The organism is Vibrio sp. 10N.261.51.C6 (genome assembly GCF_041471785.1).
GTDB lineage: Bacteria > Pseudomonadota > Gammaproteobacteria > Enterobacterales > Vibrionaceae > Vibrio > Vibrio crassostreae_C.
Window position 1 is genome coordinate 1 of sequence record NZ_JBFRPB010000020.1, and the last position, 57,671, is coordinate 57,671.

Genomic DNA, 57,671 nt, shown 5'->3' on the forward strand with positions numbered 1-57,671 from the left:
GTTCAATATCAAGCAAAAAAGATATATTTTTAGCGCCTGACAAAATAAATAACAATTTAATCGGGATAAACATCACGACCATATTTATATATTTACTTAAAAATATACAAAAAGATAACTTATTAACTTCAACTAAAGCATCATTTCTAAAAAATGGATATAATGAACGTAACACCGAGAAAAATGCAACGTTTCTTGCTAAAGCAGTTTTTATTTTATTAAAAAATTTCATAGCTTAATCAGACATTTTTTATAGTTTAAATGATCTATATGTTGTGAGTAATAGATGAAGTGTGAGGAAAATCAAAAATTTGGACTTTTCAACGTTAATCATTGAACACCTCATCAACAAAATTAAGTAACAAAACCCTTTTCAAGTAGCTTCTTGCTTATAATACGAAGTTAACCACTAAAGCTAGCATAACACCTAATTTTTAATGATTTTTTCTATAACTCGCGTTGTAGAGAAGCCATCTTCAAAAGGGTTAAATCTCTCGTTGAAAGAATTATGATTTACTATTACGTTGGATTTTAACGCATCTGATAAAGAATGACTATCATAAAAAATTTGACCAGGGAGATCTTGATCAATATCAATATAGAAACCTCTTACTTCTTTCTCATAGACCTCTCGATCATACATGAAAAAAAAGATGGGGCGATTTAGCACTGAATAATCGAAAAACACACTAGAATAATCTGTTATCAGAGCATCAGCGATAAGATATAGGTCATTAACATCATTATAATTAGAAACATCTATAAAACGACTTGATGTTTCAATTGAGTCTGAAAAATAATGGCCTCTAAATAAAAAAACATAACTCTCATCAAATTCACCTAAGAATGTTTCATTTTCAAGAGGATTGTTAAAATAAAAGCTAGCCGTCTCTTTCGAATATTGATTATCACGCCAGGTTGGTGCATAAAGTATCACTTTCTTACTAGGCTCTATACCTAGCGTCAACTTTATATATTTCAGTTTGGCAAGGTTATTAACATCATTAATCAAAGCATCATTTCGTGGGTAACCCTGTTCAATAATTTTATCCGAGTCAATTCCAAAACTAGAACAGAAACGTTCAGAAGCATAAGAACTTGGAGAAATAAAATGGTCGTAACGTCTAGAATCTGCTAAGTAGCTAAAATACATACCTTTTAAACTTGATGTCGCATAAGCGCTAGCCTTTACATCCAAACCCAACCGCTTCAAAGGAGTCCCATGCCAGCACTGAATATATTTTTGGCCTTTCCTTTTTACAAATCTAAAAGGAAGGCGGCAGTTTGTTATCCAAAATGCTGATGTAGCATATTCACGATCGTATTCTTTTGTACCACGTATAACTACCTTCGTATTAGAATTATTGCTCAGTACTTTAAAAAACTCGTGCTTTTCAGAATCAAGGACCCAAACAAATAACGTATTATCGTTGGTTTTCAATAAACATTCGTAAATACTAAATGGAGAGTCACATACACTTTTACCTTGAAAACATTCAAAAATGTACTTATTGAATATAACCTTTTGATTAAAATGAGCAGTAAAAAACTTTAGCATTGATAGTTTTACTAATAAATATTTAACTATCAGATCTAAATAACCAAACTTAGACAACCACAATTTAATTTTTAAAATCACTAAGTCAATATCCAAAAAAATTCATTACTGATAATAAATACACTATAATGGTACCATAATTCATTGAGGAGAACATGATGAAACTTTCAATAATCGTACCATTATATAATACAGAAGAATTTATACAAGAGTGCTTGACTAGCATCTTACAACAAAGTTTTACTAACTATGAGTTAATTATCGTAGATGATGGCTCAACAGATAACTCTATCTCCATTGTCGAGAGTTACATGGAAAACGATAATCGAATAAAGCTTTTCAAACAAAAAAATTCTGGGGCAAGTGTTGCTCGTAATTATGGTATCAAGCAATCTTGTGGTGAGTATGTAACTTTTATTGATTCAGATGACTTTATCCATGAAGATGCATTACTTAACCTTGTAACTACAGCTGAACAGACAAACAGTGATATAGTTTTAGGTAAAAGACAATTTAATGTTGACAATAAACCAACCGACGATTCTAGACTAAGGAAGTTATTTAAAGAAAAAATCATAACTACAAATGTCGCCGAGTCTCCAGAAGTTAGAAAGGTAATTGCAATCCATGGAAAAATATTCAAACGTTCTTTTTTAATTGAAAACAAACTCACATTCCCTGAAGGTATGTCTAGTGAGGATTTTATTTTCACATATTTGAGTTACGCCCATTCTGATAATATCTCTGTCATTCCAAACCTAGTATACAGCTATAGAGTGAGAGCAAATGACAACAAATCTATCACACAAGATCGCTTATCTGAATATAATATCAAATGTCGGTTTAAGCAGATGACTATGACTGAAGATATTTGTAGAAAATTTGATAGCTTAAATATTTCATACGAACAAGAGTTAAAGTTAAATTATAATAGTAGGCTACCTAGACACATAGCAGCAATAAATCATGTTACACAAGAGTCTATATTGGCATTTGATCTAATAAAAAACAACATAAAAGATAACTATGAAAAAATTTACTCTTGTGTAAATGAAAACAATAAGATTAGATACCATTTAATCAAAAACAATAAAATTAAAGAGCTCACGATATTCAATAGAGCTGTATCAAGAAAAAAAGTATCTGTTATCAATATATTGAAGTTATGCATCGCTCTGAAGAGTTACACTATAGCTAAAAAGCTTCTTAAAAAGAAAGTGATTTTATAAAAAATAAAGCTGTAAACCAAAAAGGGTTTACAGCTTTATGTTAACTAACTTTATATCAGCTAATCATGGTGTTTAGAATTTTGTTAGAAGCGTTCCCTCTCTCAATAGTACAAAACTCGTTATAGAAATCTTCATTGTAAGTCAGCTTCCCACTCAGTCCTTTTTCAATTTCATCTTCTAACTCAGGATGTTCAATTACAATTGGGCCTGGGCTTAAATTCATAATATCAAAATAAAACCCGCGTAATACATCTTTATATTTATCTAAGTCGTAAGTGTACAAAATCACTGGTTTTTTAAGATTAGTATAATCAAACATCGTAGAGGAATAGTCTGTAATCATGATATCGGATACTATATATAGCTCCTGAATATCAGGATAGTTAGATACGTCATATGCAAAATCTTCTACACCAGTAAGATCTAAGTTGTCCGCTATTAAATAATGCATTCTTAGCAAGATAATAGCACTATCACCAAACTTCTCCTTCAACCTACAAAGATCAAGTTTAAGGTTAAACCCGTACTGCTTATCTGTTCTTTTCTGGTCATCACGCCAAGTTGGGCAATACAGAATGACTTTTTTATCACCTTCAATGTTAAGGGATTTTTTTACTTTTAATACATCGCTTTCAGAATGATTTATGAGAATATCATTTCTTGGATAGCCACATTCAACAATTATATCTTTATCTACACCAAATGATGATTGAAAAACTTTTGTTGAAAATTTGTTAGCCGATACTAAGTAGTCCCAACGCTGCGCATTTTTATAAAAATTATGTTTGTAGTTAGCGGTCGCAAAGTAAGCAACGTCCATATCTAAACCAAGTTTTTTCAATGGTGTGCCATGCCATGTTTGCAAATACACTTGCTCTTCTCGCTTCGTAAACATAGCTGGAATTCTCGCGTTGAATATCCAATATTTTGATGTGGCCATATAGTATAAATGTTTAAAACTTTTGTTTCTAACCTTTATGGCTTTTCCAGGAATATCAATTCTATTATCATCTACCACCCAAATACACTCAATGTTTGGGTGGTTTTTTATACATTCCAAATATAAGTATTTGGGGTTATCACTATAATATTTACCGGAAAAGCTAGAAAAGACAGCTCTATTATTTTCCACTGGAAACTTTTGAAAATAATAATATGTTTTCTTGGCAATTAAACTCATAATTTTACGGCGAAAAATATAAAGGATAAAGAAAGTAGCCACTGAATTGATTAACAATAAAAATAAAGACATTTAGTTACAATAGCCTAAGATTTGATAAAAATATGAACAATTATATCTATCCTGTACAACCTTGTATACTCATATGTCATAGCCTAACTACAATCAATACTCCTGATAAGAGCTCATGCATCACAAAGAGAGAAGTTCCCTCCACTACTGCACTATTTAATAAACAAAATCATATAAATAAAAGTAGTACAAAAAGGAGGGAAACGAACAAAAAACATACAATTCGGGGCGGTACTGTACTGTTCAACAAAGAACCGACAATTACAACTAGCTAACCTCGTTCAAGAACATTAAAATGCTCACCAACTCCCTCTTCACTTCTACTTGTAAACTAAGATTAGAAAGACATCAAGGTATCTAATGATTAAGCCAATACGACTTATCCTCAACACAAAGCGGAAAAACAAACGCTTAATCAGTATTAGTTACGATGTTTTTGCAATAACCTTCTCGCTTTACTTAGCGATAGCTCTAAGATTGGGTACCTACACATTCGAGTTGGGCCTAGATGAATGGGTAACCTTACTACTCACTCTCACGATTACCATTTTTAGTTTTGCCAAACTTGGAATGTACCGAGCAGTTCTACGGTATATGATGTTTCCCGCTGTTGGTAATATATTCTTTGCCGTGTTTATTTCATCGCTAACCTTAGTAATGAGCGGTTTCTTCCTTCATACCTTTGTGCCTAGAAGTGTCCCTTTTATCTATGCTGGTCTAGCTATACTGACATTAGGTGGCCCAAGGATTATGATTCGTTCCGCCTATGATCAAATGATCAAGCGGAAAAAACCAAATGTTTTTATTTATGGAGCAGGAGCTACAGGTCGTGAACTTGTGTACGCTTTAATTCATGGCGATGAATACAACCCTGTAATCCTGTTAGATGATGATCCAAAGAAAAGAGGCAATATTTTATTTGGGTTAAAGGTCCATCACCCGAGTGAATTTGAACATCTTCAATCTCTTTATCAACCAGTCAAGCTGTTATTGGCTATCAACAATATCAATAAAGGTAAAAGGTTAAGGTTGGTTGAAAAACTATCTAACTGGCCTATCGCGATCCAGTCAGTTCCATCGGTAGAGGACATCGCTGCAGGTAAAGCAACCGCGACCGAAGTGAAAGACCTCGATGTTGCGGACTTGTTAGGACGCACACCGATAACCCCTGACAATAATTTATTAACTAAGAATATTATAGGCAAGAGTGTCATGGTCACTGGTGCTGGAGGCTCAATAGGCTCTGAACTGTGTCGCCAAATAATAACTCAGAAACCGAAAACGCTGATCTTATTCGAGTTAAATGAATATAACCTTTATAAGATCGAACAAGAGATAAATGCGACTAAGCATAATCTTAAAATCGAAACTCAAATTATTGCTGCGCTAGGCTCAGTTCAAAGACAAAATCGCCTTGAAAAGCTGATGACAAGCTATGACGTTGACACTTTATATCATGCCGCGGCCTACAAACACGTGCCTCTTGTCGAAGATAATGTCGTAGAGGGCATTCGAAATAATGTTTTTGGGACATTATCCTGTGCGCAAGCTGCTATAGAATGTGGCGTTAGAAATTTCACTCTCATTTCTACTGACAAAGCCGTAAGGCCAACAAATGTAATGGGAGCAAGTAAAAGAATGGCGGAGCTCGTTCTTCAAGCTCTAGCAGACAAAGACACACAGACTACTTTTACTATGGTGAGGTTCGGCAATGTTTTAGGATCATCTGGGTCTGTTGTTCCATTATTCAAAAAACAAATTAAGGCCGGTGGTCCAGTAACGGTGACTCACCCTGATATTATTCGCTACTTCATGTTGATTCCTGAAGCGGCGCAGCTCGTCATTCAAGCTGGCGCAATGGGTAATAATGGCCAAGTGTTCGTGTTGGACATGGGAGAGCCAATTAAGATCCTAGACCTAGCAAAACGCATGGTGCACCTTATGGGAATGAAAGAAAACATTGGTTCAAGCTCGGATGAAGGCGATATTGAAATCAGGTTTACAGGCCTAAGACCTGGCGAGAAGCTGTATGAAGAGCTTTTGATCGGAGATAATGTCGAAGGAACCAGCCACGAAAAAATCATGACAGCTCAAGAGAGCAAACTGAGCTGGCCTGAAATGCAAGTTCTGTTAAGCGAACTAGATGAATGTTGCCATGATTTTAATGTGGAATGTATAAAAAGAATACTATTAGATGCTCCAACAGGGTACAAATTAACAAAACAATAAGAGCTTTTTCTTAAATTCATAAATATAGAAACGATCAATAATCAACCAGTTCACATGTGATGTTTCTACCTTGTTTTAATTTAAAAACAAAGCCCTAGATGTAATTCTAGCCAAATTAATATTAAATTGCTTTTGTTATTTCTATAATTTCAGTTGTCGATATCGAAGGGGTTCGAGGGAAGTAAACAACTTCACAAATATCAGAAAACTCATCAAAACGACCTTTCCAGTCATCTCCCATAGCTAGTATATCTGCTCGGTAAAATTCAATATATTCGCGCTTTTTCTCTAATGAATGCTCAAAAAACACCTCATCGACAAACGAAAGTGATTGGACAATTTTCATTCTATCTTCTTGAGTGTAAATTGGGTTTCTCTGTTTTTTACTAAAATTAAGTTGATCAGTTGATATACCAACTATCAATGTGTCACCTAAAGATGCACAACGTTCTAATATATTGACATGCCCTACATGAAAAATATCATATGTACCAAATGTGATTACACGTTTACTCATTTTTTATTCCTATCTTTTAAAAAACCGTCGGGAAGGTTTTCCTTCTTATTATAGATGCTTAAAGTATATCAGGATTACAACCCAAACAGGAGAAGGCCTGTTAATCATTGTAGAGACCCACTTTGCAAGTGCTACTTTGGGCCCCTATCCTTCCTAAAATACAACTCCGAGCATTTTATAGTAACTGTTTTCCATGCTCAAACATTAGCGAATGCAAGCTTCAGCTAAGTAATACCGCAAGAACCCGATATTAATTACAATAAACACTTTCCTTAAAGGACAGCATGACTAAGCTTGCTGCTTAGGATGACAACATGACTACGCACTTCAAATCTGAAATTAAAAATGAAACTGTCTCATTGTCTATGTGCTCAACAAGCCTATTGCAATATGGATGTTGGCTACTGACAACTATGTACACCAAACCCCAAAACTCGCTATACTCCTGACCTAGAGTTTTTCGCCCAATAACGAATAAGAGTTCAAGATATGCAAGAGTTAGTTCCATTTGTTCAAGAGAATATGATTTTAGCCATCGTATGGATCGGCTTGGTTGTTGCCATCATTGCGAACGTTATCAAGACATCAAACGCAGCTTATAAAGAGATCACGGCAGCGCAAACCACACACATGATTAACCGTGAAAACGGTGTTGTGGTTGATATTCGTACTAAGGATGAGTTCAAGAAAGGCCATATTACTGACGCAGTTCACATTTTACCGTCAGATATCAAAGCAAATAACTTTGGTAGCCTTGAAAGTCACAAAGCAGACCCAATCATCGTAGTATGCAAGACGGGTCAAACCGCTCAAGAAAGCGCGAACTTGCTGGTTAAAGCAGGTTTCGAAAACGTAAGCGTGCTGAAAAGCGGCTTAGTGGCTTGGAGCGAAGCTAACCTACCTTTGGTTAAAGGTAAGAAGTAGTTCAAAGCAAGAAGTAAGCTGACCGATAAACTAACTTTCAGGCTTTGTTCGATAAATAGAATGAACAGAGTCTAATTTAAAATTTTTAAGGACAAGAAAATGGCTGAAGCAGCACAACAAGACGCACAACAGAACTTCGCAATCCAACGTATTTTCCTAAAAGACGTCTCTTTCGAAGCGCCAAACTCTCCAGATATGTTTCAAAAAGAGTGGAACCCAGATGTAAAACTGGACCTAGACACTCAAAGCCGTGAGCTTGGCGAAGGCGTTTACGAAGTTATCCTACGTCTAACTGTTACTGTTAAGAATGCAGAAGACACAGCGTTCCTTTGTGAAGTTCAACAAGGCGGTATTTTCTCTGCAAGCGAAATGGAAGCTGGCCAACTGGCACATTGCCTAGGTGCATTCTGCCCGAACATCCTGTTCCCATACGCGCGTGAAACGATTTCTAGCCTAGTGGTTAAAGGTACGTTCCCACAACTGAACCTAGCTCCAGTAAACTTTGATGCTTTGTTCATGAACTACCTACAAAACCAAGCTCAACAAGCTGAAGGCGAACAGGCTTAAGTCTCACAGTAGAACTTAACTCTAACGTTTCAAGCGCTAGTTCGCTTTTAAATGCACATCGTAACTTCTGCGATGTGCATTTTTTCTTTACACTGTACTAAGATTGAAAGCTCTTCTTATTTTAGTGGATAGCTTTTTCAAAACTCTTCGATTTCCCTCATTATTTTTAGGTGGAAGCATGACAGAAACAACTCGCCCGACTAATACGGCAGACGCTTACGGTAAAGACAGCGCTTACGGCAAAGAGATCGCCATGACTGTCATTGGTGCAGGTTCTTACGGAACCTCTTTAGCTATCTCTCTAGCGCGTAACGGTGCAAACGTTGTTCTTTGGGGGCATGACCCTGCTCATATGGCTCGCCTTAAATCTGAGCGCGCTAATAATGAGTTCCTGCCAAATATCGACTTTCCAGAAAGCCTAATCATCGAATCCGATCTTGAGAAAGCAGTAACAGCAAGTCGTGACCTTCTCGTTGTTGTACCTAGCCACGTGTTTGGCGTTGTGCTTAACAGCGTTAAACCTTACTTAGCTTCAGATTCTCGCATCTGTTGGGCGACCAAAGGCTTAGAGCCAGAGACCGGCCGCCTGCTTAAAGATGTCGCGCATGATGTGCTGGGTGATGGTTACTCGTTAGCGGTTCTATCAGGACCGACCTTCGCCAAAGAGTTAGCGATGGGCATGCCAACGGCTATCTCTGTCGCTTCACCTGATGAAGTTTTCCTAGAAGAGCTCCAAGAAAAAATCCACTGCGGCAAAACATTCCGCGTGTATGCAAACTCAGATTTCATTGGTATGCAACTTGGCGGCGCAGTGAAAAATGTTATCGCAATTGGCGCAGGCATGTCGGATGGTATTGGCTTTGGTGCTAACGCTCGTACAGCACTGATCACGCGTGGTTTAGCTGAGATGAGTCGGTTGGGCGCAGCACTTGGCGCACAACCAGAAACCTTTATGGGCATGGCTGGATTAGGCGATTTAGTACTGACATGTACCGATAACCAATCCCGTAACCGTCGCTTTGGTTTAGCGCTTGGCTCAGGTAAGGACGTCGATACGGCGCAAGAAGAAATCGGCCAAGTGGTCGAAGGGTATCGCAACACCAAAGAAGTTTGGTTACTATCAGAACGCATGGGCGTTGAGATGCCAATTGTTGAACAAATTTATCAAGTGTTGTATCAAGGGAAAGATGCCCACTTAGCTGCGCAAGATCTGCTTGCTCGAGACAAGAAGTCAGAGCGATAACATCGCTTATTAAGTCGTGGAATGAAATAGATAAAATGGATGGAAAAATGAAACACTGTGAACAGCAAAAGGTTTGGCAATGCATTGTGAAGGAAGCTCGACAGCAGTCAGAGCAAGAACCTATGCTTGCGAGTTTTTACCATGCCACCATTATCAACCACGAAAGCTTAGGCGCTGCATTAAGTTATATCCTAGCCAATAAGCTAAAGACGGCTTCAATGCCCGCAATGGCGGTGCGTGAGGTGGTTGAACAAGCATTCAAGCAAGATCAATCGATTATTGATGCGGCTGCTTGTGATATCTGTGCGACGGTAAATCGAGATCCTGCGGTCGAGATGTACTCGATGCCTCTGCTTTATCTGAAAGGCTACCACGCTTTGCAAGGTTACCGAGTGGCTAACTGGCTATGGAAGCAAGGGCGTATTGCACTTGCTACTTACCTACAGAACCAAATTTCGGTTGCTTGCCAAGTGGATATTCACCCAGCGGCTCGTATCGGTAAAGCGATCATGCTCGACCACGCGACAGGTATTGTGATTGGTGAAACCGCTGTCGTTGAAAATGATGTATCGATTCTTCAAGACGTTACTTTAGGTGGTACGGGTAAAGAAGGTGGCGATCGTCACCCTAAAATCCGCGAAGGCGTAATGATTGGTGCTGGCGCTAAAATCCTTGGCAATATTGAAGTGGGTGAAGGCGCGAAGATTGGTTCTTGCTCTGTGGTTCTACAAGCCGTACCACCTCATACAACAGTCGCTGGGGTTCCTGCAAAAATTGTAGGCAAACCAAAAACCGATAAACCATCTTTAGATATGGACCAAGGATTCAATGGTCGCTCTCAGAACTTCATCCATGGTGATGGGATTTAAGAGCAGGTTCGGGATTCAACGAATAACCGATAGCCGAGATGCGAAAAGATTTAAAAGCAGCTGTTGATCATGAATAAGAGCAAAATGACGATAATGATGAAACAAATTCGAGCCATTAACCGGACTCTTTTGATATCTGCCAGCCTTTGTGTTGCTCTTTTATCTACATCGTCATTTGCCGCCTCTCAGGGGGAACTGAAAGGCGTAACGAGTGAAATATCTCGCCAACAAAAAAACCTATCCTCACAGCAGAAAAAGCTCGATAGCCTGCAAGCAAGCCTCAAGAAACAAGAGCTATCCATCGCTTCGCTTGAAAAAGCGATACTCGATAGTAAAAAGCAGCTCAATACGGCCAATGCAAATCTTGCTAACTTAGACGCTAAGATTAAAGCGCTTACTGCTCAGAAAAAAGTCCATACCGATAAGTTAGAGCAACTGATTCAGACTTACTACATGACAAGTCGAGCTAAAGCGTCTTCTCACATCCTCAACACCGGTGTAGAAGAAGATCGCATCAGTCACTATTACCAGCACCTTGCCAAAGCTCGCTCCGCAACAATCAACACGATTGAACAGACGCAACTTGAACTAGAAGAAAGCCACAAACAGCGTCAACTCGAGCAAGAACAGATAGCAATACTGCTAAAACAACAAACCACCAAGCGCGATACGTTAGCCAAAACCCAAACACAACGTAAGAAAACCGTCGGTAGTATTAAGAAGAATATTTCTGGCGACAAAAATTACTTAGCAGAGCTTCAGCGCAATGAAACTCGCCTAAAAGCTGAAATAGCGAAAGCAGAAAAAGCGGCTCGAGAAAGACGTAATGCCGTCCCTATGGATGGGTTAGCCAAACGCAAAGGTAAACTGCCTTGGCCAATCAAAGACAAAGTTCTACATAACTACGGTTCACGCCAAACGGGTCAAATAAACTGGAAAGGCATGGTAATCAACGCCAAGTACGGCCAGCAGGTAAAGTCTGTTTATTCAGGCACAGTAGTATTTGCAGAGTACTTGCGTGGTTATGGCTTAGTGGTGCTACTTGACCACGGTAAAGGCGATATGACGCTCTATGGCTTTAACCAAGCGCTTTTAAAGAAAGAAGGTGACAAAGTTAAAGCGGGTGAAGCGATTGCACTTGCTGGTGACACTGGCGGCCAAACGCGCCCATCACTGTATTTTGAAATTCGAAGAAACAGCCAAGCTCAGAATCCAAAGAGTTGGTTAGTTCGATAAAGAGCAGATACGGGATGCGAGTATCTTTCTTCGAATCCCGTATACCGCTTACTCGTCTCTTTCTATTTAGAGTTCAACGCCCTTACACCATCTTCTAATAATGTCAGCTGTTCAAAACCTTGCGCGGTCGCAATTGGTTTAACGGTCGCTATCATCTGCAGCATTCCTTGATGAACGACTTGCTCGGTAATTTGGGCTTTTGGAGACATCGCAGACTGATACGCCAACCAACCCGATGCGATCAAGTGAAGAGAAGTGACCATCGATTTCATTTCCGTATCCGTTGCTTTGAGCAGGTTCAACTCAACGAAGGCTCGCATGATATCGACAAGATTCGTTTGCAGCTTTTCTTGTACGGCCATGTAATCAAGGTGGAGTTTTTCATCACGTGACAATATTTCAGGCAGATTCGCATAGAAGAATCGGTACTTCCACATCAGTGTGAAGATAGAATCTAAGTAAGTCTTTAGTAACGTCAGGCTTTCTTGTTGGCCTTGAATCGGTGTGAACCTTTCAAGTAACTCTGTCGAATAGAGAGTAAAGATGTCACGGACAATTTCTTGCTTGTTGCGGAAATGGTAGTAGAGGTTACCAGGGCTAATCTCGATATGCTCAGCAATATGATTGGTCGTAATACTACGCTCACCGTGCTCATTAAAAAGCTCTAGAGCAGCGTAAACAATCTTGTCACGTGTTTTCATTAGTTATTAGTATCCCTATCCGTTTAGGGGTTCAGTATATCGCCACTAAACGGATAGATCGAGCTGTTAACATCTGGTCTAATTAGCATTAGCTAAAATAGAGCCGAATCAATCACTGCCAAACAGATCTCGTGTGTACACCTTATCTGCAACGTCTGCGATCTCTTCTACCATTCGATTAGAAACAATCACATCGGACACCGCTTTGAACTCAGCAAGATCAGAATAGACTTTCGAGTTAAAGAAGTGCTCTTCTTTCAATACCGGTTCAAACACGACGACTTCGATGCCTTTGGCTTTTAAACGCTTCATGATCCCTTGGATGGAAGAAGCACGGAAATTGTCAGAGCCCGCCTTCATGATCAAACGATAAATACCGACAATTTTAGGCGAGCGCTTAATAATTGAATCCGCAATGAAGTCTTTTCGGGTACGGTTTGCATCAACAATCGCACCCACAATGTTGTTTGGTACATCTTGATAGTTTGCTAATAGTTGCTTGGTGTCTTTTGGTAAGCAGTAACCACCGTAACCAAATGAAGGGTTGTTGTAATGATTGCCGATACGAGGGTCTAAGCCAACACCTTCTATGATCTGACGAGAATCCAAGCCATGCGCTTCCGCGTAAGAATCAAGCTCATTGAAATAAGAAACTCGCATCGCTAGATAAGTATTTGAGAATAACTTTACTGCTTCTGCTTCCGTTGAGTGAGTAAACAGTACGTCGATGTTTTCTTTTTCCGCACCTTCCACAAGAAGATTCGCAAACACTTTAGCGCGTTCAGAACATTCACCAACGATAATACGTGATGGGTGTAGATTATCGTACAGGGCCTTGCCTTCACGCAAAAACTCCGGTGAGAACATGACGTTTTCGCAGTTCAGCTCTTGCTTAATACGCTCGGTATAGCCAACCGGCACCGTTGATTTAATAACCATCACCGCATCAGGATTGATCTCCATGACGTCTTTGATGACAGATTCTACAGAGCTGGTATCAAAATAATTGTTTTTAGGGTCATAATCGGTAGGTGTAGCAATGATGACAAATTCAGCATTTTTGTAAGCGGCTTTATCCGTTGTTGCCATGAAGTTCAGCGTCTTATTTGATAGAAAGTGCTCAATCTCATTGTCTACAATCGGTGACTGCTTATTGTTTAGCATTGCCACTTTTTCATCGATGATATCTACCGCAATGACTTCATGATGTTGTGCCAAAAGCATAGCGTTTGATAGACCCACATACCCTGTACCGGCTACTGCAATCTTCATGATAATACCTATAGTTTTGAGTAATTAACTCAACATAATTTATAACTTAGCTTGCCGTATCATACTCTGGTTGGGGAATTATTCCACTAGCCCGCTTTATCCATTCCTTGCTATACTCGTGACAGTTTTGTATTCAAAAGAGTTAGAAAATTATGATTATCGTAACGGGTGGTGCTGGCATGATTGGCAGCAATATTGTTAAGGCGCTTAATGAAGCGGGCCACAACGATATTCTAGTCGTCGACAACTTAAAAGATGGTAAGAAATTTAAGAACCTTGTAGACCTAGACATCACGGATTACATGGATCGTGATGACTTCCTAACTCAAGTCATGGCCGGTGATGATTTTGGTCATATTGAAGCTGTTTTCCATGAAGGAGCATGCTCTGCTACCACTGAGTGGGATGGCAAATACATGATGCTCAACAACTATGAATACTCAAAAGAGCTACTTCATTACTGTGTTGAGCGTGAAATTCCTTTCTTGTATGCCTCTTCAGCTGCAACTTACGGTGAGACCGACACTTTCATCGAAGAGCGAGAGTACGAAGGTGCATTGAATGTCTACGGCTATTCAAAACAACAATTTGATAACTACGTTCGTCGCTTAACCGCGGATGCAGCAGCACACAACGAAAAGCTTTCGCAAATCGTAGGGTTTCGTTACTTCAATGTTTATGGTCCACGCGAGCAACACAAAGGCAGCATGGCCTCTGTCGCTTTCCACCTAAACAACCAAATGAATTCCGGTGAAAACCCGAAATTGTTCGCAGGTAGCGAAACCTTTAAGCGTGATTTTGTGTATGTAGGTGATGTTGCGGCTGTAAACTTGTGGTTCTTAGAAAATGGGGTATCTGGCCTCTTTAATCTAGGTACTGGCAATGCTGAGTCGTTTGAAGAAGTCGCCAAGGCAGTTATCAAGCACCATGGTAAAGGCGAAATCGAAACGATTCCTTTCCCTGAGCATTTAAAAGGTGCTTACCAAGAATTCACTCAAGCAGACCTAACGAAGCTTCGCGGTACAGGTTGCGATATCGAGTTTAAAGCAGTAGCCGATGGCGTTGCTGAGTACATGAAGATCGTAAACGCTTAACGGTATATTTCAGATTAGGACCAATAATACACCCTACTTTTAGCGTGTATTATTGGGAATGTCTAACGAATATAATCATTCCCAGAGTGACCGATATTAAGTTAACTCTCTGATTTAAATAATGTAGTGAATGAATGACCACACAACGCAATGATTTTGATCCAAAAGCTTACAATCCTGAGTTTGAATGGGGTTTTCTAGCACCTAAATACTGGGGAACTTGGATTGCTGTTTTGTTATCGTCTTTAGTCTGCTTCTTACCTAATAGCATTCGTTTAGCATTAGCTAAGTTTATGGCTAAGCAAGCTGTAAAAATTAAGAATAAGGCTAACCGCCGGGCTCGAGTGAATCTTGAGATGTGTTTCCCTGAGCAATCTATCGAAGAGCGCGAAGAAACTCTCTATCAGTCATACGTTACTTCCATCTCATTTTTGATGGGATTTGCTTCACTGACACTCAAGAGTAAAACTTGGCTAGAGAATAATACTTCGATAAACGGCCTGAGCAATCTAACCGATATTACAGACAGTGGCGAGAATGTGATCTTGCTGGTGCCACACACATGGGCTATCGATATCCCAGCGGTATTATTAGCTTCACGCAATTTACCTGTATCTGCGATGGCGAAAGCACAAAAAAACAAACTCAGTGACTGGCTAATGCACCGACAACGCGTGCAATACGGCGGTCGTGTTTATGATCGCAGTGGTGGTATCAAACCTTTCATCAAGTCGGTACGTGATGGGTACCTGGGTTACTACCTCCCTGATGAAGATCTTGGCCGTGAGCACAGTGTCTTCGTTGACTTTTTCGCGACTCAAAAAGCAACTATTTCAGGCCTTGGTCGCCTATCAAAACTAAGTAAAGCTAAAATTGTGCCCTTGTTTGCTCAATACGATAGCAGTACAGGCCAATACGCCTTGGACTTCTACCCTGCTCTACCCTTCCCAACAGGAAGCGAAGAAGAGGACGCACGTATGATGAACCAATGTATTGAAGACTACGTAAGCAAAAAGCCTGAGCAATATATGTGGATCTTAAGACTGCTTAAGACTCGTCCTGATAGCAATATAAATCCTTATAGTGGTTAGCATTACATTAAACAGTATGAATATTATTAACAGAAAGCAGATTTATACAGCACTCTTACTATTACCTTACTTTTTTGCTGTTACAGGCATGTTAGTTTTAGATAGTGGTGATAAGAAAATGATCCCACTATTTTTGATTAGTATCATCGTCAGTATATTAGTATTTAAAAAAGAAACTATATTAAATAACATACAGAGCCCGTTTGTGTGGTTAATTGGCATTTCATGTATATATATCGTATTTAGTTATTATTATCATGGAGCAAGCTCTAGAGAACTGAGGTCACTGATTGGCGTTACTCTTTTTCTTATAGCTTTCCCATATCAAATGCTTACTCAAAAAGTAATTCAATGGGTAGTTTTGATCGGTAGTTTTGTTGTATGTATCAATAGCATCTATTTTAATTTTTACATGGGAGTATCTCGCGATGCTGGCTATATAAATCCCATACCATACGCAACAGCATGTGCTCTTCTATCCGTAGTGGCATTTTCTTTGTTAATCGAAGCCTCAAAAACAAAAGAAAAAGCGATGCTTTCAATAGCATTCTTACTATCTTTACCTCCTATAATTTCCAGCGAAACTAGAGGAGTTTGGTTAGCCTTAACAATAAGTCTTTTTATTATTTGTCTCATCAGATGTGTACAAAAGGCTCCAACAAAAAAACAATTAATCTCTATACTTTTCATCACTACATTGTCATTTTCTTTTGGTTCTTACTTATTTAAAGAAATAATCACAGAAAGATATGAACGAACTGTCTATGAGATACAAAAAATTCAATCGGGCAATTATAAAACTTCTATTGGTCAAAGATTGCAACTATGGCAACTAGCTCCTCAATTAATTGAAAAAAGACCAATACTCGGTTATGGGAGTGAGACGCCACTGTTATTAAAAGAAAGGCGGGAAAAAAAAGAAATATCTAAGACTACTTATCGACTTGCTTCACATCATTACCATAATCAATTCATTAATAAGATGGTTAAATCTGGTATTATCGGTCTAATACTCACACTGGGGTTTCTAATCTACCCATTAATGACATTGAAGCATCTAAACTCAACTGATAAGTATCTAAAAATTGGTTTGGTTAGCTTATTTTTCGTGGCTGGATTAACCGATGTTCCTTTTAATCACCCTCAACCACTAATGCTATATCTATTATTTCTAGTCCCTATCTGCTCAAGATGTAAGAGAGTTTCCAATGACTAAAATCTTTGTGATCAACTTAGAATCTTCCACAGAAAGAAAAGAAAATATTAGCCGTCAACTAGGCGAACTATCTCTTCCTTTTGAGCTGTTTTCTGCCGTGGACGGCAGAACATCACCTCCTCATCCATTACTGAAACGTTATAATGATGAATTAAGCCAAACATATAGAGCAAAAACGCTTAACGCTGGTCAATTAGGCTGTTACGCAAGTCACTTTTTACTCTGGGAAAAATGTATAGAGCTAAATCAACCAATAATTATTATTGAAGACGATGCTTTGTTATTTAAAAAGACATTTTTAAATTTTTTAAAAGATATTCCTGAACTACCTGAATCTATCGAATGTATTCGGTTATTTAATAATAAACGTCGAGAGTTCAGTTCTTATTCTATACTAAAATGTTCTTCGACCAACATCCACAAATTCACAAAAGGGCATATGAGTACAACTGCTTATTATCTTACACCTCAAGGAGCGAATAAACTGTTACTACACTCTAAAGAGTGGTACATGGCTGTCGACATATATATGGATCGATTTTGGGCGAATGAAGTTGAATGCTATGGAACTAAAGAACCTTGTGTCACTAATGACCCTAAGTTTGACTCTGAAATAGGCTACGCAAAAAAAACAGCTAATAGAAGCCTATTAAAAAAATGTAAACGTGAGTGGTTTAATCTTAATGAAACCATTCAACGCCATCTACATAATATAAAATTCAAACTGAGTAGAAATAAATTATGAACTCAACACATAAAGATATTTATATCTGCTCTACGGTAAGGCACTTACTACTTAGTTTGTATAAAGCACAAGATGAGATGAATCCGTCGACCATAATTTATTTCTATGATTACCAAAACATAAACCCTAAAGACATAGACACAACACAACTCCCTCCCAAAATAGAATTGGTGCTGATGAATAGGGAATCGTTAGTTAGTGATATAAAAAAAATAGGATACATTGGGAAGTATATTTTATTTTGTTCTCTTCGAGGTTGGCCAATACCTGATAAATTTAAAAAAATCTTGGTAGCATCAATATATGAAAGCAATAACAACGTAGACCTAAAGGGTGGGATAAGTAAATTATTTTTATTCAATGATAACAATAAGATGTCTAGGTTATTTCGCCTTCTAGTTAAGTCTTACTCAATGATAGAAGATGGAATGGGTAATTACGTTAAGCACCAGATTGATGACAAGCCCAAGCAATTACTTCGTTTGCTATCAAATCAACCGCCTAAGCATTACGTATTTGGTGAAAGAAAGCAATGTGACCACATTTATGTAATACACCCAGAAAAGTTACCAAAATCAGTACAACACAAAGGAAGAAGACTTGTTTTATCAAAAGATAAAGCAAAAATATCAAAGATCCAACAATGCTTTAAGTTTGATAATACTAGTAATTTCGACAATAATACATTAATCATCGCCACACAACCCATATTTAACAAATTAAAAGGTAAGCTTAAAGACAATAATTTCTTTTATGACATCTATAGTGAATTAATATTAGAGAGTAAACGTAAAGGTTTCACCCCAATTTTGAAGTTGCACCCAAAGGAAAGTAATTCAGATTATTTATCTTTCAAAGAAAAAGGAGTGGGATTTTTATCTAATAAGCTACCTTTGGAGATTTATCTACTGTCTAGCAAAGATAAGGTTAACATAATATCAATTAACTCTTCAGCCGGAATGGGGATCGAGGAATATTGTGAAATATATAAATTAATCCCAGATAGCAAAGTTCATGACTTAGAAAATATATTAATTGAATTAGAAAAAAAACAAGATAGCCTCCAAGATTTAATATCTCTACAGCTATCTAATGTCAAATAACTGACTATATAAATAAATTCAAGGATAAAGGAGTTCCTGAATTTATCTTAGTTAGAGCTTTTTTCCCTAGAACCTCTTCATAGTATTTTGGTGGCAAGCCAAAACCAGGCCTAATACTCCGAATGTTTTCGGGGGTCAGCAATTCACCTTCCGCTATGTCTTTTACCACATATAAAGAGCGACGAAACTTAACATTTCCCTTTTCCGCATCTGTTCGCTCGTAATTGACTTTCCCCATAGCTTGCCAAGCTGTTTTCGCATCTTTACATAATGCCGCTAACTCATGAGGCTCAAGAGAAAAACTATCATCGGCACCGCCCCCGTTACGATCCATTGTGACATGTTTTTCAATCAAACATGCACCTAGAGTAACCGAAGCAACTGCGGTAGCATTGTCGATAGTGTGATCAGAAAGGCCTGACAATACTTCGAATCGTTGTGCTATATCGGCAATAGTTTTTAAATTGTATTGTTCAGCTGGTGCTGGATACCCACTTACACAGTGCAGTACAACTAATTCAGTACACCCATTGTCTCTTGCTGTTTTTACTGCGTCTGCAATTTCTTCCTCATTAGCCATCCCCGTCGAAATGATCATCGGCTTACCCGTTTGAGCAACACGCTTAATCAAGGGTAAATCAACCACTTCGAAAGACGCAATTTTGTAAGCAGGGGCATCAAGTTCTTCTAATAGGTCTACAGCTGTAAAGTCAAAAGGTGAGCTAAAGATTGTAATACCTAACTCTTTTGCTTTTTCAAACAAAGGCTTGTGCCATTCCCAAGGCATATGCGCTTCTTTATACAACTCATACAGAGTTTGGCCATCCCATAAGCCGCCATGAATTTGAAACTCTTCCGAGTCACTATCCATAGTGATTGTTTCATGGGTATAGGTTTGAAGTTTAATCGCATCAGCACCTGCTTTTTTTGCTTCTTCCATAATCTGAAAGGCACGGTTTATATCACCATTATGGTTAGCAGAAAGTTCAGCAATAATATATGGAGGACAATTAGGACCAATTTCTCGATTATCGATGTATATGTTTTTATTCATTCTCTTCGTATACTCTCAATTTATCTTTCATAAGGTTTCTAATACCTTTCCACTCATGTGAAAAGATACCCAAATGTACTACATCGTGATATTCAGTCCCATTGAAGAAAGCATCTCGATGAGTACCTTCAACTTTAAAGCCAAATTTGGAATGTAACTTCACCACCGGTTGATTAAAACCTAAAACCTCACAGCGTAATTTGTGCAAATCTAATTCAGTAAATGCATGCTCTAGCGCTCGATATTCCATCAAAGATCCTGTACCCCTTACCGCATTAGGCGAGGCATAGAATGCCCACGAAGCAATTCCAGGAATTCTATTTATATCAGTAAATCCAACAACACCTGCTGGCTCTCCATTTAACTCTGCTAGAAAATATTCTTTTGAACTATCCTTACACATGCTAGAAAACCATGACTTGTGCTCGTCCATAGTGATTTCATGAGAGGTGTACATATTTTTTCTAACATCTGGAGAGTTTCTCCAAGCGAGAATTTCTTCTAAATCACTTTCTTCAAGTTGCCTAAATTTAATCACTCTTTGTTTCACGACAAAAGCTCTCCATTGTTTGAACGACCTTATTCGCACCGAAGCCATCAACTTCAAAATCACTAAAAGGTTTGATGTCATCCCACCTTTCACATAAACGCGCTAGCTCAAGTGCATAAGTATCGGTACTCGTCGTTATACCTTCACCTAAGTATTCAACAAACCCTAAATCTGACAAGTAATTTGAAAGTATTACTTGATTCTCCGCTACAGAAACTATCGAGGCTGGAACCCTGAGACAAAAACGCTCCCAGTTACTGACTCCTGAGGCGCCAATTGCATATTTGCTATTACTTAAAGATAAATCAAAACTCTCTAAATTTTTGTATATAGAAACATTGCTCTTTTGATTAAGCTTTATCAAAGCATCAAAACGAGGGTTGATTCTCCCCGTGATCAAAATAGTATTAAACGGGAGCCTCTTAAACTCATTTGCTGCAAGAATAAATTTCTCGCACTCATTTGTAGGATCTGTTCCACCAAAAAAGACTAAGAGTTGATTGGATATTGAATCTCGAGGCGAATCCCGCAATGTTGAAAAGCTCTCTCTTAAAAGAGCATATTCAGGGCCAAGGAGCTTGGTAGCAGAACAATCCGAATATCTTTTTGAAATGTTCGGCCATAGGTTTTGGTCGAGAATAATATCACTACAGTGTTCACGGTTAAGGTCATCAATCGATAAAATAGCGCATGACAGCTTACCTATAATGATACTTTCCCATTCATGGTCCAGCGCATAGTGATCCACAATCACCCACTCGGAAGAATCAACTTTAGATAGAAAGTCATTTGCATCTTCTTCAACGCTACGTTGAAGCCAAGCTTTATAATCAGCACTATGGGAGGGAGTCATTTGTAGACAAGAGGGAGTCAGCTCTAATACGTCAAAGCCTCTATCACGGATATATGTAATCATGTCCCCTGGCTGAGGCAGACAAGCAAAGCATACAGAAAAACCTTTGTTTTTTAATATATCAGCAAGCACCAAACAGCGCATGACGTGGCCACTACCGATAAATAGTGACGCATCCACTCGGAAGGTAACCTTCATTATTTATCCTAACCTCAATGCTGAAAAAAGAGATTCAGCCAGTTCCCAGTCTTCTTGGGTATCAATATCTTGAACGCGTTTTCTCGGCAAGATCACGGCCTTAGAGTGGCTGGAAAACACCGATAGTTTATTCAGGAAAGCATCTTTACGACCCCAATAAAACTGGCCAGCATCGTGATACGCTTCTTCCAAGTCTTGTGATCTTACCTGTTCGTTTTCAGGCGAAAACATCGAAACAGAGCCTTGCTCATCAAGCTTAATCGCACGCTGAATCGGAAAAGGAAACGATGTGGCACTAAATGTAAATTGCACACTATTTCCTCTAAGTCGCTCGTAGCCTTTCTGAAGATCTTCAGGTAAAACAAACGGAGCAGTGGCGTACAAACAACAAACATCACCAATATCCCAGCCATTATTAGCGCACCAAGTTATTGCATGGTGTATCACATCCATAGTGGTAGCATAGTCATCGGAGATATTTGAAGGCCGTAAAAATGGTACTTCAGCACCATACTTTATCGCTACCTCGGCTATCTCAGCATCATCAGTAGAGACAATAACCTTATCAAAACAATCCGAAGCAAGTGCAGCCTCGATTGAGTAAGCGATCATAGGTTTGCCATGAAAGTGCTTTATATTTTTACGAGGAATACGCTTGCTGCCACCACGTGCAGGAATAATAGCAACGTTCATTATTTACCTGTCAAAATGTCAGTTACTACACGAACAACGGTATTTTGCTGTTCTTCCGTCATACCGTGGAACATTGGCAGTGAGATGGCTTCTTGATAGTAACGTTCTGACTCAGGGAATTCCCCTTCAGTAAAGTCCATAGCTTGGTAATATGGCTGAGTATGCACAGGAATGTAATGCAAATTAACACCGATACCATTTTCACGCAGGGCGTCAAACACTTGTTTATGAGTTAATGATATCTCATCCAACTTCAAACGAATTACGAATAAATGCAAACCTGAGTACGTGTTTTCAAGTTGATAAGGAAGTACCAAGGGTAATTCAGATAACATTTGATTATAACGCTTAGACAACACATGGCGCGCCGCAACAAATTCATCAAGACGTTGCATTTGCGTGACACCCAACGCCGCTTGAAGTTCTGTCATGCGGTAGTTGAAACCTAAATCAACCTGTTGGTAGTACCAACCACCATGAGAAGCTTCCGTCATCATTTCAGAGTCACGAGTGATGCCATGACTACGTAATAGAGCCATTTTATCCGCCAGTTCTTTCTGATTGGTTAACGCCGCCCCACCTTCCGCTGTTGTCACAATTTTCACTGGGTGAAAACTGAAAACAGTAATATCAGAATGTTCACAGTTACCAACTGGTTTGTCGTGATATTTACCACCAATAGCATGAGATGCATCTTCAATGACTTTAAAGCCGTACTCTTTCGCTAGCTTAGCAATGGATTCCATATCACAAGGTTGACCACACAAATGAACAGGAACGACAACTTTTGGTAGTTTTCCATTAGCTTTAGCTGCGATGAGCTTTTGCTCTAGCTTTTTAGGGCACATGTTATAAGTTGCTGAATCAATATCAACAAAGTCCACTTTGGCACCGCAATAAAGACCACAGTTTGCAGATGCGACAAAAGTAACAGGCGTTGTCCACAACCAGTCACCTTCCCCTAAACCTAAAGCCAAGCAAGCGATATGCAGAGCGGAGGTTGCACTATTCACTGCTAACGCATACTGAGCACCAGTATGTTCTGTTAACGCTTCTTCAAACGCAGGAACTTGTGGTCCCTGAGTTAGAAAATCAGATTTAAGGACATCAACTACACTATCAATGTCTTGCTGACTGATATCTTGCTTGCCATATGGAATCACTGTTCTACTCACACTGTAAATTTAGGATCAACATGCTCTTTGATTAGGCCACGTAGACCTTCAATCGTTTCCCACTCAGTATTGGTGCCTGAGTTGTATTTAAAACCAAAAGGCACTTTCTCAGCCTTATGGTGATTCATGTACTCATCTTCTGTATATGTAAAAGAGACAGAAGGAAGGATCGCGTAATAACGACCTAAATCAATTGTATTAAGAGAATCAGTATCAGTAATCATTTCTTCATGAAGTTTTTCACCTGGTCGAATGCCAACAACTTTAGTTGGAACACCAGGGGCAACAGCTTCAGCGATGTCTAGAATTTTGTATGAAGGGATCTTAGGAATAAAGATCTCACCACCCAAATGGTTTTCAAGTGCATACATGACCATATTCACGCCATCTTGAAGAGAAATATTAAAACGCGTCATCTCTTCATGTGTAATTGGCAGTACACCTTCTTGTTTTTTCTGCATAAAGAATGGAATAACCGAACCACGAGAGCCCATCACATTGCCGTAACGTACGACACTAAAACGAATGTCTTTTGAACCTTTAATATTATTTGCAGCAGCAAATAGCTTATCTGAAGCAAGCTTTGTCGCACCATATAAGTTAATTGGTGCACATGCCTTATCGGTCGAGAGGGCAACGACATCTTTCACACCACACGCAAGAGCCGCACTAATCACATTCTCTGCGCCATCAATATTGGTGCGAATACATTCAGTTGGGTTGTACTCAGCAGTGTCAACTTGTTTGATCGCAGCGGCGTGGATAATAACATCAACATCTTCACACGCTTGAATCATACGGTTACGATCACGAACATCACCAATAAAGAAGCGTAATTGTGGAAAATCCTTGTGAGGATATTGCTGCTTGATTTCAAACTGCTTCAGTTCATCACGAGAAAAGATAATGATCTTCTTTACGTCTTGGTATCGTTCCAGAATTGTTTTGATAAATTGCTTACCAAACGACCCTGTGCCACCTGTAATTAATACTGTCTTGTTATTTAGCATACTCAACTACTCTAATATATTTCTATTTCTCTAAGTTTTAAACTTAGGTACTTGAATTCCAAATTGATATCTAGCTACTTTAGCTGGCTAGCAACTTCTCAAAAAACTCCAGGTGCTTCTTCACTGTTGCTCGTGAACTAAAGCTTTCATCTAAGCGCTCTTTGGCTGCTTCACTCATAGCTGTGCACTTATCTTTATCGCGCGCGAGTTTGTCCATTGCCTCACCCAAAGCTTTTGCGTCACCCGTAGGGACGATATAACCCGTTTCGCCATCTACAACGAGTTCAGGAGCTCCACCTGTGGTAGTAACAACAGAAGTTGTGCCATTTGCCATTGCTTCAACAATGGTACGCGGTAGCCCTTCTCCGCTGATCGATGGCTGAACTTGAAAATCTGCCATACACATAATTGAAGGGATGTCAGTACGATGGCCGATGTAGTGAATTCGCTCACTCATAGGGCTCGCTTTCATCTCATCAAAGTGAGGCTCATAGCCACTACCCGCTAAGATTAAGTGGAAGTTCGGTGCTGTAATGTATTTGGTCGCCTCAAGTAAAACAGAAATACCCTTACTTGGCCTTACATGCGCTGCAGTAATCGCGACTACATCATCTTCATTCAATCCAAACTCAGAGCGCTCAGTTGGTGGTACTTTATACCAATCCAATTCATGCCCTTTGTATATGGTAACAACGTTATCTTTGTTCTTCCAAACGCGCTTCACCACATCTTGTCGAACCGCTTCTGAAACACAAACTATGCCATCTACACGAGGGTGAAGTTGCGTTAAATAAGCACTAGGGTCATGTCGATAAAGTCCGCCAGTAGTACCTCGATAAACGACTAATTTAACGTTGAAGCCAATACACGCAAACGCCGCATTAGGTATCGTCTTTGAGTTAAAAGCATAGCAGATGTCGTAATCATGAGTTTTCAGCTCGTGGCGAATCTTTTTAATGGTGTCAAAACAAATTTTACGTTTCGGATAGCCATCTACTACTCGGATACCATGCTCTTCTAGCTTCGATACGTGCTCAGATTCCCCCTGAGTCATTATCGTCACTTGATGCCCTTGACGAGCTAGTTCGATAAAAATCGCAGCTTCTGGACGCAAACTATTCCATGCATGTAAGTAAGATGCACAAACTAAAATCTTCATCTATCGGTCCCTATTTAGCTTGGTCTGTTGAACGGTCTTCTGAGCGATTTTCAAGAATCCACAAGCCGACATATTTATTGAAATTCACCTGAGCGTAAGTCATAGCCATAATGAAACCGACACTACCATCCATAAAGCCACGACGGATAATGTACACAAGGAAAAACGTCCACATCGCTCGAAGTAGAGCAAGGAATAAGCCGTGTGATTTCTTGCCTTTACGATGGTACTTTTGCGAGCCGAGCCAGGCGTACTGCGCTGCTTTATCTAGGCCGTGGCCATAGTCACGATGGGTGTAATGAAGAAGAAATCCCTTCAATATCCCTGTAGAGCCTTGCTCCGGAACGACGGTCTCGTGAACCTCGTCTAACGTATATCGAGAGCCTTCTCTCTTAAACAGTCTTAATACTGCGCGAGCACTGCGGCCATGTTTTAGAGTCGTGCCATAAAGAGTCACCCCCCAAGGAAGTTTATAAGCAGTGTGTTTGATTTGATCTTGTTTTAATAGTTCAACAAGAGCGTCGCTCATCTCTTTATCGAGAGCTTCGTCAGCATCAATTGATAGCACCCAATCACATGTCGCTTTATCTAGCGCTCGCTGTTTTTGCTTACCAAAGCCAGGCCAATCTGTGATTGTCACGTTATCTGTATATTTTTGGCATATCTCAACGGTTGCGTCCGTTGATCCGCTGTCTAACACAATTAGCTCATCGGCAATATCAACCACAGATTTTAGGCAAGTTTCAATTCGGTCTTCTTCATTCTTGGTAATAACAATGACAGACAGGGTATGTTTTCTCATTATTCAGCCCTAGAATTTCCAATAGTTTAATGATTTACGGATTTTAAAGTTACGAATCCAATTTTTTGGTTTTTTATCCTGCCAACCGCTTTCTAGCACATCCGTAATAGCACTCAGAACTCTCGCTGAGGATTGACCGTCCAAATATGGCGTTATTGACGGACCATAATTAGCAATGGCTTTATCTCTTGTTTCATCAGGTAGCATTGCTTGCTTAATTGCTGACTCTAATTGCTCGGCTTGAGTAATGTTAATAAAGCTTGCTTGAGGGTCTCGATTATTTACCGTGACAACAGGCTTATTGAGCAACAAGAATTCCTGAAATATCGATGAGTTGTCACACACCATAACATCAGCACGATGTTGCATTTCAATCACTCGGTCATTATCGAAAAAGAGAAGGTTATCCCCTTCCAGTGCTTGATATTTCGCTCTCGTCTCTTGATTCATTTTCGGATGAAGAGTCACTAACCATTGCCACTGACTCAGTTGACTGAGGCGCTTAAGCTCTTCATAAACCAACTCTGCACACGATAAGCTTGGCGAAAAAGTGGAAGCGAACAGAATTTGAGGTCTCTCATGACGATTCTCACTAGCTTGATAATTAAACAAGCTATCGAGCTTCAGCCACCCGGTCTCTTTAACTTGAAAATAGCCGCGCTGCTTAGCTAGCGGCTCAAGCGAGCTTGTTCTTTCATGGCCTTCGGTGCAATACAAATCAAATAGACCACGTTCAGGGTATAAGTTCCCTCGTTTGCTCTCGTTCAAACCATGAAATACCTGTACCTTCAACCCTGGAATAAACGCTGGAACACGATCACCGGGCACTAGAACGGCAGAAGGATTAAAAGCAATAGCTTCTGTCAAAGAGACGCTCTGCTCTTGATCCAGTAAAAGATGTTCAGAAGCGTCTTCACCAACAAGCAACCACTTAACCTCATGGCCGAGTTGCTTCGCGTAATCATAGAATGGGCGAAGAATAGCAAATGAATAATTTTGCTCGACGTAGAGCAAGAAACGATAGGTTTGATCGGTTTGCATAAGCGATGAGATAAAATTCACCATGTCCGTTTGAAAGCGCAACTAAGCATTTAATTATAACGCTCTTTACTTTCGAGATTGAAGAAAATACTCTTCTGATTACTGATTTTACCCTCTGGTGTCACTGTTCTTATGCTTATACGAATTATATACACTCTTATATTGTCATTGGCCTCTCCACTACTCCTCTATGGGCTTTATAAGAGCAAACCCGGAAAACCAAGTTTCGGTAAGCGCTGGAAAGAACATTTCGGTATTACGCCGCAAACTCAAGGTAAAAGCCCTATCTGGATTCATGCCGTGTCAGTGGGTGAATCTATTGCTGCGATACCTATCATTAAACAATTGAAGCTGCGAGATCCAAATCAAGCCATCATTGTTACCACAACGACCAGCACAGGTGCTGAACAAATAGAAAAGCTTGGTGATTTGGTCGAGCACCGCTACATGCCGATTGATTTTTCTTGGTGTGTACAAGGCTTCTTGAAAGCTGTTCAACCTAAACAGATGCTAATCATGGAAACGGAATTATGGCCAAACACACTGCACTGCGTCGCGAAAGCTGGGATTCCTATATCAGTACTTAACGCTCGCCTATCTGAGCGCTCGTGCCAGCGTTATGCTAAATTCCAAGCCGTTTTTGATCTCTTAGCCAAAAATCTCTCTCAAGTACTTTGCCAATACCCAAGTGATGCTGAGCGTTTTATACGATTAGGGTTAGATAAAGCATCTGTGCATGTGACTGGGTCGATCAAGTTTGATATTGAAGTTTCAGCTGAACAAGTATCAAAAGGCAAAGCGTTACGTGAACAAATTGGCTTTGAACGCTGTGTGTGGATAGCAGCCAGCACTCATCAAGGCGAAGATGAAATTATCTTAGACGCTCATAGGCAACTTCTTAAAGACAACCCTAGTGCGCTACTGATGATCGTGCCTCGCCACCCAGAGCGATTTAACCAAGTGACGGAACTGGCTAAACAATACCAATTCAACACCATCACTCGAACGAGTCAGCAGCCAATCACCTCTGATATTGAAGTGTATATTGCGGATACGATGGGAAAAATGTTGGTATTACTCGGTGGCGCTGATGTCTGCTTTATGGGCGGAAGCCTTGTGGGCGATAAGGTAGGTGGCCACAATCTGCTAGAACCAGCAGCTCTACAGCTACCCTTACTGAATGGTCCTAGCTACTTTAATTTTAGCGAGATCACCGACAAACTACTTGAAGCTCAAGCTGTCACTATTTGTCAAAACAGTAATGAAATTGCAGGCCAGCTAAGAGAGCTATTCTCTCAGCCTGACTTGCGTAAAAACAGAGGCTTAGCGGCTTATCAAGTGGTTGAGCAGAACCGAGGGGCGTTGGATAAAACCTTGGCATACATTCTTAATTAATGACCATTCTTAGCTAATGGCCTTCTTAGCTAATGGCCTTCTTAGCTAGTCACCACTCTTAACTAACAGCAACTAACCTTGGTAGCCTTGCAATAACGGTTCCCAATCCTGCTCTTGCCATTGAATCTGGCGCTTGTTCACTTCTTTTAAGAACGAGCGCTTTAAGCGATTCAAGTTGCCTTCTTTCCAGTCATCACCCGCTTGCTGACCACACTTATCAAAGTCAATAATCCACACCCTTTGCGAGTCATCAAGCAGGATATTATGAATGTTGAGATCGGTATGATTAACCCCAGCATCGTGCATCTTGCGTACCTCTTGGCCAATTCGACGATAAACATCCGCATCTATCGGGCCATTGACCAAGACATCAACCAGATCTTTGGCATTGGGAATTCGTTCAGACATTAAGTCCGCTCGATAAAGTAGTCCGCTTTTAATGGCTCTAGCAGCAATGGGCTTCGGTACATTCACACCTGCGTTTGCCAATATCTTTAGGACATTAAGCTCCATTGCACAGCGCGTACTTTCCCAATCAGAGAAACGATATTGGTCTTCGACTAGCTTCCCAAACAATCCGCCACGGCGATAATGGCGCAATGCGGCCTGTATTCCATCAAGCTGAATGAACCATGTGGTACCGCGTCCTTGAGCACTGCCTGAAATGGCGTCTTGTTGCTGCCAATATTCAGCCTCAAAAATCTGAGCGATATCGCCCTCTGGTACCTGAGCCAAAAGTTCAGGGTCGTACCAAATTGTTTGGTTCTTGGTGCTAATCGTTTCCATCTATGAGGCCTTTGGGTCGCTTTTCGTCATTGCTATTTTACAACTAATGCGAGTATCTGCATAATTCTGATGTTATTCACTTTTTTCGGGCACTTTATGTCACTGTTCTCAACTGCACCTCAATCTCTTTGCATACTTCGCCTCTCCGCGATTGGCGATGTTTGTCATGCTATTTCTGTGGTTCAAGCCATCCAGAAGCAGTGGCCTGAAACGAAAATCACTTGGATAACGGGCAAAATAGAAGCCATGCTGATCGGCGATCTACCCGGTATTGAGGTGATTGTTTTCGATAAGAAACAAGGCTTCAAAGGAATGCGTGAATTATGGCGTCAGCTATCTGATCGTAAATTTGATGCACTTCTGCATATGCAAGCCGCACTCAGAGCCAGCGTGCTATCTTGGGGAATAAAGGCGAAGTGCAAAGTGGGATTTGGCAAAAACCGTACTCGTGAAATGCAGTCACTCTTTACCAACCACCATCTACCTATTTCAGATAAGTTTCATGTGTTAGATAACTTTGCCGAATTTGCTCGCTACATTGGTGTCCCCTTCGATAAGCCTCAATGGGATATCCCTTTAACACCTGAAGATGAACAACTCGCAATTAGCACCATGGCAGACAAGCCGACCTTGGTTATCTCCCCAGCTGCAAGCAAAGATTCACGCAATTGGTTAACTGAACGATATGCAGCTATTGCTGATTATGCTGTCGAACAAGGCATGCAAGTGGTGTTATGTGGTTCTCCGGCACCAAGAGAAGTTAACCTTGGTAGCGACATCGAAAAATTATGCCAGTCGCCAGTAACCAACTTGATTGGAAAAACGAACTTGAAGCAACTGACTGCCGTACTGAAACATGCAACGGTGGTATTGGCACCTGATACTGGCCCAGCCCACTTGGCAACTACGCAGTCAACGCCTGTAATCGGCTTGTACGCACACAGCGACCCTCGTAGAACAGGACCTTACAACGATCTCGATATCGTAGTGAGTGTTTATCAACAGCACGTAGAAGCACAACAAGGTAAACCAGTCGCAGACCTTCCATGGGGAACCCGTGCTAAAGGCGATGACCTGATGAAAGACATCACACTCGATATGGTAAAGCAGCAACTCGATAAGGCCTTAAACTCTAGTAAAGCACCGAATTCGAACACTACATTAAGCAAGGACAGCTAAAATGAGCACACACGTTATTTATCCAGGAACTTTTGATCCGGTGACCAATGGCCACCTTGATATCATTGTTCGTGCCGCTAGCATGTTTGACCATATCACTGTTGGAGTAGCAGCGAGCCCAAGTAAAAAAACCATGTTTGAATTAGATGAACGTGTAGAGTTGTTACGTGATGCGGTGTCTCACTTACCTAACGTGTCTGTTGAAGGATTTTCGGGGTTACTGGTCGATTTTGCTAAACAGCAGCAAGCGAATGTGTTGGTGCGAGGCCTAAGAACAACCATGGATTTTGAGTACGAGTTTGGACTCACTAGCATGTACCGCAAGTTACTACCAGGGCTTGAAAGCGTGTTCCTTACCCCTTCAGAAGAATATGCTTTCCTCTCTTCAACCATTGTTCGTGAAGTCGCTATACACGGCGGGGATATTAGTCAGTTTGTGCCACAAAAAGTAGCAGACGAAATCACAATAAAAACAGCCAAGTAGTTCTCTTTATCTACTCCGAAAAATAAAAATAGCGCTCAGTGAGCGCTATTTTTATTAATACCTATAATTTAATCCGCCCCGAGCACGATCTTTCCGACACTACAGAACCACTAATAGTCAATCAGCCATACTGCCTCAACATTCTTGAAGCCCGTCACAACCATAACCTCTAACAAAGCGAACAATCATTACAAAAAGCCAAACGAGTGATAACATAATTTCTTGTGAATAAATACATCAATATAGCTTTATGAAATCATACTGTATTACCTTAAAAGCAAACCATTGTAGGCAAAAATCAACAGCTAACGCCCTTAAGGATGCTCAGGTTGATTTTGAGTTTTTTATCGGAGTGGATGCACGAACCGATGAACATCCTCTACTAACAAGAATTCACGATAGAGCTTTTTTACACAACATGGGGAGGCCGCATGCAATTGGGGAAGTGGGGTGTTATGCAAGCCATTATCTTATTTGGCAAAAATGCATAGAGTTAAATGAACCCATTTTAGTCTTCGAAGATCATGCCGATATTGATATCGATATATTTCGCAATACTTTGACTATCGCCGAGCAGCATATTGAGCAGTGTGGTTTTATTCGCTTACAAGACAGTAAGAATAGACTACATTATTCAGTTGATAAGTACGATACACAGCATCTTGTAAAGTATTTGAAAGTTCCTCAAGGAACCGCCTGCTATGCTATATCTCCCAAAGCGGCACAAGCTTTCATCGAACAAAGTTCAACTTTTAATTATCCAGTTGATGTATTCTTAAGGAATACTTGGATTCATAAGCACCCCATGTTTGGTGTTTCTTCTGCTGGATTACAGCGTAGTAAACGGCCGTCAATTATCGGTAGTCGTAAACATAAAGGTAGAAAAGACTATTCTGTCGCCTTTATGAAGATTGTGAACAAAATAAAGAGTATGGCACTTAATCTATCAACAAACCTTTATCACCTTGCAGTACTAGATAAAGAGTTCAGACCAAAATTCTAGGTCTAGGAAAAGTACACTCACATTAAATTGCCCCCTCTCTTTATGCTTATACTTATACCTAAAAAGCAATCATGCGATTACCTATAAAAATAGCGCTCATTGAGCGCTATTTTTAATTCAAAGCTATCAATTACTACAGCGAGTAATAGGCTTTATACCAATCTGCGAATGCCTTCGCGCCTTCTTGGATTTTAACTTGTGGTTTGTAGCCTACTGCTTCAAACAGATCCTCAGTATCGGCGTAAGTTGCGTACACATCACCAGGCTGCATTGGCATGAAGTTCTTTTTCGCTTCAACACCTAGAGCACCTTCTAATGCTTCGATGTAGTCCATTAATTTAACCGGGCTGCCATGACCGATGTTGAATACGCGATACGGAGCAGAACTGGTTGCTGGTGACCCTTGCTCAACGGTCCAATCTGGTTGCTTGGCTGGAATACGATCTTGAACACGAATAATACCTTCAACAATATCATCGATATAAGTGAAGTCACGCATCATGTCGCCGTTGTTATAAATGTCGATTTCTTTGCCCGCTACGATTAGATTCGCAAACTTGAACATCGCCATATCAGGGCGACTCCAAGGACCGTAAACCGTAAAGAAGCGAAGACCTGTCGTTGGTACGTCGTATAAATGAGAATAGGTATGCGCCATCAACTCATTCGACTTCTTAGTCGCGGCGTACAGTGAAATCGGGTGATCAACACTGTCTGCTGTATGGAATGGCATTTTTTGATTCAAGCCATAAACGGAACTCGATGAAGCATAAACGAGGTGTTCAACCTTATTATGGCGACAGCCTTCAAGAATAGCTAAGTGACCGACAAGGTTGCTATCGGCATACGCCATTGGGTTATCAATTGAGTAACGAACGCCAGCTTGCGCCGCTAAGTGAATCACGCGGTCAAACTTTTGCTGTGCGAAAAGCTCAGCGATACCTTCTCTATCAGCGAGATCCAGCTCGATAAAGGTAAGCTTTTCATGCTCGATACGCTTAAGGCGATCATGTTTCAGAGAGACTTCGTAGTAGTCATTTAGGTTATCGATACCAACAACCTCATGCCCTGCCGCACATAGTCGCTCTGACACTGCAGAGCCAATAAAACCAGCAACGCCAGTTACTAAATATTTCATTCTACTATTCTCAATTCATATAATTAGTACAATTGTAGCCACTCGCTAGCCTATCGACTAGCAATAAAAAGTGAACACGAGTTCAGATTTTCTATACTTGGCACTCTTCGCAATAAAACGTATTGCGCTGTCCGATTTTTAGCTCTTGAATCAATGCTTCGCAGCTTGGACACTTTTCACCTGCTTTGCCATACACTTGTAGCTCTTGAGCGAAATATCCCGGCTTGCCATCTGCTTGTGCGAAATCTTTTAGGGTAGTACCGCCTTGTTTAATGGCGGTAGCGAGTACTTGTTTGATCTCTTTGGTCAACAAGACCCACTCTTGTTTTGTCACTTTGCTTGCAGGGCGCAAAGGGCTAATACGTGAAGCAAATAGCGCTTCGTTGGCGTAGATATTTCCGACACCAACCACCACTTTGTTGTCCATAATGAACTGTTTAACAGCGACTTTACGTTTTTCTGCCTTCTCAGCGATGTAGTCGGCGTTGAAGTCGTCAGTGAGCGGCTCAGGGCCAGATCCCAGTAGCACAGGATGCGTTTCGTCAGGAGCAGACCATAACCACGCACCAAAGCGGCGAGGGTCGTTATAGCGCAGTACTTTGCCGTTGGTGAGCTTAAGATCCACGTGATCGTGCTTGGCTGCTGGAAAGTCAGCGTCTAATACGCGTAGTGAGCCAGACATACCAAGGTGAACAATGGCAGTGCCAGTATCCGTTTCAATCAATAGGTACTTTGCACGGCGCGAGATAGAGCGAATCACCTGCCCTTCTAATGCTTTTAACTCTTGTGGGATATCCCAACGCAGCTTAGGCGTGCGAAAAGTAAGGGTTTTAATGGTCTCGCCAACTAAATGAGGCGAGATCCCCATACGGCTTACTTCGACTTCGGGTAATTCAGGCATAGTTAGTCGTCCGATTTAGAGGAGTGGTTAGCGTTAAAGCTTGGAAACAGGTAGCTCTCTTCAATAGACACCGCCAACCACTGATCATTCCAGTTTTTTAACAACCAGAACTCAGGCAATTGATAATAGGTAATACGCTGGGGCTCTTCTTGGTCTTGATACCATACTTCGATGGTGTGTGGTGTATTTAACCGAGGCGTAAGGTCTGTGTAGGTCTGTGAGTCGACTTCCGTGCCCACAAGCTCTTTCCAACGTTGTGACAGCTCTTGTGCATTGGTGGCTTGAGGAAAGTCAGTATCTTCGAACTGGTAAACCCATTGATTATCTTGTTGAATGACAGACCACTTAGCAAAGTGTAACGCTTGAAGCTTTGCTGTTGGGTTCAGGAGATAAGGATAAGGGCTATCAACCTGCGGTTCAGGCTCGATAAGGTACGCTTTGATCAATGTTGGAAGGTTTAACACGCCAATAAAAGCGATCACACTGAACATGAGTATGTTGTTCCACCGGCGTCCACGATATCTCATCTGATTCTGCTCATCTAACCTATTGAACATTCAGTATATCGTGAAAGTGGCAATACTTTCTATGTTGTACAGATTTCTATCTATCAGAGGCTATATCAAGCAAGAATAATTGAGTTCCTCAAATTTTAGATATAAAAAAACCCAGCGATTAAACTGGGTTTTTCAATTCTTTCTTCTACTGAAGAAGAGCAAAAAAAGCATCAATTACTTGATTTTAGCTTCTTTGTACATAACGTGTTGGCGAACTACTGGATCAAACTTTTTGATCTCAAATTTGCCTGGCATGTTACGCTTGTTCTTATCAGTTGTGTAGAAGTGACCAGTACCTGCAGAAGATACTAGACGAATTTTCTCACGAATGCCTTTAGCCATTGCTTAATTCCTCTTAAACGTTTTCGCCACGTGCACGGATATCAACAAGAACAGCATCGATGCCTTTCTTATCAATGATACGCATGCCTTTAGCAGTTAGACGTAGTTTAACAAAACGTTTTTCGCTCTCTACCCAGAAACGATGAGTTTGTAGGTTCGGCAGAAAACGGCGCTTAGTAGCATTGCGTGCGTGTGAACGGTTGTTACCCGTTACTGGACGCTTACCAGTTACTTGGCATACTCGGGACATGAATGTCTTCTCCAATCGTTTCAGCTCGATATCAACCTTGGTGGCCGAACCTCTCTATCAATTAAAATAGAAGGTAAAAACCGTTATGGAAAATCCATACAAGGCTATCAAAGGTCGCGCATTATACTAACTTGACACGCATTGCTCAAGACCCGAACAGATCCTTTTTACGGATTTCGTGATCTTTTTTTGTGCAGCGCAGCTTGCTTGAGTAATCAGAGCTGATTTTAGGTCTAAAAATGTGGGCGGAATAATAGCAGATTTAACGCAACTAACAACCTAAAATGTGATTCAAATCCATCCACGCTCTGCAAAAGAGACAACTTCGCCATCTCCAACGACAAAATGGTCGAGAACTCGGATGTCCACCAGCGCTAATGCGTCGGTCAATCGGCGTGTAATCCTCCTATCCGCTTGGCTGGGCTCCGCGACACCCGAAGGATGGTTATGAGCCAAGATTAATGCCGCCGCATTGTGATGAAGTGCCCGTTTAACCACTTCCCGTGGGTAAACCGATGCGGCATCGATGGTTCCTTCAAACATAACTTCGTCTTTGATTACCCTATTTTGGTTATCGAGGAACAATATATAGAAGGCTTCTCGCTGGCGATCACGCAACATGCTCGAAAGATAAAGCTTAGTATGACTAGGGCTAGTGAGTGCATCTCCGCGAGATAACGTCTCTGCTAGATAGCGCTGTGTCATCTCTAACACAGCCTGTAATTGAACATACTTGGCCTGCCCCATCCCTTTATGGGCACAAAATTCTTCCTGCGTTGCTGAAAAAAGATGACGGAGCGAGCCAAAGTCTTTGATCAACTTGTCAGCAAGTTCCAACACGTTCATTCCTTGTGTCCCTGTTCGCAGAAATATCGCGAGCAGTTCAGCATCACTCAAAGAATCAGGCCCTCTATTTAACAACTTTTCTCTCGGCATCGATTCGGCAGGTATTTTATCTATTGGCATATAAAGACAATCATTGGTCATGAACACAACCCATCACCTTAATGAGATCGTAATCAGAGATCCTTCGATAGAGATCAAAGGAAACGAGACACTAACAAAATCGTGTAATTGATAAGTTTGATAACACCAACTTGATGAGCGTCAACTCTGTTCGAGTTCTGCTTCTAGGCACTTATCCTTTGTTCTGATATCGTAAGTCGCAGAGAAATTAAGGAACAGAATCATGCAAACATTGGTTAATCAACTGGATAACGCTGACCTACAAGGCCTGGCTGGGAAAAAAATCCTACTTGGCATTAGTGGTGGTATCGCTGCGTATAAATGTGCCGAACTGACTCGACGCTTAATTGAACGTGGAGCACAAGTACAAGTCGTGATGACGAATGCAGCCAAGGAGTTCATTACTCCTCTCACCATGCAAGCCGTCTCTGGAAGGCCAGTGTCTGATAGTTTGCTTGATCCTGCTGCTGAGGCTTCCATGGGGCACATTGAGCTCGCAAAATGGGCTGATTTGGTATTACTAGCGCCAGCAACCGCTGATCTGATTGCTCGTATGACAGCGGGCATGGGTAACGACCTACTGACCACTTTGGTTTTAGCAACCGATGCGCCAGTTGCGGTATCTCCGGCAATGAACCAACAAATGTACAGCCACCCTGCGACTCAAGAGAACATTGCGACACTAAAACGTCGTGGTTGTGAAGTTTGGGGGCCAGCGGCTGGCGAGCAAGCGTGTGGTGATGTCGGTATGGGTCGTATGTTAGAGCCAATGCAGCTCGTGCATCGCTGTGAAGACTTCTTCCAACCTAAGCCACTTGCTGGCCGTTCTGTGCTTATTACTGCAGGCCCGACTCGTGAAGCGATTGACCCGGTGCGTTACATTACCAACCACAGCTCGGGCAAGATGGGCTATGCACTGGCTGAAGCAGCCGCGAAACAAGGCGCAACAGTGACTCTAATCAGTGGCCCTGTTTCATTAGCGACGCCAAACAAGGTTAATCGTATTGATGTCGACAGCGCTCAACAGATGTTTGATGCGGTTACTGCTAACGCTTCTCAACACGATATTTTCATCAGCTGCGCCGCGGTTGCCGATTACCGCCCTGAGACCATTGCAGACCAAAAGCTTAAAAAGGTCGACGGTAAAGACGACATGACCATTCAAATGGTTAAGAATCCAGATATCGTCGCTTCTGTCGCTTCAATGACGGAAGGACGCCCATTTACTGTCGGCTTCGCAGCAGAAACTCAAGATGTTGAGAAATACGCGCGTGGCAAACTGGAAAGAAAAAACCTCGACATGATTTGCGCCAACGATGTCTCAGTCGAAGGGCAAGGCTTCAATAGCAATAGCAATGAGCTGCACCTTTATTGGAAAGGCGGCGATAAATCTCTGCCACTGGAAAGCAAAGACACACTTGGTTTCCAGATCCTCGCTCAGATCCAACAGCTTATTGATGCATAAACGCACAAATTTGCTCTGACAATCTGCTGACACCTCTCGATTCTGTTGACCTAGGGCTCACAAAACTAGGAAACAGAATTGAATGGTGTTTATAATCCTTCTTCACTCAATCCTCATCTTTAGGAAAGGAAGTAAATAGATGGCTGGTACTCGAAAATCAAACCGTCGTGAAGAAATCCTACAAGCTCTCGCACAAATGTTGGAATCGACCGAAGGTGCTTCTCGTATCACAACGGTAAAGTTGGCCAAGCAAGTGGGTGTTTCTGAAGCTGCGTTATACCGCCACTTCCCAAGCAAAGCCCGCATGTTTGAAGGCCTGATCGAGTTCATTGAAGAAGCATTGATGTCTCGAATCAACCGTATTCTGGATGAAGAGAAAGACACGCTAGAGCGCATACGCCTAGTACTACAACTTATCTTAGTTTTCTCAGAACGTAACCCAGGCCTGACTCGAATTTTGTCTGGTCATGCTCTAATGTTTGAAAATGAACGCCTGCGTGATCGCATCAACCAACTTTTCGAACGCATTGAGACGCAACTTCGCCAGATCCTGCGTGAAAGAAAGCTTCGTGAAGGGAAATCATTCCCAGTTGATGAGAAAATCTTAGCCGCTCAACTGCTCGGTCAAGTTGAAGGCAGCTTGAATCGATTTGTTCGCTCAGACTTCAAATATCAACCGACAGAAAACTTTGATGCTTATTGGGCTCTGCTAAGCGCTCAGATTAAGTAACAATCAAATTAAGTAGCAATCAAATCTTAAGTGATGGTTATGACGACGAAAACTTCTCCGACAAACAGCACTGCACAACACGTTATTACTAAGCCACCTTTTACTCTGGCGTTACTCCACCCTAAATACTGGGGAGTATGGTTCGGTTTTGGGTTATTGGCGCTTATCGTTAACGTTCTCCCTTATCGCCTCTTACTGCTGTTAGGCCGATCGTTAGGCTCTTTGGGTGCTCGCTATGGTAAAAAGCGCGTCGCGGTCGCAACACGTAACTTGGAACTCGCCTTCCCAGATAAGCCTGCAGATGAAGTCGCGGCTATGGTCAGTGAGAACTTCAAGAACACCGGTATGGCACTCATCGAAACCGGCATTACCTGGTTCTGGCCAACGTGGCGTTTCAAGCGCATCCTAGTAGATAAAGACACCCAAACACTGCGTACGCACAAAGCTAACGGTAAAGGTGTTCTTCTATGCTGTGTGCATGCCTTAAACCTAGAGATCACTGCGCGAGCAATGGCTGTTCTCGGTATTTCAGGTTTAGGTGTTTATCGCCCGCACAACAATCCGGCTTATGAATTCATTCAATACCGTGGTCGTACTCAAAACGGCAACCGCCTGATTCACCGTAAAGACGTGAAGCGTATGATTCGAATCCTGCGTCAGGGTGAGATCCTTTTCTACCTACCGGATCATGATTACGGTCGTAACAAGTCTGTGTTTGTGCCTTTCTTCGCTGTAGAAGATGCATGTACTACAACAGGCACTAGTATTCTGGCTTATACGAGCCGATGCGCACTTGTTCCGGGTTCTGGTTTTAGAAATGCCGATGGCAAGTATGAGATCATGGCCGATGAATCGATCGAAGATGACTATCCACAGAAAGATGAGAAAGCGGCTGCCGCCTACATGAACCGCTACCTTGAGAAGATTATCTTAAGAGCACCAGAACAGTGGATGTGGCTGCACAAGCGCTTTAAGACCATGGAAGACCCAGAAGTGGAGCGCGGCATTCGTTATAAATAATGAATACTGAATACTGAACCAAAAGAAAAGGGGCTGATGAATCATCAGCCCCTTGTGCATTCTATAGTCTAATTACGAGTAGTATTAGATGCCGTATTGAGCGCGGTACGCTTTTACTGACTCTAGATGTGCTGCGTCTGTGCCTTTCTCTTCAAGGAAAGTCACCAAGTCAGTCAGGCTAACGATTGAGATGATTGCACAACCGAAGTCACGTTCAACTTCTTGAATTGCAGACAGCTCGCCTTTGCCCTTCTCTTGGCGGTCGATAGCAACAAGCACACCCGCTAGATCAGCGCCGTTTGCCTGGATGATTTCCATCGACTCACGAATCGCAGTACCTGCAGTGATCACGTCGTCCACTAACATGATGCGACCTTCAAGCGCGCTACCGACAAGGTTGCCACCTTCACCGTGGTTTTTCGCTTCTTTGCGGTTGAAGCAGTAGGGCGTGTCTACATCGTGGTGATCCGCTAGTGCAACCGCTGTCGTCGTTGCAATTGGGATACCTTTGTATGCAGGACCAAATAGTACATCAAACTCAATGCCAGAATCAGCCAATGCTGCTGCGTAGAAGCGACCTAAGCGCGCTAGGTCACGACCTGTATTAAACAATCCAGCATTGAAGAAGTAAGGGCTCTTGCGGCCAGACTTTAAAGTAAACTCACCAAACTTAAGTACTTCTTTCTCTAGTGCAAATTCAATAAATTCACGTTGATATGCTTTCATGCTCATCCTCTATGTTTACTCAATAAAACTTAACTTACGCCCTGTACCACCCTTTCAGGTTTTACAGACAAAAAAATAGCCCCCAAATTGGGAGCTATTAAAAATGACTAGTCGGCCAACGCAGCTTTCTGCGCTTCGACGATATCGGCAATGCCCTTATTCGCCAGGGCTAAAAGCTGCATCAGCTCTTCATGGCTGAACGGTTCGCCTTCTGCAGTGCCTTGAATCTCAATCATCTTACCGTCTTCTGTCATTACAACGTTCATGTCGGTATCTGCTGCTGAGTCTTCAACGTACTCAAGGTCACACAGTGCTTGTGCACCAACGATGCCCACTGAAACTGCCGCTACGTGGCCTTTCATTGGGTTCTTTTTCAGTTTGCCGCTTGCTAGTAGGCTGTTGATAGCATCAGCCATTGCAACGCTTGCACCTGAGATAGAAGCAGTACGAGTACCGCCGTCTGCTTGGATAACATCACAATCGACAGTGATCATAATTTCACCCATTACTTTCAGGTCAACAACAGCACGTAGGCTACGAGCGATCAGACGTTGGATTTCCATCGTACGACCACCTTGCTTGCCGCTCGCCGCTTCACGACGGTTACGAGTGTGCGTTGCACGTGGCAGCATGCCGTATTCAGCCGTTACCCAACCCTTTCCTTGGCCTTTTAACCAACGCGGTACGTTTTCTTCTACCGTCGCATTACATAGAACTTTAGTGTTGCCGAACTCAACTAATACAGAACCTTCAGCATAAGCTGTGTAGTTACGAGTAATTTTAATTGGACGAATTTGATCTACAGCGCGGTCATTTGGACGCATTGGTATCTACCTTATTAACAGTCTGAAGTGATTTACTATCGAAAGAGTGCATCACCTAAGAAAGGGGTGAGACAGTTTTGATTGGGGCAAGATTATATAGCAGTTTATCGTGCAAATCTATTTACCGTTCAAAGCTATTTATCACGAAAGGCTATTTACAGTGAAAAGCGACAGGCTTCGAGAGCACACCATATCGTGATACTATGCGTGCGCGTTATTTTCAGAATGATAAAAGACAGGAAAATTCGATGATTTATAGTATGACCGCGTACGCACGCAAAGAAGTAAAAGGCGATTGGGGCAGCGCAGTATGGGAAATCCGTAGTGTAAACCAACGCTACCTAGAAACTTACTTCCGTATGCCTGAACAGTTCCGTGGTTTAGAGCCAATCTTGCGTGAGCGTTTCCGTAAGCGTCTTGCACGCGGTAAGGTTGAATGTAACCTACGCTTTGAAGCAAACCCTGCTGCAAAGGGCGAACTAAGCATTAACGAAGGTTTGGCTCAGCAAGTAATCAATGCTGCGAACCAAGTAATGACGATGACAGGTGAAGACAGCCGTTTGAACCCATTCCAAGTCATGAATTGGCCTGGTGTGATGGAAACGCCAGAGCAAGACATGGATGCCATCAACAAAGACCTACTTGAAGCATTCAACGATGCTATCGCAGAGTTCATTGATGCTCGTGCTCGTGAAGGTGAGAACATGAAGGCGCTAATCGTAAAGCGCTTAGATGCAATCACTGAAGAAGTAGTGAAAGTTCGTGCACGCATGCCTGAGATCCTAGAGTGGCAACGTGAGCGTCTTCTTACCAAATTTGAAGATGCGAAAATCGAACTTGAAGGTTCTCGTGTTGAGCAAGAGCTTATCCTACTTGCGCAGAAGTCAGACGTAGCAGAAGAGCTAGACCGTCTAGATTCTCACGTGAAAGAAGCAAATGCAGTACTGAAGAAAGGTGGCGCTTGTGGCCGTAAGCTAGACTTCATGATGCAAGAGTTCAACCGTGAGTCAAACACGCTAGCGTCTAAGTCTATCAGCACAGACATCACAGCATCAGGCGTAGAGCTTAAGGTTCTTATCGAACAGATGCGTGAGCAGATCCAAAACATTGAATAACAGTCTGTAAGCTGTACACGATAAAGAATAATCAGCTTAATCAGTGTTGATTAGATCAAAATGAGCTCCTAATTTTAGGGGCTTTTTTTATGGATACAGTAATAGTAATCAGGATGAGCAAGTGACTGGTTGTTACGTAGAAGGTTGAGTTAGAGCAAAGAACAGATACAACGATAGTTAGAACGAGATAACGGACGTAAAACAGGATTTTTGAATATTTTGAGGAAGTATTGCAAGTGGAGAAGAGTGTTACGGTAAAACTGAGAGGGAAACAGATTTGAGAGAGAAAGTGACGCAAGTTGCTAATGCAACCTGCGCCGACTTAAAATCTTATAGAGCTACAACGTTTGCAGCTTGAAGACCTTTTTGGCCTTGCTCTACTTCGAAAGACACTTGTTGGCCTTCTTTAAGAGTCTTGAAACCTTCAGAAGCGATTGCACGGAAGTGTACGAATACGTCAGCGCCGCCGTTGTCTTGAGTTAGGAAACCGAAGCCTTTCTCTTCGTTAAACCATTTTACTACGCCGTTTACTTTGTTAGACATGATGTGTCCCTTATATAAAAATAAAAAATTAATCGCCAAAAGTGCGATGCGCTGAAAGCTTGAATTATTTAATGTATCTATGAAGCTAAGGGAAACACTGAGAATAACAATGAAGCAATACTAAGGGTTCTACTTTACAACTGGATGTTTCATTTAATAACCCTGAGAACAGAGCGAGGCCATTCTTGGTGATCTGAGCCTGCTTGTAAAGCGTTATTTGGACAATTTGATGTTTTTTTGTTCAACTGGCTTAAATTAAAAGCCCAACGATATCGTTGGGCTTCATTTATAAAACTTTAACCTTCAAAGTGTTACTCATCTGGCTGCTTGGTTCTAAGGTCTACATACGGCCAATAATGATGTCCAACACGAATCAACAATGTTGCCGCGGCCAAGATAAATGCCGCTAAAGATAACCAAACGATCAATACCGCATCGAGTTCTTTCATGCCCAAAGTGATGTAACGAGCAATCGCCATCATCGCGATATAGATCGGGTATCGCACTGGAATCTTACCGTTCATCACAAACTGCTGAACCATCGCCAACACTTCTAAATAGATGAACATCAGCAGAATGTCGGTCAATTGCACTCGGCGTTCAGCGAAGACATGCATGAACTCTTCGACCATCGCAAACAAGGTCGCGAGCGTGATCGCCACCAGCAATACCGCTTCCATAATGTGGAATACTTTTAAAAACGGCTTACTAAAAGATTTAGGTAAGTGAGAAGGCATAGTCACTCTTCAAAAAATAATTAATCCAGTCTCTACAATAGCATGCATCAATATAAGTCGCGTACTGTCAAAGCACCGACTTTAGGCTAACGCCATCAACTCATCGGTAACCAACATTAAGAAGCAACGGTAAAAAGCAACAAATACAAAAATGGCCCCGCATTCACTGCAGAGCCATCTGTTTGTCTTTTACTTAGCGACTTCTTAGTGGCTAATTAGCCTTAAAGCAGAATCAGGTAAGTTAAGAACACCACACACAGTCCGTAGATAAGCGGGTGTACTTCTTTGCGCTTACCTGCCACAACCATTGTGAATGCGTAGCTGATGAAGCCCATCGCCATACCGTTCGCTGGAGAGAAGCTTAGCACTGTGAACATGATGGTAAAGAAGGCTGCAATGCGTGACTCTTTCTTTTCCCAGTTGATCTGACCAAGACGACCTACCATGTAGATGCCGACTACTACCATCGCCGGTGCAACCATTGCAGCCGAGAAGATAGAGAAGATTGGGTATAGGAATAGCGAGATTAGGAACAGACCAGCCACCATGACTGCTGCCAAACCCGTTTTTGCACCTTGAGAAGAAGCGATGCCAGACTCAGAGAAAGCAGTGATCGATGTGGTACCAAGAATTGAACCAATCACAGTACCGCCCGCATCTGCTACTAGAGCCGATTTCGCGTTTGGCACCTTGCCGTCTTTATCGATGATGCCCGCATCACGGCCAACTCCGACAATCGTGCTCAAGCCATCAAAGAAATCGACAATCAGGAAGATAAGCACGATAAACAGTAGGTCGAACATTTTCTCTGGCGTGAAAGCAGAGAAATCAAAGATAGCGCCGAAGCTGCCAGCCATGCTTGGTGGCATAGCAATGAACTGCTCTGGGATTGGTGCGTTTGAAGTGCCCATGAAGACGTCAGCAAGAATCGTCAACACGATAGCAGAAACGAATGAGATGAACGTTGCTAGCTTGATGTCACGAACCATACAACCCAGTGCGATGAAGATGCTCACGTAAGCGATGATCACTTTTGGATCAGAAATGTCGCCTAAGCCTACCAATACGAATGGGTTAGAAACGATGATGCCCGCATTCTTAAGACCTAAGAAAGCAATGAACAGTCCGAGAGACACGGTAATCGCCAACTTCAAATCTTCAGGAATCGATTCAATCATCGATTTACGAATATTGGTCAATGAGAACGCAAGGTACAAAATACCAGATAGGAAGATACCGAACAGCGCTTCATTCCAAAGCACGGCAACAGATCCACTTAACAGCAGACCTTTGAAAAAGCCGTTCATACTCATGCCCGGCGCTAGCATTACAGGGTAGTTGCCCCAAATGCCCATAATTAGGGTTGCGATTGCCGCAGACAGAGCCGTTGCAGTAAACACGGCACCTTTGTCCATGCCTGGAATATCACCCAAAATTGCTGGGTTAACCGCCAGAATGTAACTCATCGCCAAGAAAGTAATGAAACCCGCATACAGCTCAGTGCCAATCGTGGTTTTTCTTTCAGTGATTTTAAACATCGAATCAAGCGAGCCAGAGGTGTTCTGGGCTTTCAGGGTGGAATCGGTACTCACAACAAAACCTATGCAATAAATTAAGAATTTGGTGATTCAAATGCTGTGAGAATAGAGAGGTCTCTACACTAAAAACTGTAGTCACCAAGGTAGGCTCGGTAGTAGAAACATTTGATCCATTTCATCAAACATATACAGCATTTAATCGTTTGCGCGGATTGTAAGGATTGAGATTAAAACTTCAACAAATTTTGTCCAGATCACATAAAAAAGTACCGATGACGAGTCATTGCATTTATACAAAGATCTTTGAGAAGATCATTTGCTGATAAATAACGATCAAGCCAGTTGTTCTCAATCATCTAAATATGCTACTCTTCGCCTCCATTTTTCTGACCTAATTTTCACCAGTTGCTTCTATTAGTTTTACTCGTTATCTCTTTATAGACGTAACCAACGGCACAATTAGTAGATGCGCCATCGGAACAAAAATTAGAGTCAGTGCTATCTTTTAAAGTGTAGGTTTATTGCCTTCACTCAATCCAACCAACAGTGGAAATATACAGATGGGCAAAGGTACTCTTTACATCGTATCTGCACCTAGTGGCGCAGGTAAGTCGAGCTTGATCTCAGCAATGCTAGAAACCAATCCAACCTACGCAATGAAGGTATCTGTTTCACACACCACTCGCGGTATGCGCCCTGGTGAAGAAAATGGTGTTCACTACCACTTCGTAGAGAAGCATCATTTTGAAGACCTTATTACTAAAGGTGAATTCCTAGAGTACGCTGAAGTGTTCGGCAACTACTACGGTACTTCACGCGTTTGGATTGAAGAAAACCTAAACCGCGGTATCGATGTATTCCTAGATATCGACTGGCAAGGTGCTCGTCAGATCCGTGAACAAATGCCTCAAGCGAAGAGTGTATTCATTCTTCCACCATCAAATGGTGAACTAGAGCGTCGTTTGAATGTTCGCGGTCAAGACAGCGACGAAGTTATTGCGAAACGCATGAGCGAAGCAAAATCAGAGATTTCTCACTATGCAGAATATGATTATGTGATCGTGAATGACGACTTTGATGCAGCCCTAATGGACTTCAGAGCTATCATTCGTGCGGAACGCTTAAAAGAAGATAAGCAAGCAGCGAAATACAGCGGCATGCTTACTGCTTTATTAGCGGAATAATCTAGATCCCCTAGATTTTCTATTGAGATAAGTATACGGTGATCTAGAAAGTATCTAGTTAAACTTGTATACTTTCTCGTCATCAAAAATTTATTAGTTAATTACTATTTGGAGTCCTCATGGCACGCGTAACTGTTCAAGACGCTGTTGAAAAAGTTGGCAACCGTTTCGACCTAGTTCTTATTGCGGCTCGCCGCGCACGTCAAATGCAAACTGGCGGTAAAGATTCACTAGTGCCTGAAGAAAACGATAAGCCAACGGTTATCGCTCTTCGCGAAATCGAAGAAGGTCTTATCACTAAAGACGTACTAGATGCTCGTGAACGTCAAGAGCAACAAGAGCAAGAGGCGGCTGAACTTGCAGCAGTAAGCAGCATCGCTCACACTCGTTAGCTCATATTCGCAAAAAGCGTCATTCGAACTAATTAACCTTCCGGGCCTTTAATTTGTATCTATTCGATAGCCTCAAAGACGTTGCCCAAGAATACCTAACAGAGCCTCAAATTGAGGCTCTGCGTCAATCTTATGTGGTAGCGAGAGACGCCCATGAAGGGCAAACCCGCTCAAGCGGTGAACCATACATTATCCACCCTGTAGCTGTTTCAAGAATCCTGGCAGAAATGCGTCTGGATATCGAAACCCTGCAAGCTGCTCTGCTTCATGATGTCATCGAAGACTGTGATGTCACTAAAGAAGATCTAGAGGAAAAATTTGGCAATACCGTTGCTGAATTGGTTGATGGTGTATCTAAGCTGGATAAGCTTAAATTTCGTGATCGCAAAGAAGCGCAAGCAGAGAACTTCCGCAAGATGGTTCTCGCCATGGTGCAAGACATCCGCGTTATCTTGATCAAATTAGCTGACCGTACTCACAACATGCGCACGCTTGGGGCACTTCGTCCTGACAAAAAGCGTCGTATTGCTCGTGAAACCCTAGAGATTTATTCTCCACTAGCTCACCGTCTTGGTATTCATAACATCAAGACCGAACTAGAAGAGCTGGGCTTTGAAGCCCTCTATCCTAACCGTTATCGCGTACTTAAAAACGTAGTGAAAGCTGCGCGTGGTAACCGTAAGGAAATGATCCAACGTATCCATAGCGAAATTGAAGGCCGCCTTGAAGAGGTCGGTTTGCCTGCTCGCGTACTTGGTCGTGAAAAAAACCTGTTCTCCATCTACAACAAGATGAAAACTAAAGAGCAGCGCTTCCACACCATTATGGACATCTACGCTTTCCGCGTCGTGGTTGATACCCCAGATACTTGTTATCGCGTACTTGGTCAGGCTCACAGCCTGTACAAGCCTCGCCCTGGCCGCATGAAAGATTACATTGCGGTACCAAAAGCCAACGGCTACCAATCTCTGCACACGTCAATGATCGGCCCTCACGGGGTGCCAGTTGAGGTTCAGATCCGTACTGAAGATATGGATCAAATGGCAGACAAAGGTGTCGCAGCGCACTGGTCTTACAAAGGCAACGGCTCACGCAGCAGTAATGGCACAACCGCACAGGTTAAAGCACAACGTTGGATGCAGAGCTTACTTGAGCTGCAACAAAGCGCGGGTAACTCATTCGAATTCATTGAAAACGTTAAGTCTGATCTGTTCCCAGATGAGATCTTCGTGTTCACGCCGAAGGGTCGCATTGTCGAGCTTCCGGCAGGCGCAACAGCGGTCGATTTTGCTTACGCGGTGCATACCGATGTCGGCAACATGTGTGTAGGTGCTCGTGTAGACATGAACCCTTACCCACTCAGCAAATCGCTGAAGAACGGTCAAACTATTGAGATCATCAGTGCTCCGGGCGCACGTCCGAATGCAGCATGGCTCAACTACGTAGTGACCTCACGCGCACGTACAAAGATCCGTCAGGTTCTAAAAACCATGCGTCGTGAAGAGTCGATCACGCTAGGCCGTCGTTTACTGAATCATGCACTTGGCGAACACTCTATTGCCGATATCGGCCAAGAGAATATTGACCATGTATTGTCTGACTTACGCCTAGAAAGCGTTGAAGACTTACTGGCGTCGATTGGTCTTGGTGAGCTGATGAGTATCGTAATTGCTCGTCGTCTGCTTGGTGATGCTGACGAACTGACTGAAGTAGAAAACAACAGTGACACACCAAGGAAGAAATTGGCTATCCGTGGTGCTGAAGGTCTACTACTGACGTTCGCTAACTGTTGTCACCCAATTCCAGATGATCACATCATTGCCCATGTATCGCCAGGTCGTGGCCTTGTGGTTCACCGTGAAACGTGTCCAAACGTTCGTGGTTACCAGAAAGAACCAGACAAATACATGGCGGTTGAATGGTCTGACGATTACGACCAAGAGTTCACTGCTGAACTTCAGGTTGATCTGCAGAATCACCAAGGTGCACTGGCTGAGTTAACTAACGTTATCTCGAAAACAGGCTCGAACATTCACGGTATTTCAACTGAAGAACGTGATGGACGCCTGTACACAGTGACTATCTTGCTGACCACCAAAGATCGTGTTCATCTTGCAAGTATTATGAAAAAGCTACGTGTGATGCCACACGCGCTGAAAGTAAGACGTCGTAAGAACTAACGTTTAAACTTGATAATAGTTTTGCCAAGAATTTAAATCCCCTTAATGCTTTATCGCTTAAGGGGATTTTTATAACCGTAATCCTAGTATTTACCGCGCTCCCTCCCATTCCTGCCTGTACAAAAATCCAGTAAAATGCTTGAATAGATCATCTCTCTTACGTTTATGAGCCTTGTTATGTCACAGCTTTTATCTGCTATCCCTCTCAACTCTTTATCTGGAGTCGGCGCTAAAGTCGCAGAGAAACTGGAAAAGGTTGGGCTTAACAACGTACAAGACCTACTGTTTCACCTCCCTTTGCGCTATGAAGATAGAACACGTATCTACCCAATCGTAAAACTGCACGCTGGCCTTTGGGCTGCAGTACAAGGCAAGGTCATGCATGTCGATACCATTTTCGGTAAACGTAAGATGTTGGCGGTAAAGATCAGTGATGGTAACGGCACCATTACTCTGCGCTTTTTCAACTTTACTGCCGGTATGAAGAACAACTTTGCCGAAGGCAAACAAGTCCATGCCTACGGTGAAATCAAGCGCGGTAATATGGGACTTGAGATCGTCCATCCTGACTACAAGTTCTTTGCACCAAGGCAACAGCCAGACGTTGAAGCCAATCTGACTCCGGTGTACCCAACCACCGAAGGGCTAAGACAAGTCACGCTGCGTAATCTTACCGATCAAGCCTTAGAGCTAATCGACAAGGCCGCAGTTAACGAGCTTCTCCCATCAGGTTTATACGACCACCAAATTACCCTCGCACAAGCACTGCATACCATTCACAGGCCGCCCCCGGGCATTGACCTAGAGCTGTTTGATGAAGGCAAGCACCCTGCGCAACTGCGCCTAATTATGGAAGAGCTACTGGCTCAAAACCTGTCTATGTTGTCTGTTCGTAGCAAAGGGCAGCAAGACAAGGCAATGCCTTTTCCTCCAGTAAACACCCTTAAAGATAAGCTACTGGCTCAGCTGCCGTTTTCACCAACCAATGCCCAAGCACGAGTGACCAAAGAGATCGAAGCTGACTTGGAAAAGCCGCATCCTATGATGCGTTTAGTGCAAGGTGATGTGGGCTCTGGTAAAACCTTAGTCGCTGCACTGGCGGCGGTTCGCGCATTGGAACACGGTCAACAAGTAGCACTTATGGCACCCACTGAACTACTCGCAGAACAACACGCGATTAACTTTGCCAACTGGTTTGAGGCAATGGGTATTCAAGTTGGATGGCTAGCAGGTAAGCTCAAAGGCAAAGCTCGTGAAACTGAACTAACACGTATTGCCAGTGGCGAAGCGCAAATGGTGGTCGGTACTCATGCCCTGTTCCAAGAGCATGTCGAGTTCAAAAACCTTGGTTTAGTGATCATTGATGAACAGCACCGATTTGGTGTCCACCAGCGATTAGAGCTACGTGAGAAAGGCGCAAAGCAAGGCTACTACCCCCATCAGTTGGTCATGACCGCTACCCCAATCCCACGAACGTTAGCAATGACGGCCTATGCCGACCTTGAAACTTCGATTATTGATGAACTGCCACCGGGACGAACCCCAATTCAAACCGTGGCAATTCCTGATACCAAGCGCGATGACATTGTTGAACGTGTGAAAAATGCGTGTCTCAATGAAGGCAAACAAGCCTACTGGGTATGTACGCTGATTGATGAATCGGAAGTACTGGAAGCTCAAGCTGCAGCTGATACAGCAGAAGAGCTACAACGCAAACTGCCTGACGTAAAAATTGGTTTAGTCCATGGCCGTATGAAACCCGCCGAGAAACAAGCGGTGATGCGCGAGTTCAAAGAGAACAAGCTGCATCTATTGGTTGCGACAACCGTGATTGAAGTGGGTGTGGATGTTCCGAATTCGAGCTTAATGATCATCGAGAACCCAGAACGTCTTGGCCTAGCGCAACTGCATCAACTGCGTGGCCGTGTCGGCCGAGGTTCGGTCGCAAGTCATTGTGTATTGTTGTATCACTCTCCGCTGTCTAAAACCGCTCAGAAACGCCTAGGTGTGCTACGTGAAAGTAACGATGGCTTTGTGATTGCACAGCGCGACTTAGAAATCCGTGGCCCCGGTGAATTGCTCGGTACCAAACAAACTGGCTTGGCTGATTTCAAGATCGCCGATCTAATTCGTGACCAACGTTTGATACCTGAAGTGCAGCGTATTGCGCGTCATATTCACGATAGCTACCCAGACAACGCCAAGGCGATCATCAACCGCTGGCTAGGCGAGCGCGATGTTTATTCCAAGGCTTAGCTAACGCTGAGACTGCATAAAAAGACAAAAAGGCTTCCCTTCAAGGAAGCCTTTTTAGTGCTAGTAAACTTTCAGATCTAGGGCTTAACAGGGAAACTGATCTGCGCTTTTAAGCCACCTTCACTACGATTATTCACGACTACCGCACCTTGATGTTGGCTGACAATACGTTTCACAATCGCTAAGCCTAAACCTGTTCCTTCGCTACCACGAGCCGTGTCACCACGCGTGAACGGTTCAAACAACTTCCCGATCTGATCCTGCGGGATACCTGGACCATTATCTTCTACCGTCACCCAAGCAAGCTTGTTATCCGCCGTCATACCAGTTGATACCTTGACCCAACCATTACCGTAACGCAGCGCATTCACCACCAAGTTGCTCACAGCACGCTTCATTGCGATCGGGTTGCCCAACGCAGGTTTCATGGTTTCTGGAATATCGGTTTCAATCTGGACCTCATAGCCACCTTCAGAGCTAGAGACTTCTCGCGCAATATCATCGACAAACACCGCTTGGAATGAGTCTCTGTCAACAGGCTTTAGGTAATCCATGAACTGACTGATGATCTCGTTACACTCTTCGGTATCACTGATGATGCCTTCCGCCAAATAGCTGTCTTCTGGCGACATCATCTCGGTTGCTAAGCGAATACGCGTTAACGGAGTACGTAAATCATGGCTGATACCCGCCATCAACAAGGCGCGGTCTTCTTCTAGCTCTTGGATGCCTTTCGACATCTGGTTAAAGGCTCGAGTTACCGAGCGAATCTCTTGTGCGCCTTGAACTGGCAATGGCGGTGGAATATCACCTCGCCCGACACCTTGCGCCGCTTTCTCTAGCGCTATCAACGGACGGTTTTGCAATCGGATAAACAGCCAACCACCTGCGACAATCAACAGCGCCATGATCAGACTGTTACGAAACAGTGGTGCAAAATCCTCTTCTTGCAGCTCTGATAACGGAATACGAATTAAAGAGTTGGGTAACTGCGCAATGTCCATCCAAAGCACATAGCTCTCTTTACCCAAGATCAGCCGCACTTCAGTTTCAGAACCCAGCTCCTTGGTCATCTCCTCACTCATCAGGTCGATTGCGACCGCATGGTAATACTCACCCGCCGCTTCGCTGTCCTTGGCGTGAACGGTTACCCCGAGCTGTTCAAGCACACGCTGACGCAATGGCGCATCGATCTCGATATCACTGCCTTGGTCCAATACCAGGTTTAGCTCGTGAGCCAAAATCTTATTAAACTGCTGCAAACTTGGCATCAACGCATAGTTAAACACCGCGTAATAAGAAAAAATTTGGCTAGCGACCAATAGCGTTAAGAAAAGCACTATCGACTGAGTAAAGGAGCTACGTATACGCATGGGGTACCCGAGATGTAGAAAGATAAAGAAAGTGTTATATGACTATAACTCTAAACCATTGTGCTGAATAGAAAACGGGCCATCGCATATTAATGAGATGACCCGTAAGATTCACAGAATCGATAAAGCTACTGTAGAGCTTATTAAGCTGAATTACACAGCTTTGCCATCTGGAACGAATACATAACCCAAGCCCCACACCGTTTGGATGTAGCGAGGTTTGCTTGGATCTTCTTCAACTAGACGACGCAGACGTGAAATCTGAACATCGATAGAACGTTCCATTGCTGAATACTCACGGCCACGAGCCATGTTCATTAGCTTATCGCGAGACATTGGCTCACGAGCATTCGTTACCAAGGACTTAAGAACCGCAAATTCACCCGAAGTAAGCGGCATTGGCTCTTCACCACGGAACATTTCACGTGTACCTAGGTTCAAGCGGAACTCACCAAAGGCAACCACAGATTCTTCTGTGCTTGGCGCTCCCGGAGCTTCAATCACTTGGCGGCGCAGTACCGCTTTGATACGAGCAAGCAGTTCACGCGGGTTAAATGGTTTTGGCAGGTAATCATCAGCACCCACTTCCAAGCCCACAATGCGATCCACTTCATCACCCTTTGCCGTCAACATAAGGATAGGCAGCGAGTTGTTTGCGTTTCGTAGACGACGACAGATCGATAGACCATCTTCGCCCGGCAACATTAAATCCAATACCATCAAGTGAAAATTTTCACGGGTTAACAGGCGGTCCATCTGCTCACTGTTTGCCACGCTACGCACTTGAAAGCCTTGCTCTGACAGATAGCGTTCTAGTAATGCACGTAGACGAGCATCGTCATCGACCACTAAAATTTTGTAGTTTTCTTGCATGTAATGGTTCCACCTATTAAAGCTCAAACCTAAGGTTAAGCATTCTTGGTAAATTGTATATTGGTATAAGACATTAAAAATGTAACATTATTGGAGAAAAAGTCGCCTAAATAATTGTTAACGTATGTTGCCTTTCTATATATTCTATCTTAGATCATCATTTCATTAAGTCAGATTTATGAAAACCAAACTTATTACTCGAGAAGGTTATAACAAGCTCAAAGCAGAACATGACCACTTATGGCACGAGAAACGCCCTGAAATTACTAAGATAGTCACTTGGGCGGCAAGCCTTGGAGATCGCTCAGAAAACGCAGATTACACCTTCAACAAGCGTTTGCTTCGTCAGATTGATCGCCGAGTGCGTTTCTTACGCAAGTTCCTACCTGATGTCACGATCGTGGATTACTCGCCACAACAAGAAGGTAAGGTATTTTTCGGTGCTTGGGTCGAAATTGAGAATGATGATGGGGAAATTAAGAAGTTTCGAATTGTCGGCCCAGAAGAGATCTACGGCGATGCTAAAGGCTATATCTCTATCGACTCACCAATGGCTAGAGCTCTGCTCAAGAAAGAAGTGGATGATGAGTTTACGGTAAAAACACCAGAAGGCGACAAAGAGTGGTTCATTAACTCAATTTGCTACGCAGACAACGAATAACCAAACCTAATAAACACCTAGCGATGAGCTGAGTGTTCAAGCAAACCCAAACTCCAGATAAAAGAAAACCCCGCAAGGCTTTCGCCTAGCGGGGTTAAGTCTCTATCGCAGCAATCCGGCTACTGTTTATCTCTTCGAGATAAGGTGCTCCCTGCATCTTTCCTTGATAGTGGCTAAATCCTTTAACCAATTTCCTTTTTGTTCATCGCCATCCTAGCGGTGTCCATTCTAGCCTGTCATCCTGACTGGCGAATCTCATCCAGAGATTATCACTTCCTTGCTGACCACTCATCCTAAGTAATCAAATCTTCATCCTGAAGATACCTAGTCCATTAGGCTTTTTCCTGTTCCTGCCAACTCCCTGTCGACAAGTTAAATATTACGGCAAATGGCCGTGTTTCCTAGATAGTCTTAAAAAACATTTCAGGTGAGAAATACGCCCACAAACACACAATCAAATAAAATCAGCAACTTAGTTTAACATCAAGACGATTTCATCGGTCTAAAGCGACTTAGTCTCACATCACTTGTAAGAGATCTCGCACAAAGCGGGTATCACAAACGGAAATTCGACTTCTGACAGGATAATTACACAGCCAAAGCTAGAAAAAGCGTACGCTCACCCCCATGTATTTGTCATGATATTAAATAAGAGATTCATCGGATGAGCCAAGCTATCTGTCGACTGATCGCTGAAGAACTGAATGTCCGTTCTGAGCAAGTCACTGCCGCAGTAAACCTAATTGACGACGGTAACACCGTTCCCTTTATTGCCCGCTACCGTAAAGAAGTTACGGGTGGCTTAGACGATACCCAACTACGTAACCTTGATAGCCGCCTTTCATACCTTCGCGAGCTAGACGATCGTCGCCAAACAATTCTTAAGTCGATTCAAGACCAAGGAAAACTCACGCCAGAACTCGAGCGTGATATCACTCAAGCAGACAGCAAGACTCGCCTAGAAGATTTATACCTGCCATACAAACCAAAGCGCCGTACTAAAGGCCAGATCGCGATTGAAGCGGGCTTAGAACCACTTGCCGACACACTGTGGAATGAACCACAGCACGATCCAGAAACGGAAGCGGCGAACTTCATCAGCAACGATAAAGGCATTGCCGATACCAAAGCTGCTCTCGATGGTGCTCGTGCGATCATCATGGAACGCATTGCGGAAGACGCAAACCTACTAGAAAAGATTCGCCAACACCTAACACGCAACTCAGAGCTAGTCGCTCGTGTAGTGACAGGTAAAGAGCAAGAAGGCGAGAAGTTCAAAGACTACTTCGAGCACAACGAAACACTCAGCAAAGTGCCGTCACATCGTGCTCTTGCCATGCTACGAGGCCGTAATGAAGGCTTCTTAACACTGGCAATGAACGCAGACCCAGAGCAAGAAGAAGGTGTACGTGGTTCATACTGTGAGAACATTATCTCTGATCACTACGGCATTACCCTAAGCAGCGCACCTGCGGATGCTTGGCGTAAGCAAGTGATTAGCTGGGCATGGCGCATCAAGGTTTCTATGCACATGGAAACTGAATTGATGGGCGCAATGAAAGAGCGTGCAGAGATCGAAGCGATTGAAGTATTCGCAACCAACCTAAAAGACCTACTCATGGCAGCGCCAGCTGGTCCTCGAGCAACCTTAGGCTTGGACCCAGGTTTACGCACCGGTTCGAAAATCGCTGTCGTGGATTCAACCGGTAAGGTTTTGGCAACAGAAACTATTTACCCTCACCCACCTCAAAAGCAATACGACAAATCGGCACACGTGGTTGAGCAGATGGTTCGTCAATTCAATGTTGATTTGATTGCGATTGGTAACGGTACGGCTTCACGCGAAACCGACAGCTTTGTGGCTGACGTAATTAAACGCGGCAACCTAAAAGCGCAAAAGATCATTGTTAGCGAAGCGGGCGCATCGGTGTATTCCGCATCTGAACTAGCTGCAAAAGAGTTCCCGAACATGGATGTATCAATTCGTGGTGCGGTGTCTATTGCTCGTCGTCTGCAAGATCCACTGGCAGAGCTAGTGAAGATTGACCCTAAATCGATCGGTGTGGGCCAATACCAACACGATGTGAGCCAAACTATGCTCGCTAAGCGCCTAGATGCGATTGTCGAAGACTGTGTAAACGCGGTTGGTGTTGATGTGAATACAGCGTCTGCCGCACTGTTAACTCGTGTTGCTGGCCTTTCTAACACCATCGCCCAGAACATCGTGGACTTCCGTGATGAAAACGGTCGCTTCGAAGCGCGTACAACACTGAAAAAGGTCGCTCGTTTAGGGCCAAAAGCGTTTGAACAGTGTGCGGGTTTCCTAAGAATCATGGATGGTAAGAATCCGTTAGATGCATCATCGGTTCACCCAGAAGCTTACCCATTGGTGAAAGCCATCGCCGAGAAAAACCAGAAAGACATCAAGTCTCTGGTGGGTAATACAGACTTCTTACGTGGTTTACAAGCGGTTGATTACACCAATGAGAACTTCGGTGTACCAACGGTAACCGACATCATCAAGGAGCTGGATAAGCCGGGTCGAGATCCTCGTCCTGAATTCAAGACAGCAACCTTCGCCGATGGCGTAAATAGCATGTCTGACCTAGAACCCGGCATGATCTTAGAAGGTGTGGTTTCAAACGTAGCTAACTTTGGCGCCTTCGTTGACATTGGCGTTCACCAAGACGGTTTAGTACATATATCAGCGCTAACCGATCGTTTTGTGTCTGATCCTCATGAAGTCGTGAAAACGGGAGAAATCGTCAAAGTGAAGGTGATGGAAGTGGATGTTCAACGTAAACGTATTGCACTAAGCATGCGTATGAAAGATGAACCCGGCCAAGACAACCGTGCACAACGTTCAAGTACACCTCGCACGCAAAACCGCCCGAACCAAAGCTCACAAGGTGGACAACGCCGCCGTGAGGAACCGCAACAAAACGCGGCGATGGGTGGTGCTTTTGCCGCTGCCTTTGCTAAAGCGAAAAAATAATCCGTTAACACATCTGAAAAACTGATTCGCCTAAAACAAAAAACCTGCATCCCTTAGGGTATGCAGGTTTTTATTATGTGTTCAAAAAAGACATCGAAGTTTGGTTGGGTCATAAGTTTTCGATTTATAACACAACCAGCATTCCTGATGGAGCATGAGGCGCAACAGCATGACCATAATGATATTTTATGACCTTACGTCGCTTCTCCATCTGTCCCTCTTGAATCGCCGCATCTAAAACATGCTTTGGCAGGCGGAAACGCATGGTATAGCCCTTTCCTTGATCAGCACTGTATGTTTTCAGTGCCAATAAGCTGAACAGCCGATCAAAAGGGTCTTGTGGCTCTTCTTGGCTAACCGAATTGGCCTCTGACTCGTTCTCCATTTCATAACCTGGATGGTCTGAAGGATCCCAAGCCGACTGCTGCCTTCGTTTATCGTCTGATTTTACCTTACGCTCTGCATTGGTTCTCGCCAATGCTACTGCGGGAGCAACAGGCTCTCGGACTCTATTATCACGCGCAACTTGCTCTGTTTGCACATTAACGGACGGGGCGATTAGTGGCACACTCACTGCAGTTGCAGGTGACACAATCATCGCGAACTCTCCTCAAGAATCGCCCATCGTTTTTGCTATAACGCTGTTGTACTGTGAGTCAGCACAACAGGCATAGCCC

At 42.6% G+C, this 57,671-nt stretch carries 56 protein-coding genes and 1 riboswitch; of the genes, 27 read left to right on the forward strand and 29 right to left on the reverse strand.

The window, feature by feature from the left end:
• On the forward strand, window positions 1-239 hold a 239-nt coding region (locus AB4375_RS05555; RefSeq protein WP_372051170.1), incomplete at its 5' end, for a hypothetical protein.
• A 188-nt stretch (window positions 240-427) separates the two neighbouring features.
• Here the strand turns inward: AB4375_RS05555 and AB4375_RS05560 are convergent.
• Complete coding sequence (locus AB4375_RS05560) at window positions 428-1,654, reverse strand: CDP-glycerol glycerophosphotransferase family protein (protein WP_372051171.1); 1,227 nt, start codon at window positions 1,652-1,654, stop codon at window positions 428-430.
• A 62-nt stretch (window positions 1,655-1,716) separates the two neighbouring features.
• Between AB4375_RS05560 and AB4375_RS05565 the strand changes: the two genes are divergently transcribed.
• Complete coding sequence (locus tag AB4375_RS05565) at window positions 1,717-2,787, forward strand: glycosyltransferase (RefSeq protein ID WP_065584531.1); 1,071 nt, start codon at window positions 1,717-1,719, stop codon at window positions 2,785-2,787.
• A 55-nt stretch (window positions 2,788-2,842) separates the two neighbouring features.
• Here AB4375_RS05565 and AB4375_RS05570 read toward each other — a convergent pair whose 3' ends face one another.
• A complete protein-coding gene (locus AB4375_RS05570; protein ID WP_372051172.1) occupies window positions 2,843-4,039 on the reverse strand; it encodes a CDP-glycerol glycerophosphotransferase family protein in 1,197 nt (398 codons plus the stop codon).
• 360 nt (window positions 4,040-4,399) lie between these two features.
• On the opposite strand from AB4375_RS05570, the gene AB4375_RS05575 reads away from it, so the two are divergent.
• Window positions 4,400-6,268, forward strand: a complete 1,869-nt coding sequence (locus tag AB4375_RS05575) for a polysaccharide biosynthesis protein (protein WP_372051173.1) — start codon at window positions 4,400-4,402, stop codon at window positions 6,266-6,268.
• 121 nt (window positions 6,269-6,389) lie between these two features.
• Here the strand turns inward: AB4375_RS05575 and AB4375_RS05580 are convergent, their stop codons facing one another.
• Entirely contained in the window at window positions 6,390-6,785 is a 396-nt protein-coding gene (locus tag AB4375_RS05580) for an adenylyltransferase/cytidyltransferase family protein (RefSeq protein ID WP_017070570.1), read from the reverse strand.
• A gap of 489 nt (window positions 6,786-7,274) precedes the next feature.
• Between AB4375_RS05580 and AB4375_RS05585 the strand changes: the two genes are divergently transcribed.
• The 5 genes from AB4375_RS05585 to AB4375_RS05605 all read left to right on the forward strand — a co-directional run bounded on the left by AB4375_RS05585 (window position 7,275) and on the right by AB4375_RS05605 (window position 11,624).
• A complete protein-coding gene (locus tag AB4375_RS05585; protein ID WP_010433842.1) occupies window positions 7,275-7,709 on the forward strand; it encodes a rhodanese-like domain-containing protein in 435 nt (144 codons plus the stop codon).
• 99 nt (window positions 7,710-7,808) lie between these two features.
• Window positions 7,809-8,276: a protein-export chaperone SecB gene (gene secB, locus AB4375_RS05590; RefSeq protein WP_009847959.1), complete on the forward strand. Its 468-nt coding sequence runs from the start codon at window positions 7,809-7,811 to the stop codon at window positions 8,274-8,276.
• Between the two features lie 178 nt (window positions 8,277-8,454).
• Window positions 8,455-9,519 carry an NAD(P)H-dependent glycerol-3-phosphate dehydrogenase gene (gpsA, locus tag AB4375_RS05595; RefSeq protein ID WP_017069260.1) on the forward strand — a complete coding sequence of 355 codons (1,065 nt, stop codon included), beginning with the start codon at window positions 8,455-8,457 and terminating at the stop codon, window positions 9,517-9,519.
• A gap of 47 nt (window positions 9,520-9,566) precedes the next feature.
• Window positions 9,567-10,388: a serine O-acetyltransferase gene (gene cysE / locus AB4375_RS05600; protein ID WP_009847961.1), complete on the forward strand. Its 822-nt coding sequence runs from the start codon at window positions 9,567-9,569 to the stop codon at window positions 10,386-10,388.
• A gap of 84 nt (window positions 10,389-10,472) precedes the next feature.
• On the forward strand, window positions 10,473-11,624 hold the full coding sequence (locus AB4375_RS05605; RefSeq protein WP_372051200.1) for a murein hydrolase activator EnvC: 1,152 nt from the start codon (window positions 10,473-10,475) through the stop codon (window positions 11,622-11,624).
• 62 nt (window positions 11,625-11,686) lie between these two features.
• On the opposite strand, the gene AB4375_RS05610 is transcribed toward AB4375_RS05605, so the two are convergent.
• Both AB4375_RS05610 and AB4375_RS05615 read right to left on the reverse strand, forming a co-directional pair.
• Window positions 11,687-12,325: a TetR/AcrR family transcriptional regulator gene (locus AB4375_RS05610; protein ID WP_017063104.1), complete on the reverse strand. Its 639-nt coding sequence runs from the start codon at window positions 12,323-12,325 to the stop codon at window positions 11,687-11,689.
• Window positions 12,326-12,433: 108 nt separating this feature from the next.
• Window positions 12,434-13,597 (reverse strand): nucleotide sugar dehydrogenase, encoded by a 1,164-nt coding sequence (locus AB4375_RS05615; RefSeq protein WP_017071086.1) that lies wholly within the window; start codon window positions 13,595-13,597, stop codon window positions 12,434-12,436.
• A 152-nt stretch (window positions 13,598-13,749) separates the two neighbouring features.
• Between AB4375_RS05615 and rfaD the strand changes: the two genes are divergently transcribed.
• From rfaD to AB4375_RS05640, 5 genes are all read left to right on the forward strand, one after another.
• On the forward strand, window positions 13,750-14,691 hold the full coding sequence (rfaD, locus tag AB4375_RS05620) for an ADP-glyceromanno-heptose 6-epimerase (protein ID WP_017063102.1): 942 nt from the start codon (window positions 13,750-13,752) through the stop codon (window positions 14,689-14,691).
• A 134-nt stretch (window positions 14,692-14,825) separates the two neighbouring features.
• A complete protein-coding gene (gene lpxM, locus AB4375_RS05625) occupies window positions 14,826-15,782 on the forward strand; it encodes a lauroyl-Kdo(2)-lipid IV(A) myristoyltransferase (protein WP_372051174.1) in 957 nt (318 codons plus the stop codon).
• 16 nt (window positions 15,783-15,798) lie between these two features.
• On the forward strand, window positions 15,799-16,998 hold the full coding sequence (locus tag AB4375_RS05630) for an O-antigen ligase family protein (protein WP_372051175.1): 1,200 nt from the start codon (window positions 15,799-15,801) through the stop codon (window positions 16,996-16,998).
• Window positions 16,991-17,743: a glycosyltransferase family 25 protein gene (locus AB4375_RS05635; protein WP_017069255.1), complete on the forward strand. Its 753-nt coding sequence runs from the start codon at window positions 16,991-16,993 to the stop codon at window positions 17,741-17,743. The genes AB4375_RS05630 and AB4375_RS05635 overlap by 8 nt, the downstream gene beginning before the upstream one ends.
• Window positions 17,740-18,846, forward strand: a complete 1,107-nt coding sequence (locus tag AB4375_RS05640) for a polysialyltransferase family glycosyltransferase (protein WP_372051176.1) — start codon at window positions 17,740-17,742, stop codon at window positions 18,844-18,846. The genes AB4375_RS05635 and AB4375_RS05640 overlap by 4 nt, the downstream gene beginning before the upstream one ends.
• Before the next feature lie 4 nt (window positions 18,847-18,850).
• Here the strand turns inward: AB4375_RS05640 and pseI are convergent, their stop codons facing one another.
• From pseI to AB4375_RS05685, 9 genes are all read right to left on the reverse strand, one after another.
• Window positions 18,851-19,900: a pseudaminic acid synthase gene (pseI, locus tag AB4375_RS05645; RefSeq protein WP_017069253.1), complete on the reverse strand. Its 1,050-nt coding sequence runs from the start codon at window positions 19,898-19,900 to the stop codon at window positions 18,851-18,853.
• Entirely contained in the window at window positions 19,893-20,450 is a 558-nt protein-coding gene (pseH, locus tag AB4375_RS05650; protein ID WP_371714001.1) for a UDP-4-amino-4,6-dideoxy-N-acetyl-beta-L-altrosamine N-acetyltransferase, read from the reverse strand. Before pseH ends, pseI begins: the two co-directional genes overlap by 8 nt.
• The gene (gene pseG / locus AB4375_RS05655; protein ID WP_017069251.1) at window positions 20,431-21,501 is read right to left on the reverse strand and encodes a UDP-2,4-diacetamido-2,4,6-trideoxy-beta-L-altropyranose hydrolase; all 1,071 of its coding nucleotides are present in this window, start codon (window positions 21,499-21,501) and stop codon (window positions 20,431-20,433) included. Before pseG ends, pseH begins: the two co-directional genes overlap by 20 nt.
• Window positions 21,502-21,504: 3 nt before the next feature.
• Window positions 21,505-22,194: a pseudaminic acid cytidylyltransferase gene (gene pseF / locus AB4375_RS05660; RefSeq protein ID WP_372051177.1), complete on the reverse strand. Its 690-nt coding sequence runs from the start codon at window positions 22,192-22,194 to the stop codon at window positions 21,505-21,507.
• Window positions 22,194-23,369 carry a UDP-4-amino-4,6-dideoxy-N-acetyl-beta-L-altrosamine transaminase gene (gene pseC / locus AB4375_RS05665; protein ID WP_017069249.1) on the reverse strand — a complete coding sequence of 392 codons (1,176 nt, stop codon included), beginning with the start codon at window positions 23,367-23,369 and terminating at the stop codon, window positions 22,194-22,196. Before pseC ends, pseF begins: the two co-directional genes overlap by 1 nt.
• Window positions 23,366-24,379: a UDP-N-acetylglucosamine 4,6-dehydratase (inverting) gene (pseB, locus tag AB4375_RS05670; protein WP_017069248.1), complete on the reverse strand. Its 1,014-nt coding sequence runs from the start codon at window positions 24,377-24,379 to the stop codon at window positions 23,366-23,368. Before pseB ends, pseC begins: the two co-directional genes overlap by 4 nt.
• Window positions 24,380-24,458: 79 nt before the next feature.
• Window positions 24,459-25,538, reverse strand: coding sequence for a glycosyltransferase family 4 protein (locus AB4375_RS05675; RefSeq protein WP_372051178.1), 1,080 nt, complete (start codon window positions 25,536-25,538; stop codon window positions 24,459-24,461).
• Window positions 25,539-25,548: 10 nt separating this feature from the next.
• A complete protein-coding gene (locus tag AB4375_RS05680; RefSeq protein ID WP_017069246.1) occupies window positions 25,549-26,340 on the reverse strand; it encodes a glycosyltransferase family 2 protein in 792 nt (263 codons plus the stop codon).
• 9 nt (window positions 26,341-26,349) lie between these two features.
• Entirely contained in the window at window positions 26,350-27,381 is a 1,032-nt protein-coding gene (locus AB4375_RS05685) for a UDP-N-acetylglucosamine 2-epimerase (protein WP_372051179.1), read from the reverse strand.
• 132 nt (window positions 27,382-27,513) lie between these two features.
• On the opposite strand from AB4375_RS05685, the gene waaA reads away from it, so the two are divergent.
• Window positions 27,514-28,776, forward strand: coding sequence for a lipid IV(A) 3-deoxy-D-manno-octulosonic acid transferase (waaA, locus tag AB4375_RS05690; protein ID WP_372051180.1), 1,263 nt, complete (start codon window positions 27,514-27,516; stop codon window positions 28,774-28,776).
• A 72-nt stretch (window positions 28,777-28,848) separates the two neighbouring features.
• Here the strand turns inward: waaA and AB4375_RS05695 are convergent, their stop codons facing one another.
• Window positions 28,849-29,562 (reverse strand): 3-deoxy-D-manno-octulosonic acid kinase, encoded by a 714-nt coding sequence (locus AB4375_RS05695; protein WP_372051181.1) that lies wholly within the window; start codon window positions 29,560-29,562, stop codon window positions 28,849-28,851.
• Window positions 29,563-29,658: 96 nt separating this feature from the next.
• On the opposite strand from AB4375_RS05695, the gene AB4375_RS05700 reads away from it, so the two are divergent.
• From AB4375_RS05700 to AB4375_RS05710, 3 genes are all read left to right on the forward strand, one after another.
• Entirely contained in the window at window positions 29,659-30,741 is a 1,083-nt protein-coding gene (locus AB4375_RS05700; protein WP_010433790.1) for a glycosyltransferase family 9 protein, read from the forward strand.
• A 1-nt stretch (window position 30,742) separates the two neighbouring features.
• Complete coding sequence (coaD, locus tag AB4375_RS05705; protein WP_017063092.1) at window positions 30,743-31,225, forward strand: pantetheine-phosphate adenylyltransferase; 483 nt, start codon at window positions 30,743-30,745, stop codon at window positions 31,223-31,225.
• A 250-nt stretch (window positions 31,226-31,475) separates the two neighbouring features.
• A complete protein-coding gene (locus AB4375_RS05710; RefSeq protein WP_016792613.1) occupies window positions 31,476-32,228 on the forward strand; it encodes a glycosyltransferase family 25 protein in 753 nt (250 codons plus the stop codon).
• Between the two features lie 133 nt (window positions 32,229-32,361).
• Here the strand turns inward: AB4375_RS05710 and AB4375_RS05715 are convergent, their stop codons facing one another.
• The 6 genes from AB4375_RS05715 to radC form a co-directional block, all read right to left on the reverse strand.
• A complete protein-coding gene (locus AB4375_RS05715) occupies window positions 32,362-33,366 on the reverse strand; it encodes an NAD-dependent epimerase (protein ID WP_017063090.1) in 1,005 nt (334 codons plus the stop codon).
• Window positions 33,367-33,457: 91 nt separating this feature from the next.
• Window positions 33,458-34,267 carry a bifunctional DNA-formamidopyrimidine glycosylase/DNA-(apurinic or apyrimidinic site) lyase gene (gene mutM / locus AB4375_RS05720; protein WP_017063089.1) on the reverse strand — a complete coding sequence of 270 codons (810 nt, stop codon included), beginning with the start codon at window positions 34,265-34,267 and terminating at the stop codon, window positions 33,458-33,460.
• 2 nt (window positions 34,268-34,269) lie between these two features.
• Entirely contained in the window at window positions 34,270-34,794 is a 525-nt protein-coding gene (locus AB4375_RS05725) for a hypothetical protein (protein WP_032546317.1), read from the reverse strand.
• Window positions 34,795-34,998: 204 nt separating this feature from the next.
• Window positions 34,999-35,166 carry a 50S ribosomal protein L33 gene (gene rpmG / locus AB4375_RS05730; RefSeq protein ID WP_002535344.1) on the reverse strand — a complete coding sequence of 56 codons (168 nt, stop codon included), beginning with the start codon at window positions 35,164-35,166 and terminating at the stop codon, window positions 34,999-35,001.
• A 13-nt stretch (window positions 35,167-35,179) separates the two neighbouring features.
• Entirely contained in the window at window positions 35,180-35,416 is a 237-nt protein-coding gene (gene rpmB, locus AB4375_RS05735) for a 50S ribosomal protein L28 (protein WP_004728407.1), read from the reverse strand.
• 291 nt (window positions 35,417-35,707) lie between these two features.
• The gene (gene radC, locus AB4375_RS05740) at window positions 35,708-36,382 is read right to left on the reverse strand and encodes a DNA repair protein RadC (RefSeq protein WP_017071069.1); all 675 of its coding nucleotides are present in this window, start codon (window positions 36,380-36,382) and stop codon (window positions 35,708-35,710) included.
• Window positions 36,383-36,605: 223 nt separating this feature from the next.
• Here radC and coaBC point away from each other — a divergent pair, with 223 nt between their 5' ends.
• The 3 genes from coaBC (at window position 36,606) to lpxL (ending at window position 39,597) form a co-directional block, all read left to right on the forward strand.
• Window positions 36,606-37,847 (forward strand): bifunctional phosphopantothenoylcysteine decarboxylase/phosphopantothenate--cysteine ligase CoaBC, encoded by a 1,242-nt coding sequence (coaBC, locus tag AB4375_RS05745; RefSeq protein WP_102394583.1) that lies wholly within the window; start codon window positions 36,606-36,608, stop codon window positions 37,845-37,847.
• 139 nt (window positions 37,848-37,986) lie between these two features.
• The gene (gene slmA / locus AB4375_RS05750; protein ID WP_004741428.1) at window positions 37,987-38,577 is read left to right on the forward strand and encodes a nucleoid occlusion factor SlmA; all 591 of its coding nucleotides are present in this window, start codon (window positions 37,987-37,989) and stop codon (window positions 38,575-38,577) included.
• A 39-nt stretch (window positions 38,578-38,616) separates the two neighbouring features.
• Window positions 38,617-39,597 carry an LpxL/LpxP family Kdo(2)-lipid IV(A) lauroyl/palmitoleoyl acyltransferase gene (gene lpxL / locus AB4375_RS05755; protein ID WP_017059266.1) on the forward strand — a complete coding sequence of 327 codons (981 nt, stop codon included), beginning with the start codon at window positions 38,617-38,619 and terminating at the stop codon, window positions 39,595-39,597.
• Window positions 39,598-39,681: 84 nt separating this feature from the next.
• On the opposite strand, the gene pyrE is transcribed toward lpxL, so the two are convergent.
• The gene (gene pyrE, locus AB4375_RS05760; RefSeq protein ID WP_017059267.1) at window positions 39,682-40,323 is read right to left on the reverse strand and encodes an orotate phosphoribosyltransferase; all 642 of its coding nucleotides are present in this window, start codon (window positions 40,321-40,323) and stop codon (window positions 39,682-39,684) included.
• 107 nt (window positions 40,324-40,430) lie between these two features.
• Window positions 40,431-41,147, reverse strand: coding sequence for a ribonuclease PH (gene rph / locus AB4375_RS05765; protein ID WP_009847983.1), 717 nt, complete (start codon window positions 41,145-41,147; stop codon window positions 40,431-40,433).
• A gap of 248 nt (window positions 41,148-41,395) precedes the next feature.
• On the opposite strand from rph, the gene AB4375_RS05770 reads away from it, so the two are divergent.
• Window positions 41,396-42,262 carry a YicC/YloC family endoribonuclease gene (locus AB4375_RS05770; protein WP_017069239.1) on the forward strand — a complete coding sequence of 289 codons (867 nt, stop codon included), beginning with the start codon at window positions 41,396-41,398 and terminating at the stop codon, window positions 42,260-42,262.
• Window positions 42,263-42,592: 330 nt separating this feature from the next.
• Here the strand turns inward: AB4375_RS05770 and AB4375_RS05775 are convergent, their stop codons facing one another.
• The 3 genes from AB4375_RS05775 to AB4375_RS05785 all read right to left on the reverse strand — a co-directional run bounded on the left by AB4375_RS05775 (window position 42,593) and on the right by AB4375_RS05785 (window position 45,134).
• Window positions 42,593-42,805, reverse strand: a complete 213-nt coding sequence (locus AB4375_RS05775) for a cold-shock protein (RefSeq protein ID WP_017071067.1) — start codon at window positions 42,803-42,805, stop codon at window positions 42,593-42,595.
• A 311-nt stretch (window positions 42,806-43,116) separates the two neighbouring features.
• Complete coding sequence (locus tag AB4375_RS05780) at window positions 43,117-43,542, reverse strand: phosphate-starvation-inducible protein PsiE (protein ID WP_017062464.1); 426 nt, start codon at window positions 43,540-43,542, stop codon at window positions 43,117-43,119.
• Between the two features lie 221 nt (window positions 43,543-43,763).
• Entirely contained in the window at window positions 43,764-45,134 is a 1,371-nt protein-coding gene (locus tag AB4375_RS05785) for an NCS2 family permease (protein WP_017062465.1), read from the reverse strand.
• Between the two features lie 58 nt (window positions 45,135-45,192).
• Window positions 45,193-45,292, reverse strand: a riboswitch (purine riboswitch).
• Between the two features lie 348 nt (window positions 45,293-45,640).
• Here AB4375_RS05785 and gmk point away from each other — a divergent pair.
• The 4 genes from gmk to recG all read left to right on the forward strand — a co-directional run bounded on the left by gmk (window position 45,641) and on the right by recG (window position 51,092).
• The gene (gene gmk / locus AB4375_RS05790; protein ID WP_017062466.1) at window positions 45,641-46,264 is read left to right on the forward strand and encodes a guanylate kinase; all 624 of its coding nucleotides are present in this window, start codon (window positions 45,641-45,643) and stop codon (window positions 46,262-46,264) included.
• 119 nt (window positions 46,265-46,383) lie between these two features.
• Complete coding sequence (gene rpoZ, locus AB4375_RS05795; protein WP_009848003.1) at window positions 46,384-46,656, forward strand: DNA-directed RNA polymerase subunit omega; 273 nt, start codon at window positions 46,384-46,386, stop codon at window positions 46,654-46,656.
• 53 nt (window positions 46,657-46,709) lie between these two features.
• Window positions 46,710-48,836, forward strand: a complete 2,127-nt coding sequence (gene spoT / locus AB4375_RS05800) for a bifunctional GTP diphosphokinase/guanosine-3',5'-bis pyrophosphate 3'-pyrophosphohydrolase (RefSeq protein WP_372051182.1) — start codon at window positions 46,710-46,712, stop codon at window positions 48,834-48,836.
• Between the two features lie 177 nt (window positions 48,837-49,013).
• Window positions 49,014-51,092 (forward strand): ATP-dependent DNA helicase RecG, encoded by a 2,079-nt coding sequence (gene recG / locus AB4375_RS05805; RefSeq protein WP_017066313.1) that lies wholly within the window; start codon window positions 49,014-49,016, stop codon window positions 51,090-51,092.
• A gap of 77 nt (window positions 51,093-51,169) precedes the next feature.
• Here the strand turns inward: recG and envZ are convergent, their stop codons facing one another.
• Together envZ and ompR are read right to left on the reverse strand one after the other, a co-directional pair.
• Window positions 51,170-52,465 (reverse strand): two-component system sensor histidine kinase EnvZ, encoded by a 1,296-nt coding sequence (gene envZ / locus AB4375_RS05810; protein ID WP_017062469.1) that lies wholly within the window; start codon window positions 52,463-52,465, stop codon window positions 51,170-51,172.
• Window positions 52,466-52,618: 153 nt separating this feature from the next.
• Window positions 52,619-53,338 (reverse strand): two-component system response regulator OmpR, encoded by a 720-nt coding sequence (ompR, locus tag AB4375_RS05815; RefSeq protein WP_017068942.1) that lies wholly within the window; start codon window positions 53,336-53,338, stop codon window positions 52,619-52,621.
• A gap of 178 nt (window positions 53,339-53,516) precedes the next feature.
• Between ompR and greB the strand changes: the two genes are divergently transcribed.
• Together greB and AB4375_RS05825 are read left to right on the forward strand one after the other, a co-directional pair.
• Window positions 53,517-53,999 (forward strand): transcription elongation factor GreB, encoded by a 483-nt coding sequence (greB, locus tag AB4375_RS05820; protein ID WP_017063080.1) that lies wholly within the window; start codon window positions 53,517-53,519, stop codon window positions 53,997-53,999.
• Between the two features lie 664 nt (window positions 54,000-54,663).
• A complete protein-coding gene (locus tag AB4375_RS05825) occupies window positions 54,664-56,994 on the forward strand; it encodes a Tex family protein (protein ID WP_372051183.1) in 2,331 nt (776 codons plus the stop codon).
• A 124-nt stretch (window positions 56,995-57,118) separates the two neighbouring features.
• Here the strand turns inward: AB4375_RS05825 and AB4375_RS05830 are convergent, their stop codons facing one another.
• Window positions 57,119-57,592 carry an ATP-dependent Lon protease gene (locus AB4375_RS05830; protein WP_102472982.1) on the reverse strand — a complete coding sequence of 158 codons (474 nt, stop codon included), beginning with the start codon at window positions 57,590-57,592 and terminating at the stop codon, window positions 57,119-57,121.
• Window positions 57,593-57,671 lie beyond the last annotated feature (79 nt).

What these genes read in the sequence shown, in the direction of transcription:
- AB4375_RS05565 (WP_065584531.1), top strand. Translation starts at nt 1,717, where the DNA reads ATGAAACTTTCAATAATCGTACCATTATATAATACAGAAGAATTTATA.
- AB4375_RS05570 (WP_372051172.1), bottom strand. Translation starts at nt 4,039, where the DNA reads ATGTCTTTATTTTTATTGTTAATCAATTCAGTGGCTACTTTCTTTATC.
- AB4375_RS05575 (WP_372051173.1), top strand. Translation starts at nt 4,400, where the DNA reads ATGATTAAGCCAATACGACTTATCCTCAACACAAAGCGGAAAAACAAA.
- AB4375_RS05580 (WP_017070570.1), bottom strand. Translation starts at nt 6,785, where the DNA reads ATGAGTAAACGTGTAATCACATTTGGTACATATGATATTTTTCATGTA.
- AB4375_RS05585 (WP_010433842.1), top strand. Translation starts at nt 7,275, where the DNA reads ATGCAAGAGTTAGTTCCATTTGTTCAAGAGAATATGATTTTAGCCATC.
- secB (WP_009847959.1), top strand. Translation starts at nt 7,809, where the DNA reads ATGGCTGAAGCAGCACAACAAGACGCACAACAGAACTTCGCAATCCAA.
- gpsA (WP_017069260.1), top strand. Translation starts at nt 8,455, where the DNA reads ATGACAGAAACAACTCGCCCGACTAATACGGCAGACGCTTACGGTAAA.
- cysE (WP_009847961.1), top strand. Translation starts at nt 9,567, where the DNA reads ATGAAACACTGTGAACAGCAAAAGGTTTGGCAATGCATTGTGAAGGAA.
- AB4375_RS05605 (WP_372051200.1), top strand. Translation starts at nt 10,473, where the DNA reads ATGACGATAATGATGAAACAAATTCGAGCCATTAACCGGACTCTTTTG.
- AB4375_RS05610 (WP_017063104.1), bottom strand. Translation starts at nt 12,325, where the DNA reads ATGAAAACACGTGACAAGATTGTTTACGCTGCTCTAGAGCTTTTTAAT.
- AB4375_RS05615 (WP_017071086.1), bottom strand. Translation starts at nt 13,597, where the DNA reads ATGAAGATTGCAGTAGCCGGTACAGGGTATGTGGGTCTATCAAACGCT.
- rfaD (WP_017063102.1), top strand. Translation starts at nt 13,750, where the DNA reads ATGATTATCGTAACGGGTGGTGCTGGCATGATTGGCAGCAATATTGTT.
- lpxM (WP_372051174.1), top strand. Translation starts at nt 14,826, where the DNA reads ATGACCACACAACGCAATGATTTTGATCCAAAAGCTTACAATCCTGAG.
- AB4375_RS05630 (WP_372051175.1), top strand. Translation starts at nt 15,799, where the DNA reads ATGAATATTATTAACAGAAAGCAGATTTATACAGCACTCTTACTATTA.
- AB4375_RS05635 (WP_017069255.1), top strand. Translation starts at nt 16,991, where the DNA reads ATGACTAAAATCTTTGTGATCAACTTAGAATCTTCCACAGAAAGAAAA.
- AB4375_RS05640 (WP_372051176.1), top strand. Translation starts at nt 17,740, where the DNA reads ATGAACTCAACACATAAAGATATTTATATCTGCTCTACGGTAAGGCAC.
- pseI (WP_017069253.1), bottom strand. Translation starts at nt 19,900, where the DNA reads ATGAATAAAAACATATACATCGATAATCGAGAAATTGGTCCTAATTGT.
- pseG (WP_017069251.1), bottom strand. Translation starts at nt 21,501, where the DNA reads ATGAAGGTTACCTTCCGAGTGGATGCGTCACTATTTATCGGTAGTGGC.
- pseF (WP_372051177.1), bottom strand. Translation starts at nt 22,194, where the DNA reads ATGAACGTTGCTATTATTCCTGCACGTGGTGGCAGCAAGCGTATTCCT.
- pseB (WP_017069248.1), bottom strand. Translation starts at nt 24,379, where the DNA reads ATGCTAAATAACAAGACAGTATTAATTACAGGTGGCACAGGGTCGTTT.
- AB4375_RS05675 (WP_372051178.1), bottom strand. Translation starts at nt 25,538, where the DNA reads ATGAAGATTTTAGTTTGTGCATCTTACTTACATGCATGGAATAGTTTG.
- AB4375_RS05680 (WP_017069246.1), bottom strand. Translation starts at nt 26,340, where the DNA reads ATGAGAAAACATACCCTGTCTGTCATTGTTATTACCAAGAATGAAGAA.
- AB4375_RS05685 (WP_372051179.1), bottom strand. Translation starts at nt 27,381, where the DNA reads ATGCAAACCGATCAAACCTATCGTTTCTTGCTCTACGTCGAGCAAAAT.
- waaA (WP_372051180.1), top strand. Translation starts at nt 27,514, where the DNA reads ATGCTTATACGAATTATATACACTCTTATATTGTCATTGGCCTCTCCA.
- AB4375_RS05695 (WP_372051181.1), bottom strand. Translation starts at nt 29,562, where the DNA reads ATGGAAACGATTAGCACCAAGAACCAAACAATTTGGTACGACCCTGAA.
- AB4375_RS05700 (WP_010433790.1), top strand. Translation starts at nt 29,659, where the DNA reads ATGTCACTGTTCTCAACTGCACCTCAATCTCTTTGCATACTTCGCCTC.
- coaD (WP_017063092.1), top strand. Translation starts at nt 30,743, where the DNA reads ATGAGCACACACGTTATTTATCCAGGAACTTTTGATCCGGTGACCAAT.
- AB4375_RS05710 (WP_016792613.1), top strand. Translation starts at nt 31,476, where the DNA reads ATGAAATCATACTGTATTACCTTAAAAGCAAACCATTGTAGGCAAAAA.
- AB4375_RS05715 (WP_017063090.1), bottom strand. Translation starts at nt 33,366, where the DNA reads ATGAAATATTTAGTAACTGGCGTTGCTGGTTTTATTGGCTCTGCAGTG.
- mutM (WP_017063089.1), bottom strand. Translation starts at nt 34,267, where the DNA reads ATGCCTGAATTACCCGAAGTCGAAGTAAGCCGTATGGGGATCTCGCCT.
- AB4375_RS05725 (WP_032546317.1), bottom strand. Translation starts at nt 34,794, where the DNA reads ATGAGATATCGTGGACGCCGGTGGAACAACATACTCATGTTCAGTGTG.
- rpmG (WP_002535344.1), bottom strand. Translation starts at nt 35,166, where the DNA reads ATGGCTAAAGGCATTCGTGAGAAAATTCGTCTAGTATCTTCTGCAGGT.
- rpmB (WP_004728407.1), bottom strand. Translation starts at nt 35,416, where the DNA reads ATGTCCCGAGTATGCCAAGTAACTGGTAAGCGTCCAGTAACGGGTAAC.
- radC (WP_017071069.1), bottom strand. Translation starts at nt 36,382, where the DNA reads ATGCCAATAGATAAAATACCTGCCGAATCGATGCCGAGAGAAAAGTTG.
- coaBC (WP_102394583.1), top strand. Translation starts at nt 36,606, where the DNA reads ATGCAAACATTGGTTAATCAACTGGATAACGCTGACCTACAAGGCCTG.
- slmA (WP_004741428.1), top strand. Translation starts at nt 37,987, where the DNA reads ATGGCTGGTACTCGAAAATCAAACCGTCGTGAAGAAATCCTACAAGCT.
- lpxL (WP_017059266.1), top strand. Translation starts at nt 38,617, where the DNA reads ATGACGACGAAAACTTCTCCGACAAACAGCACTGCACAACACGTTATT.
- pyrE (WP_017059267.1), bottom strand. Translation starts at nt 40,323, where the DNA reads ATGAAAGCATATCAACGTGAATTTATTGAATTTGCACTAGAGAAAGAA.
- rph (WP_009847983.1), bottom strand. Translation starts at nt 41,147, where the DNA reads ATGCGTCCAAATGACCGCGCTGTAGATCAAATTCGTCCAATTAAAATT.
- AB4375_RS05770 (WP_017069239.1), top strand. Translation starts at nt 41,396, where the DNA reads ATGATTTATAGTATGACCGCGTACGCACGCAAAGAAGTAAAAGGCGAT.
- AB4375_RS05775 (WP_017071067.1), bottom strand. Translation starts at nt 42,805, where the DNA reads ATGTCTAACAAAGTAAACGGCGTAGTAAAATGGTTTAACGAAGAGAAA.
- AB4375_RS05780 (WP_017062464.1), bottom strand. Translation starts at nt 43,542, where the DNA reads ATGCCTTCTCACTTACCTAAATCTTTTAGTAAGCCGTTTTTAAAAGTA.
- gmk (WP_017062466.1), top strand. Translation starts at nt 45,641, where the DNA reads ATGGGCAAAGGTACTCTTTACATCGTATCTGCACCTAGTGGCGCAGGT.
- rpoZ (WP_009848003.1), top strand. Translation starts at nt 46,384, where the DNA reads ATGGCACGCGTAACTGTTCAAGACGCTGTTGAAAAAGTTGGCAACCGT.
- recG (WP_017066313.1), top strand. Translation starts at nt 49,014, where the DNA reads ATGTCACAGCTTTTATCTGCTATCCCTCTCAACTCTTTATCTGGAGTC.
- envZ (WP_017062469.1), bottom strand. Translation starts at nt 52,465, where the DNA reads ATGCGTATACGTAGCTCCTTTACTCAGTCGATAGTGCTTTTCTTAACG.
- ompR (WP_017068942.1), bottom strand. Translation starts at nt 53,338, where the DNA reads ATGCAAGAAAACTACAAAATTTTAGTGGTCGATGACGATGCTCGTCTA.
- greB (WP_017063080.1), top strand. Translation starts at nt 53,517, where the DNA reads ATGAAAACCAAACTTATTACTCGAGAAGGTTATAACAAGCTCAAAGCA.
- AB4375_RS05825 (WP_372051183.1), top strand. Translation starts at nt 54,664, where the DNA reads ATGAGCCAAGCTATCTGTCGACTGATCGCTGAAGAACTGAATGTCCGT.
- AB4375_RS05830 (WP_102472982.1), bottom strand. Translation starts at nt 57,592, where the DNA reads ATGATTGTGTCACCTGCAACTGCAGTGAGTGTGCCACTAATCGCCCCG.